General features: G+C 58.2%; 54 protein-coding genes and 1 riboswitch (1 of these 55 running past the window's edge). Of the genes, 26 read left to right on the top strand and 28 right to left on the bottom strand.

The genetic code is table 11. The features are described from left to right. The 3 genes in view from IM265_RS04380 to IM265_RS04370 are tightly spaced (at most 22 nt apart) and all read left to right on the top strand, a layout consistent with a single transcriptional unit that may run on beyond the window. Positions 1-2,374 carry the 3' portion of a fimbria/pilus outer membrane usher protein gene (locus IM265_RS04380; RefSeq protein WP_136486311.1) on the top strand. Its footprint begins 170 nt before the window's first position, so only the last 2,374 of its 2,544 coding nucleotides appear in the window; its start codon lies beyond the left edge, outside the window; the stop codon is at positions 2,372-2,374. Positions 2,375-2,396: 22 nt separating this feature from the next. Then, the gene (locus tag IM265_RS04375; protein ID WP_193030881.1) at positions 2,397-3,386 is read left to right on the top strand and encodes a fimbrial protein; all 990 of its coding nucleotides are present in this window, start codon (positions 2,397-2,399) and stop codon (positions 3,384-3,386) included. 5 nt (positions 3,387-3,391) lie between these two features. Then, positions 3,392-3,895, top strand: a complete 504-nt coding sequence (locus IM265_RS04370) for a fimbrial protein (protein WP_047368144.1) — start codon at positions 3,392-3,394, stop codon at positions 3,893-3,895. On the opposite strand, the gene dinG is transcribed toward IM265_RS04370, so the two are convergent. Both dinG and rhlE read right to left on the bottom strand, forming a co-directional pair. After that, positions 3,882-6,059, bottom strand: a complete 2,178-nt coding sequence (gene dinG / locus IM265_RS04365; RefSeq protein WP_193030878.1) for an ATP-dependent DNA helicase DinG — start codon at positions 6,057-6,059, stop codon at positions 3,882-3,884. The genes IM265_RS04370 and dinG overlap by 14 nt on opposite strands. A gap of 97 nt (positions 6,060-6,156) precedes the next feature. After that, positions 6,157-7,539 (bottom strand): ATP-dependent RNA helicase RhlE, encoded by a 1,383-nt coding sequence (rhlE, locus tag IM265_RS04360; RefSeq protein WP_153656184.1) that lies wholly within the window; start codon positions 7,537-7,539, stop codon positions 6,157-6,159. 205 nt (positions 7,540-7,744) lie between these two features. On the opposite strand from rhlE, the gene cecR reads away from it, so the two are divergent. From cecR to IM265_RS04335, 5 genes are read left to right on the top strand one after another with little or no spacing between them, the layout of a single operon-like run. Then, the gene (gene cecR, locus IM265_RS04355) at positions 7,745-8,419 is read left to right on the top strand and encodes a transcriptional regulator CecR (protein WP_063942850.1); all 675 of its coding nucleotides are present in this window, start codon (positions 7,745-7,747) and stop codon (positions 8,417-8,419) included. Beyond that, positions 8,419-9,414, top strand: coding sequence for a secretion protein HlyD (hlyD, locus tag IM265_RS04350; RefSeq protein ID WP_047368141.1), 996 nt, complete (start codon positions 8,419-8,421; stop codon positions 9,412-9,414). Before cecR ends, hlyD begins: the two co-directional genes overlap by 1 nt. Then, positions 9,407-11,146: an ATP-binding cassette domain-containing protein gene (locus tag IM265_RS04345; protein WP_193030876.1), complete on the top strand. Its 1,740-nt coding sequence runs from the start codon at positions 9,407-9,409 to the stop codon at positions 11,144-11,146. Before hlyD ends, IM265_RS04345 begins: the two co-directional genes overlap by 8 nt. Then, entirely contained in the window at positions 11,136-12,269 is a 1,134-nt protein-coding gene (locus IM265_RS04340; protein WP_028012430.1) for an ABC transporter permease, read from the top strand. Before IM265_RS04345 ends, IM265_RS04340 begins: the two co-directional genes overlap by 11 nt. 9 nt (positions 12,270-12,278) lie before the next feature. Further along, positions 12,279-13,385: an ABC transporter permease gene (locus IM265_RS04335; RefSeq protein ID WP_041910726.1), complete on the top strand. Its 1,107-nt coding sequence runs from the start codon at positions 12,279-12,281 to the stop codon at positions 13,383-13,385. On the opposite strand, the gene IM265_RS04330 is transcribed toward IM265_RS04335, so the two are convergent. After that, positions 13,347-13,757 carry a YbhQ family protein gene (locus IM265_RS04330; protein ID WP_028012428.1) on the bottom strand — a complete coding sequence of 137 codons (411 nt, stop codon included), beginning with the start codon at positions 13,755-13,757 and terminating at the stop codon, positions 13,347-13,349. The two genes, IM265_RS04335 and IM265_RS04330, sit on opposite strands and share 39 nt — an antisense overlap. A 133-nt stretch (positions 13,758-13,890) precedes the next feature. On the opposite strand from IM265_RS04330, the gene IM265_RS04325 reads away from it, so the two are divergent. From IM265_RS04325 to IM265_RS04315, 3 genes are read left to right on the top strand one after another with little or no spacing between them, the layout of a single operon-like run. Beyond that, positions 13,891-14,652: an endonuclease/exonuclease/phosphatase family protein gene (locus tag IM265_RS04325; protein ID WP_041910727.1), complete on the top strand. Its 762-nt coding sequence runs from the start codon at positions 13,891-13,893 to the stop codon at positions 14,650-14,652. After that, the gene (clsB, locus tag IM265_RS04320) at positions 14,649-15,887 is read left to right on the top strand and encodes a cardiolipin synthase ClsB (RefSeq protein WP_192972101.1); all 1,239 of its coding nucleotides are present in this window, start codon (positions 14,649-14,651) and stop codon (positions 15,885-15,887) included. The genes IM265_RS04325 and clsB overlap by 4 nt, the downstream gene beginning before the upstream one ends. Continuing rightward, entirely contained in the window at positions 15,887-16,849 is a 963-nt protein-coding gene (locus IM265_RS04315; RefSeq protein WP_028012425.1) for a YbhN family protein, read from the top strand. The genes clsB and IM265_RS04315 overlap by 1 nt, the downstream gene beginning before the upstream one ends. A 105-nt stretch (positions 16,850-16,954) precedes the next feature. Here IM265_RS04315 and IM265_RS04310 read toward each other — a convergent pair whose 3' ends face one another. From IM265_RS04310 to moaA, 6 genes are all read right to left on the bottom strand, one after another. Further along, the gene (locus IM265_RS04310; RefSeq protein WP_193030874.1) at positions 16,955-17,662 is read right to left on the bottom strand and encodes a Bax inhibitor-1/YccA family protein; all 708 of its coding nucleotides are present in this window, start codon (positions 17,660-17,662) and stop codon (positions 16,955-16,957) included. A gap of 64 nt (positions 17,663-17,726) precedes the next feature. Beyond that, positions 17,727-18,179 carry a molybdopterin synthase catalytic subunit MoaE gene (gene moaE, locus IM265_RS04305; RefSeq protein ID WP_028012424.1) on the bottom strand — a complete coding sequence of 151 codons (453 nt, stop codon included), beginning with the start codon at positions 18,177-18,179 and terminating at the stop codon, positions 17,727-17,729. 1 nt (position 18,180) lies between these two features. After that, a complete protein-coding gene (gene moaD / locus IM265_RS04300; RefSeq protein WP_045259953.1) occupies positions 18,181-18,426 on the bottom strand; it encodes a molybdopterin synthase sulfur carrier subunit in 246 nt (81 codons plus the stop codon). Then, complete coding sequence (moaC, locus tag IM265_RS04295) at positions 18,419-18,904, bottom strand: cyclic pyranopterin monophosphate synthase MoaC (RefSeq protein WP_008501142.1); 486 nt, start codon at positions 18,902-18,904, stop codon at positions 18,419-18,421. The genes moaD and moaC overlap by 8 nt, the downstream gene beginning before the upstream one ends. 3 nt (positions 18,905-18,907) lie before the next feature. Continuing rightward, positions 18,908-19,420, bottom strand: a complete 513-nt coding sequence (gene moaB / locus IM265_RS04290; RefSeq protein WP_028012422.1) for a molybdenum cofactor biosynthesis protein B — start codon at positions 19,418-19,420, stop codon at positions 18,908-18,910. A 24-nt stretch (positions 19,421-19,444) separates the two neighbouring features. Further along, positions 19,445-20,434 (bottom strand): GTP 3',8-cyclase MoaA, encoded by a 990-nt coding sequence (gene moaA / locus IM265_RS04285; RefSeq protein WP_047368137.1) that lies wholly within the window; start codon positions 20,432-20,434, stop codon positions 19,445-19,447. Continuing rightward, positions 20,422-20,555: riboswitch (molybdenum cofactor riboswitch) on the bottom strand. Its footprint overlaps the gene before it by 13 nt. Before the next feature lie 225 nt (positions 20,556-20,780). Between moaA and yvcK the strand changes: the two genes are divergently transcribed. Next, entirely contained in the window at positions 20,781-21,689 is a 909-nt protein-coding gene (gene yvcK, locus IM265_RS04280; protein ID WP_028012420.1) for a uridine diphosphate-N-acetylglucosamine-binding protein YvcK, read from the top strand. 74 nt (positions 21,690-21,763) lie between these two features. Here the strand turns inward: yvcK and uvrB are convergent, their stop codons facing one another. Continuing rightward, positions 21,764-23,779, bottom strand: coding sequence for an excinuclease ABC subunit UvrB (gene uvrB, locus IM265_RS04275; RefSeq protein ID WP_028012419.1), 2,016 nt, complete (start codon positions 23,777-23,779; stop codon positions 21,764-21,766). A 750-nt stretch (positions 23,780-24,529) separates the two neighbouring features. On the opposite strand from uvrB, the gene IM265_RS04270 reads away from it, so the two are divergent. Beyond that, the gene (locus tag IM265_RS04270; RefSeq protein WP_047363785.1) at positions 24,530-25,252 is read left to right on the top strand and encodes an ABC transporter ATP-binding protein; all 723 of its coding nucleotides are present in this window, start codon (positions 24,530-24,532) and stop codon (positions 25,250-25,252) included. On the opposite strand, the gene bioD is transcribed toward IM265_RS04270, so the two are convergent. The 4 genes from bioD to bioB are packed head-to-tail and all read right to left on the bottom strand — an operon-like array spanning position 25,215 to position 28,842. Further along, positions 25,215-25,916, bottom strand: coding sequence for a dethiobiotin synthase (gene bioD, locus IM265_RS04265; RefSeq protein WP_126817762.1), 702 nt, complete (start codon positions 25,914-25,916; stop codon positions 25,215-25,217). The two genes, IM265_RS04270 and bioD, sit on opposite strands and share 38 nt — an antisense overlap. Further along, the gene (gene bioC, locus IM265_RS04260) at positions 25,909-26,664 is read right to left on the bottom strand and encodes a malonyl-ACP O-methyltransferase BioC (protein ID WP_193030872.1); all 756 of its coding nucleotides are present in this window, start codon (positions 26,662-26,664) and stop codon (positions 25,909-25,911) included. The genes bioD and bioC overlap by 8 nt, the downstream gene beginning before the upstream one ends. Then, complete coding sequence (bioF, locus tag IM265_RS04255) at positions 26,648-27,805, bottom strand: 8-amino-7-oxononanoate synthase (protein ID WP_193030870.1); 1,158 nt, start codon at positions 27,803-27,805, stop codon at positions 26,648-26,650. Before bioF ends, bioC begins: the two co-directional genes overlap by 17 nt. Then, entirely contained in the window at positions 27,802-28,842 is a 1,041-nt protein-coding gene (bioB, locus tag IM265_RS04250) for a biotin synthase BioB (protein ID WP_028012414.1), read from the bottom strand. The genes bioF and bioB overlap by 4 nt, the downstream gene beginning before the upstream one ends. A gap of 68 nt (positions 28,843-28,910) precedes the next feature. On the opposite strand from bioB, the gene bioA reads away from it, so the two are divergent. Both bioA and IM265_RS04240 read left to right on the top strand, forming a co-directional pair. Beyond that, positions 28,911-30,218 carry an adenosylmethionine--8-amino-7-oxononanoate transaminase gene (gene bioA / locus IM265_RS04245; protein ID WP_193030868.1) on the top strand — a complete coding sequence of 436 codons (1,308 nt, stop codon included), beginning with the start codon at positions 28,911-28,913 and terminating at the stop codon, positions 30,216-30,218. Positions 30,219-30,266: 48 nt separating this feature from the next. Next, positions 30,267-30,743, top strand: coding sequence for a kinase inhibitor (locus IM265_RS04240; RefSeq protein WP_193030866.1), 477 nt, complete (start codon positions 30,267-30,269; stop codon positions 30,741-30,743). An 83-nt stretch (positions 30,744-30,826) separates the two neighbouring features. Here the strand turns inward: IM265_RS04240 and hutH are convergent, their stop codons facing one another. The 5 genes from hutH to hutI all read right to left on the bottom strand — a co-directional run bounded on the left by hutH (position 30,827) and on the right by hutI (position 37,069). Further along, complete coding sequence (hutH, locus tag IM265_RS04235; protein ID WP_047367760.1) at positions 30,827-32,347, bottom strand: histidine ammonia-lyase; 1,521 nt, start codon at positions 32,345-32,347, stop codon at positions 30,827-30,829. Next, positions 32,344-34,032 carry a urocanate hydratase gene (hutU, locus tag IM265_RS04230; RefSeq protein WP_063154684.1) on the bottom strand — a complete coding sequence of 563 codons (1,689 nt, stop codon included), beginning with the start codon at positions 34,030-34,032 and terminating at the stop codon, positions 32,344-32,346. The genes hutH and hutU overlap by 4 nt, the downstream gene beginning before the upstream one ends. Before the next feature lie 127 nt (positions 34,033-34,159). Further along, positions 34,160-34,894 carry a histidine utilization repressor gene (locus IM265_RS04225; RefSeq protein ID WP_047367758.1) on the bottom strand — a complete coding sequence of 245 codons (735 nt, stop codon included), beginning with the start codon at positions 34,892-34,894 and terminating at the stop codon, positions 34,160-34,162. A gap of 19 nt (positions 34,895-34,913) precedes the next feature. Further along, the gene (hutG, locus tag IM265_RS04220; protein ID WP_088204420.1) at positions 34,914-35,852 is read right to left on the bottom strand and encodes a formimidoylglutamase; all 939 of its coding nucleotides are present in this window, start codon (positions 35,850-35,852) and stop codon (positions 34,914-34,916) included. Next, positions 35,849-37,069 carry an imidazolonepropionase gene (hutI, locus tag IM265_RS04215; protein ID WP_226839311.1) on the bottom strand — a complete coding sequence of 407 codons (1,221 nt, stop codon included), beginning with the start codon at positions 37,067-37,069 and terminating at the stop codon, positions 35,849-35,851. Before hutI ends, hutG begins: the two co-directional genes overlap by 4 nt. Before the next feature lie 224 nt (positions 37,070-37,293). Here hutI and IM265_RS04210 point away from each other — a divergent pair, with 224 nt between their 5' ends. Continuing rightward, entirely contained in the window at positions 37,294-38,577 is a 1,284-nt protein-coding gene (locus IM265_RS04210) for a putative acyl-CoA thioester hydrolase (RefSeq protein ID WP_049001162.1), read from the top strand. Positions 38,578-38,632: 55 nt separating this feature from the next. Here IM265_RS04210 and tisB read toward each other — a convergent pair whose 3' ends face one another. Next, positions 38,633-38,722 (bottom strand): type I toxin-antitoxin system toxin TisB, encoded by a 90-nt coding sequence (gene tisB / locus IM265_RS04205; RefSeq protein WP_023332440.1) that lies wholly within the window; start codon positions 38,720-38,722, stop codon positions 38,633-38,635. Positions 38,723-39,164: 442 nt separating this feature from the next. After that, positions 39,165-40,160: a 6-phosphogluconolactonase gene (pgl, locus tag IM265_RS04200; protein WP_100170584.1), complete on the bottom strand. Its 996-nt coding sequence runs from the start codon at positions 40,158-40,160 to the stop codon at positions 39,165-39,167. Positions 40,161-40,300: 140 nt separating this feature from the next. Here pgl and IM265_RS04195 point away from each other — a divergent pair, with 140 nt between their 5' ends. After that, entirely contained in the window at positions 40,301-41,119 is an 819-nt protein-coding gene (locus tag IM265_RS04195; protein WP_045259940.1) for a pyridoxal phosphatase, read from the top strand. Here IM265_RS04195 and modC read toward each other — a convergent pair whose 3' ends face one another. The 4 genes from modC to IM265_RS04175 form a co-directional block, all read right to left on the bottom strand. Further along, positions 41,120-42,178 carry a molybdenum ABC transporter ATP-binding protein ModC gene (gene modC / locus IM265_RS04190; RefSeq protein ID WP_028012403.1) on the bottom strand — a complete coding sequence of 353 codons (1,059 nt, stop codon included), beginning with the start codon at positions 42,176-42,178 and terminating at the stop codon, positions 41,120-41,122. A 2-nt stretch (positions 42,179-42,180) separates the two neighbouring features. After that, a complete protein-coding gene (gene modB, locus IM265_RS04185) occupies positions 42,181-42,870 on the bottom strand; it encodes a molybdate ABC transporter permease subunit (RefSeq protein ID WP_041910749.1) in 690 nt (229 codons plus the stop codon). After that, positions 42,870-43,643, bottom strand: coding sequence for a molybdate ABC transporter substrate-binding protein (modA, locus tag IM265_RS04180; RefSeq protein ID WP_193030861.1), 774 nt, complete (start codon positions 43,641-43,643; stop codon positions 42,870-42,872). The genes modB and modA overlap by 1 nt, the downstream gene beginning before the upstream one ends. A gap of 178 nt (positions 43,644-43,821) precedes the next feature. Continuing rightward, positions 43,822-43,971 (bottom strand): AcrZ family multidrug efflux pump-associated protein, encoded by a 150-nt coding sequence (locus IM265_RS04175; RefSeq protein WP_013097516.1) that lies wholly within the window; start codon positions 43,969-43,971, stop codon positions 43,822-43,824. Positions 43,972-44,098: 127 nt separating this feature from the next. Here IM265_RS04175 and modE point away from each other — a divergent pair, with 127 nt between their 5' ends. The 7 genes from modE to gpmA all read left to right on the top strand — a co-directional run bounded on the left by modE (position 44,099) and on the right by gpmA (position 51,844). Then, positions 44,099-44,887, top strand: a complete 789-nt coding sequence (gene modE, locus IM265_RS04170; protein WP_100170586.1) for a molybdenum-dependent transcriptional regulator — start codon at positions 44,099-44,101, stop codon at positions 44,885-44,887. Between the two features lie 67 nt (positions 44,888-44,954). Then, the gene (gene modF / locus IM265_RS04165; protein WP_028012399.1) at positions 44,955-46,427 is read left to right on the top strand and encodes a molybdate ABC transporter ATP-binding protein ModF; all 1,473 of its coding nucleotides are present in this window, start codon (positions 44,955-44,957) and stop codon (positions 46,425-46,427) included. A 200-nt stretch (positions 46,428-46,627) separates the two neighbouring features. Then, a complete protein-coding gene (gene galE / locus IM265_RS04160; protein ID WP_193030859.1) occupies positions 46,628-47,644 on the top strand; it encodes a UDP-glucose 4-epimerase GalE in 1,017 nt (338 codons plus the stop codon). Between the two features lie 9 nt (positions 47,645-47,653). Beyond that, a complete protein-coding gene (galT, locus tag IM265_RS04155; RefSeq protein WP_048957134.1) occupies positions 47,654-48,700 on the top strand; it encodes a galactose-1-phosphate uridylyltransferase in 1,047 nt (348 codons plus the stop codon). A 2-nt stretch (positions 48,701-48,702) separates the two neighbouring features. Beyond that, the gene (galK, locus tag IM265_RS04150) at positions 48,703-49,851 is read left to right on the top strand and encodes a galactokinase (protein WP_049137001.1); all 1,149 of its coding nucleotides are present in this window, start codon (positions 48,703-48,705) and stop codon (positions 49,849-49,851) included. Next, complete coding sequence (galM, locus tag IM265_RS04145) at positions 49,845-50,885, top strand: galactose-1-epimerase (protein WP_193030857.1); 1,041 nt, start codon at positions 49,845-49,847, stop codon at positions 50,883-50,885. Before galK ends, galM begins: the two co-directional genes overlap by 7 nt. Positions 50,886-51,091: 206 nt before the next feature. Continuing rightward, positions 51,092-51,844: a 2,3-diphosphoglycerate-dependent phosphoglycerate mutase gene (gene gpmA / locus IM265_RS04140; protein WP_008501111.1), complete on the top strand. Its 753-nt coding sequence runs from the start codon at positions 51,092-51,094 to the stop codon at positions 51,842-51,844. 61 nt (positions 51,845-51,905) lie between these two features. Here the strand turns inward: gpmA and aroG are convergent, their stop codons facing one another. Continuing rightward, positions 51,906-52,958, bottom strand: a complete 1,053-nt coding sequence (aroG, locus tag IM265_RS04135; RefSeq protein ID WP_193030855.1) for a 3-deoxy-7-phosphoheptulonate synthase AroG — start codon at positions 52,956-52,958, stop codon at positions 51,906-51,908. Between the two features lie 303 nt (positions 52,959-53,261). Here aroG and IM265_RS04130 point away from each other — a divergent pair, with 303 nt between their 5' ends. Both IM265_RS04130 and zitB read left to right on the top strand, forming a co-directional pair. After that, the gene (locus IM265_RS04130; RefSeq protein ID WP_193030852.1) at positions 53,262-53,642 is read left to right on the top strand and encodes a protein YbgS; all 381 of its coding nucleotides are present in this window, start codon (positions 53,262-53,264) and stop codon (positions 53,640-53,642) included. 105 nt (positions 53,643-53,747) lie between these two features. Beyond that, positions 53,748-54,683 carry a CDF family zinc transporter ZitB gene (gene zitB / locus IM265_RS04125; protein WP_063154692.1) on the top strand — a complete coding sequence of 312 codons (936 nt, stop codon included), beginning with the start codon at positions 53,748-53,750 and terminating at the stop codon, positions 54,681-54,683. Here the strand turns inward: zitB and pnuC are convergent. Together pnuC and nadA are read right to left on the bottom strand one after the other, a co-directional pair. Then, on the bottom strand, positions 54,680-55,399 hold the full coding sequence (pnuC, locus tag IM265_RS04120) for a nicotinamide riboside transporter PnuC (RefSeq protein ID WP_028012391.1): 720 nt from the start codon (positions 55,397-55,399) through the stop codon (positions 54,680-54,682). The two genes, zitB and pnuC, sit on opposite strands and share 4 nt — an antisense overlap. Positions 55,400-55,422: 23 nt before the next feature. Next, the gene (gene nadA / locus IM265_RS04115; RefSeq protein WP_193030850.1) at positions 55,423-56,466 is read right to left on the bottom strand and encodes a quinolinate synthase NadA; all 1,044 of its coding nucleotides are present in this window, start codon (positions 56,464-56,466) and stop codon (positions 55,423-55,425) included. Positions 56,467-56,675 lie beyond the last annotated feature (209 nt).

The raw sequence follows: 56,675 nt of genomic DNA, 5'->3' as shown, positions 1-56,675 counted from the left end.
TGAAAAAGGGCCAGGTCAGGCGCCGGGGAAATATGAGGTCGCGGTATTTATCAATAATAATAAAATTGATACCCGCAACGTGACCTTTACGCTTCAGAAAGATTCGCAGGGCAACAGCACGCTGCAGCCTTGCTTTAGCCTTGAGGAATTAAAAAGCCTCGGCATCAAAACCAAAAAATTTCCGCAGCTGATGGCCAAAGGCCAGTGTGCTGATTTACATGTCATTCCTGCTGCATCCGCCACCTTTCGCGTTCGCAACCAGCAGCTGCTGATGAGCATCCCTCAAACGGCGCTGGGCCAGGTGCCTCGCGGTTACATTGACCCGAAAGAGTTTGACGAAGGGATCACTGCGGGCCTGCTTAATTACAGCGCCAATGCCAGCCACAGCCGCGCGCGACAGCACGGTGAGCAGGATAACAGCAGCCAGTACGTAAACCTGCGCCCAGGCCTGAACGTTGGCGCATGGCGCATTCGCAACTATTCCACCTGGAATCGCAGCACCACGGGCCATGAGGAGGAGCAGAAATTCACCTCCGTTTATACCTATGCGCAACGCGATATCGTGGCAATGAAAAGCGACATCACCGTCGGCCAGAGCTCATCCCCTGCCGACGTGTTTGACAGCGTTCCCTACACCGGGGTGGAGCTGAAATCCGACAGCGACATGCTGCCGGACAGCGAGAAAGGCTACGCGCCGATTATCCGCGGCACGGCCCACAGCAACGCGCTGGTGGTGGTTCGCCAGAACGGCTACGTCATTTATCAGAACACGGTCGCGCCGGGCGCCTTCGAAATTAACGATCTCTACCCCACCGGCAGCAGCGGCGACCTGCAGGTTACCGTGAAAGAGACCGACGGCAGCGAAAGCCATTTTGTCGTGCCGTTTGCCTCCGTGCCGGTCTTGCAGCGTGAAAAAAACCTGCGCTACAGCGTGACCGCCGGGCGTTATCGTTCCTATGACAACGATGTCGAAAAGACCCCGTTTGCCCAGGGCAGCGCCATCTACGGTTTACCCTACGGTATCACCGCCTACGGCGGCGTTCAGCAGAGCAGCCATTATCAGTCTCAGGCGGTGGGCGTCGGGAAAAACATGGGCGATTTAGGCGCCTTCTCCATTGACGTCACTCGCGCCAAAGCCCTGCTGAAAAAACAGCAGGCCAGCAAAGGCCAGTCGTGGCGCGTGCGCTACAGCAAAGATATCGCCCAGTCAGGCACTAACTTCTCGCTGGCCGGCTACCGCTATAACAGCAAAGGGTTTTACACCCTGGAAGACACCATGGAGTCGTATACCCGCTCTGACGACTGGTCTGAACCGCAGCAGCGCCGCGCCCGTACCGAAGCCACCGTCGACCAGACGCTGCCGGAAGGCTGGGGTTCCCTAACCCTGAGCCTGGTGAAAGAGACCTACTGGACCCAGAGCCAGGACATGACCTCGGTGAGCGTCAGCTACAACAACAGCTGGCACGGCGTGAGCTACAGCCTCAGCTACAGCATGAACAAAAACACCCGCGACAGCGACGAAGACGGCAATGAGGTGACGAACGACAACCAGTTCGCGCTGAGCGTCTCGGTGCCGCTGGACCACTGGATGCATAACACCTGGGCCACCTACAACCTGAACAACACCAAAGATGGCACCACGCAGAATATCGGTCTGAACGGCACGGCGCTGAAAGAAGATAACCTCAACTGGAATATTCAGGAGGGGGTGAGCAGTACCGGCAGCGGCAACTCCACCAGCCTCAACGCCGATTACAAAGCAACGTACGGCGAACTCAGCGGCGGCGTCAGCCAGGACAAATATCAGCAGACCGTGAACGTCGGCCTGCAGGGCGGCGTGGTTGCCCATGCGAACGGCATCACCCTGAGCCAGCCGCTCGGTGAGACCATCGCGCTGGTGAAAGCGCCGGGCACGCACGGGACGCATATCACTAATCAGACCGGCGTTGAAACCGACTTCCGCGGCTACACCGTTGTCCCGTATGTGACCGCGTATCGCCACAACACCATTGCGCTGGATACCGAAACGCTGCCGGACAATGCCGACGTCACCCACGCCGCGCAGGTCGTCACCCCAACTCGCGGGGCCGTGGTGCGCGCCAGCTTTAACACCCGCGTGGGCAACCGCGTGCTGATGACGCTGACGCACAACGGCAAACCGCTGCCGTTCGGCGCGACGGTCACCACAGAGGATAAGGACAGCGAGTTTATTGTGGGTAATGACGGCCAGACCTATCTTTCGGGTCTGCCGCAGCAGGGGCATCTCGCCGTTTCCTGGGGACAGGACGCGAGCGAGCACTGCATCGCTGACTATGCGCTAACGGATGAGAAAGAGAAAACCAGCATCATTAACGCTGCCGCGCAGTGTCATTGATTCACCGTTCAGGCTAACGACTATGCAAATGATAAAACAATGCTTTTTCTTACTGATTCTGGGCACCGCGGCATTATTTATGCCGCATGCGAAGGCTGACTGCACTACGCCCGATATGCCGAAAATGATCAACGTTGCCACCATTTCGGTCCCGACGACGCTGGCAGTAGGCGCGACCATTCCCGGTACGGAGCAGACTGTACACGTCGCGGGTAACTGCAACCATCCGTACGAAAGCGGGATGGAAATCATCTCCTGTTATTACGGAAGTGGTTCGGAGATACCCGGGTTGGCCGGCGTTTATGACACAGGCGTGCCTGGAGTCGGCATTGCCTTAAGGAACGACCAGGGCCAGCGCATTTCAGGCGGGGGAAAGGTCGCCTGCGATTCCCGCAGTACGCCCATCGGCTATGTCTCGACCGATGGATATCAGTCCTTTGACTTTAACGTCACGCTTGAGCTGGTTAAAACCAGTGATGCGGTACAGTCCGGCACGCTGCTTCAGGCGCAAACAGAGTTCGGTATTGGCGTATATGGCAACGACGGCATTGGTTCACCCAATGTTATCTCCTACGCAGGAAACGTTAACTTCCAGAACGTCACCTGCTCCGTTTCCCCAAAAAACCTGACCATTAATCTGGGCGACTTCCCGGTCAGCGATTTTATTAGCGTGGGGATGTTATCAAGCCCGGCGCAAAACTTTGACGTGACGGTGAACTGCAACAGCAACGTGCAGCCTGAAGTGAAGGTCACCAGTTCAAATGGTTATGAACCGGGGTCAGCAGGGGTGATCAAACTCACCCGGCAGCCCGGCATGGCAACCGGCGTCGGGGTCAGAATGCTGGTTGATAACCAACTCGCCACCTTTGACACCTACGTGAACACCCAAAGCCAGGCAATCGCCAACCAGACGCTGGCGATCCCGTTTGAGGTTCGCTACGAACAAACCAGCAACGTCGTGACGCCAGGCCCTGCCAACACCGTCGCCACCGTTACCCTCGCTTATAAGTGACGATCATGAAAAAAACAGCTTTGATGCTGGCGCTGGGCCTGATAGCCCAGGCCCACGCCGATGATATTCAGATCCAGATGACGGGGAATATTTACGCCAACACCTGCGTCATTGACAGCGCCAGCCGCAACCTGACTGTAGATTTAGGCCAGGCAGTATCAGGTAATTTTAAAGATGTAGGGGATACCGGCGAATGGAAAGATTTTTCGCTCTCGGTATCGCACTGTCCCGCCACGCTGGCGCTTGCCACGGCCTATTTCTACGGCCAGGCAGACAGCGTGCACCCGACCAAATTCGCCAACACCGGCAGCGCGAAGGGGCTGGCGCTGGAGCTGGCCGACCGACAGGACAAGATCCTGATCGCCCCGCAGGCGGCGTTTAACGTGCCGATTAACCCGGCTGACCACACGGCCACGTTTCCGCTCTCCGCCCGCTATTACGCCACGTCTATGCCCGTCTCCGCAGGCACGTTCAGCAGCGTGATTCAGGTGACCTTTACTTACCAGTAGGACCGCGCCCCTTAGCACGGATGCTTTTCCTGCGCCCGGCGGCCAGTTTTGCCGGGCGTTTTTTTACTTCAGGCACCTCCGGCTGCTCAATCGGGAAGATCGGCAGCGCGTTCAGCAGCCGCTGACCGTAGTTTTTGGTGAGCAAACGCTTGTCGTAAATCACTACCTCACCCCAGCAGCCGTGGCTACGAATAAGACGCCCCACCTGCTGAATCAGGTTAAACGACGCCGCAGGCAGGCTCTGCACCTCAAACGGATAGCGGTTGAGGCTTTTCAGCCACTCGCCCTCGGTGATCACCACCGGGCTGTCGATAGGCGGAAAGGCGATCTTATGGATATGCACCTGCGTCAGGTAATCCCCCTTCAAATCCAGCCCTTCGGCAAAGGACTGTAGCCCCACCAGCACGCTGCGCTCGCCGTTATCAATACGTTTGCGGTGCGTTTCCACCAGCCGGTAACGGGGCTGGTCGCCCTGCACCAGCAGGAGTAAACGCAGGTCGGTGACGTGCTCCAGGAAGCGCTGCATCGCCCGCCCGCTGGCAAACAGCACCAGCATGCCGGGATATTTTTTACTTTCGACCTGCTCGCGGAAGTAGGCCGCCATCTCCGCAATGTGCTGCTCTTCGTTGTCGATAAGCGGCTCGTATTTCATGCGTGGAATGACCAGCTTGCCCTGCTCGCAGTGGTTGAACGGCGAGTCCAGCGCCACAAAACGATCGCCCGCTTTCTCCTTCAGGCCGCTCATCTCCTGCAACCGTGAAAAGCTGTTCAGAGAGCGCAGCGTCGCAGAGGTAACGACCACGTGCGGCACGCTGCGCCAGATCAGCTTTTCCAGCTGATCGGCCACGCGGATGCCCACGCAGTGGAAAAAGAGGTGAACCTGCCCGTCGCGCACCTCGCGGGTGGCCCATTTGGTGACCGGCGCGCCCGACGCCTGCGCCATCGAGGCCAGCCGCCAGAGCTTGCTCTGCGCCTCAAACATCCCCAGCGCGCGGTTCATCTGCAGCAGGATGCGGTGCAGCCGCACCACGTCGTGCGAGCCCGTTTTCTCGCTGAGGTCGTTCATGAACATCTCCGCCAGCCCGCGCAGCTTTTCCAGATGCTTCGCCAGCTGCTGGCAGATCTCCATCACCTCTTCCGGCAACTCGCCCATCGCGAAGCGGTGTTCTGCCTCCTGGGCTGCCGGAAGATAAAGATTCAGAATGTTGTTCAGAGACGAGATAAGGCTGTAAACCTCTTCGCAGTGGTCGCTCAGACGCTCGGGTACCGCCAGCGGCGGCGTGGTTTTCGGGCGAAACTGCTCCATGCAGGTCGCCACCAGTTTGCAGAACAGATCCAGCTGAAGTCGGAACCACGGAGCGGTGATTTCCGCGCTCATCTCCAGCGCGTCACGGGCCACGTCGGGCAGATGGTGGCCTTCGTCGAGCACCAGCAACAGGTTTTTCGGCTCCGGCAGCACCGCTTCGCTCTCCAGCGCCGCCATCACCAGCGCGTGGTTGGCGACAACCACCTCCGCCTCCTGGATCTCGCGCCGGGCGACGAAGAACGGGCATTCCCGGTAGTAGTGACAGTTGCGGTTCAGGCAGCTTGCTTTATCGGTACTGAGCCTGCGCCACAGGTCGTCGCTAATCGCCAGGCTGGTGTGATCCCGCAGGCCGTCCCACTTATAGCCGTCGAGCTCGGCTTTCAGCTTTGCGCACTGCTCCTGCTCGGCTTTGTTGTTTGGCGTCAGCTCGTCATCCAGAAAGGCGAGCAGATCCTGCTGCGAGGGCTCGCTGCTGGCCAGCGCCGCCAGGTTACGCGGACAGACGTAGCGCCCGCGCCCAAAGGCGGCGGTGAAGCGGAGATCGGGGATGATTTTGCGCAGCAACGGCAAATCTTTGCTGAAGATCTGATCCTGCAAGGCCACGTTCGCAGTGCTGACCACCAGCGTTTTGTCCTCTTCCCGCGCGATGGCGATGCCGGGAATGAGATACGACAGGGTTTTCCCGACGCCGGTCGGGGCTTCAATCGCCAGATGTCGCCCGTCGTCCCCGGCGAGCGTTTTTGCCACGTCGGCAATCATCTGCCGCTGCGGCGCTCGGGGGATAAAGTCGGGGATCTGCTGCTGAAGCGCCTTATACCAGGCGCCTATTTGCGCTTTCAGCGCCGCGGTTAAAGCCATTGGAAAACCTGAAATACTGTATAAACAGCCACTATTGTGGCACTTTCTCTTCGCCGTCGCAAAAAGAAAAGCCCGGCTTTACGACCGGGCTTCCAGATTACTGCGGGTTAGCAGGCTTGCGCGGGCGGCGTCGGCGCTGCCCCTCGCCTGCCGGTTTCCCTTCGCCGCTGCGCCACAGGCTTTCACCGGCCGGCTTGCCGTCGTTATTACGACGCGGCGGTTTGCCGGATGACTTCGGCGCGCCACCTTCAGCACGACGCGGCTGCTGGCCGCGACCACCGCCGCCCTGACCGCGACCACCACCCTGACGACCGTTCTGAATCGGCTCCGCTTTGATGGACGGGTCCACTTCATAGCCCGGGGTTTCGATGCGCGGGATCTCTTTCTTCAGCAGGCGTTCGATGTCGCGCAGCAGCTTGTGCTCGTCCACGCAGACCAGAGAGAGCGCCTCACCTGTTGCTGCCGCACGGCCGGTACGACCGATACGGTGAACGTAATCTTCCGGCACGTTTGGCAGCTCGTAGTTCACCACGTGCGGCAGCTCTTCAATATCGAGGCCACGGGCAGCGATGTCGGTCGCCACCAGCACGCGGATGTCGCCGGATTTGAAGTCCGCCAGCGCGCGGGTACGCGCGCCCTGGCTCTTGTTACCGTGGATCGCCGCGCTGCGGATGCCGTCTTTATTCAGCTGTTCCGCCAGGTGGTTGGCACCGTGCTTGGTGCGGGTAAAGACCAGCACCTGCTGCCAGTTGCCCTGACCGATCATCTGGGAGAGCAGCTCCCGCTTGCGCTTTTTATCCACAAAGTGAACGTGCTGCGTCACCTGCTCGGAAGCGGTGTTGCGGCGCGCCACTTCCACTTCCAGCGGGTTATGCAGCAGCTTTTCCGCCAGCGCCTTGATCTCATCGGAGAAGGTCGCGGAGAAGAGCAGGTTCTGGCGACGCGGCGGCAGCTTCGCCAGCACGCGACGAATATCATGAATGAAGCCCATATCGAGCATGCGGTCGGCTTCGTCCAGCACCAGAATTTCAATGCTGTCGAGCTTCACCGCGTTCTGGTGTTCCAGATCCAGCAGACGGCCCGGCGTTGCCACCAGCACGTCCACGCCGCCGCGCAGCTTCATCATCTGCGGGTTAATGCTCACGCCACCGAAAACCACCAGCGAGCGAATGTTGAGATAGCGGCTGTACTCACGCACGTTCTCGCCAATCTGGGCTGCCAGCTCGCGGGTTGGGGTGAGGATCAGCGCGCGCACCGGACGACGGCCTTTGGCGTGCGGCTGGTTTTTTACCAGCAGCTCTAACAGCGGCAGGGTAAAGCCCGCGGTTTTACCGGTGCCGGTCTGGGCACTGGCCATCAGGTCACGGCCCTGAAGCACGGCCGGAATAGCCTGCTGCTGGATAGGGGTTGGCTCAACGTAGCCCTGCTCTGCGATCGCGCGCAGAATTTCCGGGTTCAGGCCAAGGGAATCAAAAGACATAAAAACTCCGAACCGCCCCGACCATCACAGGTGTAGTTTTCAGGGAGATATCACGAATAGAAGGACAAAAACCACAATGTCGCGAAGGTGCGGAGTGTAGCAGCTTTTGTGACGTGGCGCATAAAATATCCCTGTCGTATCCCTCGACGATTTAGCGATTCAGGTATAATTTTAATCAATCGATTGATTAATTTTTAATGCCGACATGAATACGACACCGACGACAACCAAAGGTGAACAGGCCAAAAGCCAGCTTATCGCCGCCGCGCTGGCGCAGTTTGGCGAGTATGGCCTGCATGCCACCACGCGGGATATCGCCGCCCAGGCCGGGCAAAACATTGCGGCCATTACCTACTATTTTGGCTCAAAAGAGGATTTATACCTCGCCTGCGCCCAGTGGATTGCCGATTTTATTGGCAACAATTTTCGCCCGCACGTTGAGGAGGCCACCGCGCTGCTGAGCCAGCCGACGCCGGATCGTACCGCTATCAGGCAACTTATTCTCAATGCCTGCCACAATATGATCCGCCTGCTGACGCACGACGATACGCTCAACCTGAGCAAATTTATCTCCCGCGAGCAGCTCTCCCCCACTGCCGCTTATCAGCTGGTACACGATCAGGTGATTGCCCCGATGCACACCCATCTGACCCGGCTGATTGCCGCCTACACCGGGCGGGACGCCAGCGATACCGACACCATTTTGCATACCCACGCCCTGCTGGGCGAAATTCTCGCCTTCCGTCTGGGGCGTGAAACCATCCTGTTACGCACGGGCTGGACACAATTCGATGAGGATAAAGCCGCGCAGATTAGCCAGGTCATCACCTGTCATCTCGATCTGATCCTGCAAGGCTTAACGCAAAGGAGCCTGAAGTGATGAAAAAACCTGTCACCATCGTTCTGGTGGTTGTTGTTTTGCTTGCCGCGGGAATCGGTGGCTGGCTGTGGTATCAGAGCCAGCAGGATCGGGGCCTGACGCTGTACGGTAACGTGGATATTCGCACGGTGAATATGAGCTTCCGCGTCGGCGGACGTCTCGCCTCGCTGAGCGTTGACGAAGGCGATGCCATCAAAGCCGGGCAGACGCTGGGCGTGCTGGACAAAGCCCCCTTTGAGAACGCGCTGATGCAGGCAAAAGCCGGCGTCTCCGTCGCCCAGGCGCAGTATGACCTGATGCTGGCGGGCTATCGCGATGAGGAGATTGCCCAGGCCGCTGCCGCCGTTAAGCAGGCCAAAGCCGCCTACGACTACGCGCAGAACTTCTATAACCGCCAGCAGGGACTGTGGAAAAGCCGCACCATTTCCGCCAACGATCTGGAAAACGCGCGGTCATCCCGCGACCAGGCGCAGGCGACGCTGAAATCCGCGCAGGATAAATTAAGCCAGTACCGCTCCGGTAACCGCGAGCAGGACATCGCCCAGGCGAAAGCCAGCCTCGAGCAGGCGCAGGCGCAGCTGGCTCAGGCGGAGCTGGATCTGCACGACACTATCTTAACCGCCCCGTCTGACGGCACGCTGATGACCCGCGCGGTAGAGCCGGGCAGCATGCTCAGCGCGGGCAGCACCGTCTTGACGCTGTCCTTAACCCGTCCGGTATGGGTGCGGGCCTACATTGATGAGCCGAATCTCGGCCAGATGCAGCCGGGCCGCGAGCTGCTGCTCTATACCGACGGTCGCCCGGACAAGCCGTATCACGGTAAAGTGGGCTTTGTCTCCCCTACCGCCGAATTCACGCCGAAAACGGTAGAAACGCCGGATCTGCGTACCGACCTCGTGTACCGCCTGCGCATCATCGTCACCGACGCGGACGACGCGCTGCGTCAGGGCATGCCTGTTACCGTGACCTTAAACGACGGGGAACGACATGAATGATGCGGTTATCCAGCTCAATAATCTGGTCAAACGCTTCCCCGGAATGGATAAACCGGCGGTCGCGCCGCTGAACTGCACCATTCAAAAAGGCTACGTGACCGGACTGGTGGGCCCGGACGGCGCGGGCAAAACCACGCTGATGCGGATGCTGGCGGGACTGCTGAAGCCGGATGAAGGCTCGGCCAGCGTGCTTGGCCTTGACCCGATAAAAGACGACGGCGCGCTCCACGCCATGCTCGGCTATATGCCGCAGAAGTTTGGCCTGTACGAAGATCTGACGGTGATGGAGAACCTCAATCTGTACGCCGACCTGCGCAGCGTCACCGGTGAAACCCGGCAGAAAACCTTCGCCCGACTGCTCGAATTTACCTCCCTCGGCCCGTTCACCGACCGGCTGGCGGGCAAGCTTTCCGGCGGGATGAAGCAGAAGCTGGGGCTGGCCTGTACGCTGGTGGGCGAGCCAAAAGTGCTGCTGCTGGATGAACCCGGCGTGGGCGTGGACCCGATTTCCCGCCGCGAGCTGTGGCAGATGGTGCACGAGCTGGCGGGTGACGGCATGCTGATCCTCTGGAGCACCTCTTACCTTGATGAAGCGGAGCAGTGCCGCGACGTATTGCTGATGAACGAAGGCGAACTGCTCTATCAGGGCGAGCCCACCGAGCTGACGCACACCATGGCCGGGCGCAGTTTTCTGCTGCACAGCCCGCAGGAGTCCAACCGCAGGCTGCTGCAGCGGGTGCTGAAGCTGCCGCAGGTGAGCGACGGGATGATTCAGGGCCGCTCAGTGCGCGTGATCCTCAAAAAAGAGGCCACCGTCGACGATATTCGCCGTGCGCCGGGCATGCCTGAGATCGAAATGGACGAGACCGCCCCGCGCTTTGAAGATGCGTTTATCGACCTGCTGGGCGGTGCGGGCACGTCGGAATCGCCCCTTGGCGCAATTCTGCACACGGTGGAAGGCACGCCGGGCGAAACGGTGATCGAAGCAAAATCGCTCACCAAAAAATTCGGGGACTTCGCCGCCACCGACAACGTCAACTTTGCGGTGAAGCGCGGCGAGATATTTGGCCTGCTCGGGCCGAACGGGGCGGGAAAATCGACCACCTTTAAGATGATGTGCGGCCTGCTGGTGCCGACGTCCGGCAAGGCGCTGGTGCTGGACATGGATCTTAAAGTCAGCTCCGGAAAGGCGCGCCAGCATCTCGGCTATATGGCGCAGAAGTTCTCGCTGTACGGCAACCTGACGGTCGAGCAGAATCTGCGCTTTTTCTCTGGGGTGTACGGCCTGCGCGGGCGGGCGCAGAATGAAAAAATCCGCCGCATGAGCGACGCCTTCGGGTTAACGAATATTGCGTCCCACGCCACCGACGAGCTGCCGCTCGGCTTTAAGCAGCGGCTGGCGCTGGCCTGCTCGCTGATGCACGAGCCGGATATCCTGTTTCTTGATGAACCCACGTCAGGCGTGGACCCCCTCACCCGCCGTGAATTCTGGCTGCACATCAACAGCATGGTGGAAAAAGGCGTGACCGTGATGGTCACTACCCACTTTATGGACGAGGCGGAATACTGCGACCGCATCGGGCTGGTCTATCGCGGCAAGCTGATTGCCCACGGCACGCCGGACGACCTGAAAACGCAGGCCGCCGACGACGCACAGCCAGACCCGACCATGGAGCAGGCGTTTATCACCCTCATCCACGACTGGGATAAGGAGAATGCTCATGCGCAGTAACGCCCTTTCCTGGCGCCGGGTGCGCGCCCTGTGCATCAAAGAGACGCGGCAGATCGTGCGCGATCCCAGCAGCTGGCTGATTGCGGTGGTGATCCCCCTGCTGCTGCTGTTTATCTTTGGCTACGGCATTAACCTCGACTCCAGCAAGCTGCGGGTCGGTATTTTGCTGGAGCAGCAGAGCGAAGAGGCGCTGGACTTCACCCACGCCATGACCGGCTCACCCTACATTGACGCCACCGTCAGCGACAACCGGCAGGAACTGATTCAGAAAATGCAGGCCGGGAAAATTCGCGGCCTGATCGTCATCCCGGTGGATTTCGCCGCCAACATGGCGCGCCCGGGGGCCGATGCGCCGATTCAGGTGATTACCGACGGCAGCGAGCCGAACACCGCCAACTTCGTGCAGGGCTATGCGGAGGGGATCTGGCAGCTCTGGCAGATGCAGCGCGCCGAAGACCGGGGCGAAACGTTTGAACCGCTCATCGATGTGCAGACGCGCTACTGGTTTAACCCCGCCGCCATCAGCCAGCACTTTATTATTCCGGGGGCGGTGACCATCATTATGACGGTGATTGGCGCGATCCTCACCTCGCTGGTCATCGCCCGCGAGTGGGAGCGCGGCACTATGGAGGCGCTGCTCTCCACCGAGGTGACGCGCGTCGAGCTGCTGCTGTGCAAGCTCATCCCCTACTACTTCCTCGGCATGCTGGCGATGCTGCTCTGCATGCTGGTCGCGGTCTTTATTCTTGGCGTGCCGTATCGCGGCTCGCTGGTGGTACTGTTCTTTATCACCAGCCTGTTTTTGCTCAGCACGCTGGGGATGGGGCTGCTCATCTCCACCATCACCCGCAACCAGTTTAACGCCGCGCAGGTGGCGCTCAACGCCGCTTTCCTGCCATCGATTATGCTCTCCGGTTTTATCTTCCAGATAGACAGCATGCCGGCGGTGATCCGCGCCGTGACCTACATCATTCCGGCGCGCTACTTCGTGAGCACGCTGCAGAGCCTGTTCCTGGCGGGGAATATTCCGGTGGTGCTGATTATCAATACCCTGTTTTTGCTGGCGTCGGCGGTGATGTTTATCGGGTTGACGTGGCTGAAAACCAAACGGCGACTGGATTAAGGAGCGCACATGTTTCACCGCTTATGGACATTGATCCGCAAAGAGCTGCAGTCCCTGCTGCGCGAGCCGCAAACCCGCGCCATTCTGGTGCTGCCGGTGCTGCTTCAGGTTTTATTGTTCCCGTTTGCCGCCACCCTTGAGGTAACTAACGCCACCATTGCCATTTATAATGAAGACAACGGCAAACACGCCGTCGAGCTGACGCAGCGTTTTGCCCGGGCGAAGGCCTTTACCCACATCCTGCTGCTGAAAAGCCCGCAGGAGATCCAGCCCACTATCGACACGCAAAAAGCGCTGCTGCTGGTGCGTTTCCCGGCGGATTTCTCCCGCAATCTGGACACCTTCCAGACCGCGCCGATGCAGCTGATCCTCGACGGGCGCAACTCCAACAGCGCCCAGATAGCGGCCAACTACCTGCAGCAGATAGTGAAGGAGTATCAGCAGGAGCTGATGGAGGGCAAACCGAAGCCTAATAACAGCGAGCTGGTGGTGCGCAACTGGTACAACCCGAATCTGGACTACAAGTGGTTTGTGGTGCCGTCGCTGATCGCCATGATCACCACCATCGGGGTGATGATCGTGACCTCTCTGTCCGTGGCCCGCGAGCGCGAACAGGGCACGCTGGATCAGCTGCTGGTTTCCCCGCTCGCCACCTGGCAGATTTTCGTCGGCAAAGCGGTGCCGGCGCTGATCGTCGCCACCTTCCAGGCCACCATCGTGCTGGGGGTGGGAATTTGGGCCTATGAGATCCCGTTCGCCGGATCGCTGGCGCTGTTTTACTTCACGATGGTGATTTACGGGCTGTCGCTGGTAGGGTTTGGGCTGCTGATTTCAGCGCTCTGCTCCACGCAGCAGCAGGCGTTTATCGGGGTATTCGTCTTTATGATGCCGGCGATTCTGCTCTCCGGGTACGTGTCGCCCGTCGAGAACATGCCGGTGTGGCTGCAGGATTTAACGTGGATAAACCCGATTCGACACTTTACGGATATCACCAAGCAGATCTATCTGAAGGATGCGAGTCTGGACATTGTCTGGGGAAGTTTGTGGCCGCTACTGGTCATAGCGGCCACGACGGGGTCAGTGGCCTATGCGATGTTTAGACGCAACATTGCGTAGCTTTTTCTCTTTAGTGAGCAGCGACACTACCGCTGGCCCTGCAAGGATTGCCAGACCCGCGAGGGCCAGCAGCAGGTTGTTTTGCAGCACGCGTGACAGCAGCCACAGCACGATCATCGCGGCACCAAAGTACCAGGTGGTGGTGAGCTCTTCGAGCACATCACCCACCTCGCGCCAGCGCGCGTCATGGTGGCGCTGTAAGAACAGCATCGACAGCACGGTGACGCCATAGAGGACGCATAGCCCTAAGCCAACACGCACCAGCGTGCCGCTCATCAAGCCCATCACCAGTACGGCCACGACCAGTAAATGCAACATTATCTGCCAGCAACTCAAACCCGTTGCGACACGAACACGTTGTTGCCACTTCATGGCTTCTCTCCTGAAGGATTTTTCTCTGCTTAATCAGACTACCGCACTTTACGGAAAATTCCGTAACGCCGCATCTTTTTGTGACGCCGACTACACTTTATTTTCATCGGGATAGTCACCCAGGAAGGTGTTTATGAGCAAAAAAACGCAGCATTTCTCGCTTAAGGTGCTGACGATAAACATTCATAAGGGCTTCACAGCATTTAACCGCCGCTTCATTTTACCGGAGCTGCGCGACGCGGTACGCACCGTCAGCGCGGACATTGTCTGCCTGCAGGAGGTGATGGGCGCGCACGAGGTACACCCCATGCATTTCGAAAACTGGCCCGATACGCCGCACTATGAATTTCTGGCCGACACCATGTGGAGCGATTACGCTTACGGCCGCAACGCGGTCTATCCGGAAGGCCATCACGGTAATGCGGTGCTGTCGCGTTTTCCTATAGAACATTATGAGAACCGGGACGTTTCCGTCGGGGAGAGCGAAAAGCGCGGGCTGCTTTACTGCCGCATCACGCCGCCGGAACTTGACGTTCCGGTTCACGTGGGCTGCGTTCACCTCGGACTGCGTGAAGCCCACCGCCAGGCGCAGCTGCAGATGCTGGCGGACTGGACCAATGCGCTGCCGGAAGGCGAACCCGTGGTGGTCGCCGGGGATTTTAACGACTGGCGGCAGCGCGCCAACCATCCGCTGAAGGTCAAAGCGGGACTGGAGGAAATTTTCACCCGGGCACATGGTCGTCCCGCACGGACGTTTCCGGTGCGCTTCCCCCTGCTGCGCCTGGACCGCATCTACGTGAAAAATGCGCATGCCAGCAGCCCGACGGCGCTGGCGTTACTGAACTGGCGACATCTTTCCGACCATGCCCCGCTGAGCGCGGAGATCCACTTATGAAATGCACATGGCAGGAAGGTAACCGTATTACGCTGCTGGAAAACGGCGATAACTTTTATCCGGCGGTCTTTGAGGCGATTAGCCACGCACAGCAGAAAGTCTACCTTGAAACGTTTATCTGGTTTGAAGACGACGTTGGCAGGCAGCTGCACAGCGTACTGCTGCATGCCGCCCGGCGCGGGATACAAATCGAGGCGCTGCTCGATGGATATGGCTCGCCGGATCTTAGCGATGAATTTGTTAACGAGCTCACCGCCGCCGGCGTGGTGTTCCGCTACTACGATCCCGGTCCGCGTCTGTTCGGCATGCGCACCAACCTGTTCCGCCGCATGCACCGCAAAATCGTCGTAGTGGACGAAACGGTGGCGTTCGTGGGCGGCATTAACTACTCCGCCGAGCATATGTCGGATTACGGCCCGGAGGCCAAGCAGGACTACGCGATCCGCATTGAGGGACCGGTGGTTCAGGACATCCAGCTGTTCGTGCTGGAAAACTTGCCCGGTAAAGAGGCCGCTCGCCGCTGGTGGCGACGCCGTCATCGCCCGGAAGAGAACCGCAAGCCCGGCGAAGCGCAGGCGCTGTTTGTCTGGCGGGACAACGAGGAGCATCGGGACGATATTGAACGTCATTACCTGAAGATGCTGGCCAATGCGAAGCGTGAAGTGATTATCGCCAACGCCTATTTCTTCCCCGGCTACCGTATTCTGCACGCCATGCGCAACGCTGCCCGACGCGGCGTGAGCGTTAAACTGATTGTGCAGGGCGAGCCGGATATGCCGATTGTGAAGGTGGGCGCGCGCCTGCTCTACCGCTACCTGGTGAAAAGCGGCGTGCAGATATATGAATACCGCCGCCGCCCGCTGCACGGCAAAGTGGCCGTCATGGATGACCACTGGGCAACCGTCGGCTCCAGTAACCTCGATCCGCTGAGCCTGTCGCTTAACCTGGAAGCGAACCTGATCATCCACGACCGTCAGTTTAACCAGACCCTGCGGGATAACCTTCAGGGACTGATCCATAAGGACTGCGTACGGGTGGATGAGTCCATGGTGCCGAAACGGAGCTGGTGGAACGTTGGCATCGGCGTGGTGGTGTTCCACTTCCTGCGCCACTTCCCGGCGATGGTCGGCTGGCTGCCGGCGCATACGCCAAAGCTGGCGCAGGTTGATCCGCCGGTACAACCTGAAATGGAAACCCAGGACCGCGTTGAAGCGGAAGATGGAGGCAAACCCTGATGTCAAAATCTCATCCTCGCTGGCGGCTGGCGAAAAAAATCCTCACCTGGGTATTTTTTATCGCGGTCGCGGTACTGCTGGTGGTCTACGCGCAGAAAGTGGACTGGGAAGAGGTGTGGAAGGTCATCCGCAACTATAACCGGCTGGTGCTGCTGGGCGCCGTAGGGCTGGTTATCGTCAGCTACCTGATGTACGGCTGCTACGACCTGCTCGGTCGTGCCTACTGCGGCCACAAGCTGGCTAAACGTCAGGTGATGCTGGTGTCGTTTATCTGCTACGCCTTCAACCTGACGCTGAGCACCTGGGTGGGCGGCATCGGCATGCGCTATCGCCTGTACTCGCGTCTCGGATTACCGGGTGGCACCATCACCCGCATTTTCTCACTGAGTATCACCACTAACTGGCTGGGGTACATTCTGCTGGGCGGGGTGATTTTCACCATCGGCGTGGTGCAGCTGCCCGCGCACTGGTATATCGACGAGGCCACGCTGCGCATTCTCGGCATCGTGCTACTGCTGATCATCGCCGTGTATCTGTGGGCCTGCGCCTTTGCCAAACGCCGCCATATGACCATTAAAGGGCAGAAACTGGTACTGCCGTCGTGGAAGTTCGCGGTGCTGCAGATGGCGGTATCCAGCGCCAACTGGATGGCGATGGGGGCGATCATCTGGCTGTTGATTGGCGAGGACGTGAACTACTTCTTCGTGCTGGGCGTGCTGCTGGTTAGCAGTATCGCCGGGGTTATCGTGCATATTCCGGCGGGAATTGGTGTGCTGGAGGCGGTGTTTATCGCGCTGCTGGCCGGAGAACATGTTTCACAGGGGACGATTATTGCCGCCCTGCTCGCCTACCGCATGCTCTATTACTTCCTGCCGCTGGCGCTGGCAACGGTCTGTTATCTGGTGCTGGAGAGCCGGGCGAAAAAGTTACGGGCGAAAAATGAGAAGGCAATGGCGAAATAAAAGCAAAACGGCAACTTTGTTGCCGTTTTTAGTGTTTGTTCCCTCTCCCGTGGGAGAGAGTCAGGGTGAGGGCACCAGACCGCACCGCCACCCGGCAAAGCAACCTCAGCGACGGTTGCCGAAAATCCGCAGCAGCATCAGGAACAGGTTGATGAAGTCCAGATAGAGCGTCAGCGCGCCCAGAATCGAGTATTTGCGCAGGTTGGAACTGTTGCGCACGTCGATCTGCTCGCCGATGTTTTTCAGCTTCTGGGTGTCGTAGGCCGTCAAGCCAACGAAGACCACCACCCCGATATAGGTCACGGCCCACATCAGCGCGTCGCTCTTGAGCCACAGGTTCACCAGCGATGCCAGCACAATCCCGATCAGCCCCATAAACAGCATATTACCTAAGCCGCTCAGGTCACGTTTTGTGGTGTAACCGTACAGGCTCATCACGCCAAACATCCCGCCGGTCACCACGAAGGTGCTGGCGATGGAGGAGTAGGTGTAGACGATGAAAATGCTGGAGAGCGTCAAACCGGTCAGCGCCGAATAGAGCATAAACAGCGTGGTCGCCATTCCGGCACTGAGTTTCTGCACCAGGCCGGAAAGCACAAAAACCAGCGCCAGCTGTGCGATAATCAGCCCAAAGAAGGTGATTTTGCTGGAGAAGATAAACATCATCAGCTCAGGCGTGTTCGCCGCATACCACGCGATAAACGCGGTAAGCAGCAGGCCGACCGTCATCCAGCCGTACACCTGCGCCATATACGTCTGCAGCCCGCTACGGGTCTGCTGTACTATTGAATCGGAACGCGGAAATCGGTCCATGATTCACTCCTGATTAAGGTTAAGAAGACACACACGTTAAGAGTAACACATCCACGTAAACCGACTACCAACGGCTGGCGGCCTGTTTATCGCTGTCGCGAGATTCCACCCAGCGGTCGCCTTCCGGCGTGGCTTCGCGCTTCCAGAACGGCGCTTTGGTTTTGAGGTAATCCATAATGAACTCCCCTGCCGCAAAGGCGCTACCGCGGTGCGCGCTGGTCACGCCGACAAAGACAATCTCTTCGCCGGGCCACATCTCGCCGATGCGGTGGATCACCGTGACCCGCCCGAGCGGCCAGCGGCCTCGCGCTTCATCCACAATTGCCGCCAGCGATTTCTCCGTCATGCCCGGATAGTGCTCCAGCGTCAGCGCTTTTACGCTGTCGCCGAGATTGTGGTTACGCACTTTACCGGTGAACGTAACGACCGCCCCGTCTTCATCGCGCTCCGCCAGCCAGTCATATTCTGTACCGACGTTAAAGCGCTCGGGACCGACCAGAATTCGGGTTTCAGCCATCTTAGCCCCCTGTGACCGGCGGGAAGAAGGCCACTTCATCCCCTTCAGTCAGCGGGTGGGTGAACTCCACCAGCGTCTGGTTAACGGCCGCCAGCAGCTTGCCTTCGTCGAGCGCCAGCGCCCAGCGGTCGCTTTGTGCCGCCAGGTGCGCGCGCAGAGCGGCGACGTTTTCAAAAGAGGCGTCCAGCGTCAGGCTGTCGGTATTAACCAGCTCACGCACCTGGGCGAAAAAGAGCACCTTAATCATGGCTGTCCACCTTAAAATCACCGGATTTGCCGCCGCTTTTTGCCAGCAGACGAACCGGGCCAATCACCATATCTTTCTGCACCGCTTTGCACATGTCGTAGATGGTCAGCGCGGCCACGGAGGCCGCCGTCAGGGCTTCCATCTCCACGCCGGTTTTGCCGGTTAAGCGGCAGAGGGACTCAATACGCACGCGGTTGTGCTCCGGCTGCGCCTGCAAATTCACTTCCACCTTGCTGAGCATCAGCGGATGACAGAGCGGGATGAGGTCCCAGGTCCGTTTTGCAGCCTGAATACCGGCGATGCGGGCGGTGGCAAAGACGTCGCCCTTATGGTGGCTGCCGTCGATAATCATCGCCAGCGTCTCCGGCAGCATGGTGACGAATGCCTCAGCACGCGCCTCGCGCACCGTTTCGGCCTTGGCGGAGACATCCACCATATGCGCTTCGCCAGCGGCGTTAATGTGGGTCAGTTGTGACATAGTTTACTTCTTCAAATGGGGATGAAAATTACACGGACGGGTACGGGCATCCAGCTGCGGGGCAATAATATTTTCCCACGCGGTGCGGCAGGCTTTGGTCGAGCCCGGCATGGCGAAAATCAGCGTGTTGTTTGCCACGCCGGCCACCGCGCGCGACTGCAGCGTGGAGGTGCCAATCTCTTCAAAGGAGAGCATGCGGAACACTTCGCCGAAGCCTTCTACCTCGCGGTCAAACAGCGGGATTAGCGCCTCTGGGGCCTGATCGCCCGCGGTAAAGCCGGTGCCGCCGGTGATCAGCACCACCTGCACCTCAGCACTGGCGATCCACTGAGAGACCTGCGCGCGAATGGCGTAGCGGTTCTCTTTCACAATCGCTTTATCGACGATGGTATGCCCCGCGTCATGGGCCGCCTCACGCAGCCAGTGGCCGGAGGTATCATCCTCTTCGCCACGGCGGTCGGAAACGGTAAGAATAGCAATGCGTGTCGGGATAAATTCTGCGCTGACCTGACTCATCTTCTGGTTCCTTCTAAAGACTGATTACCCGCCGATGTAGGACAGGTTCTGAGTAATGCCGGTATTGCCCTGATGCAGGAAGTGGGTCTGCTTTTTGTGCGTCAGCGCTTCAGAAATGCGCGCTTCAAGCGCGGCCTGCTGCGCATCGTCTTCCAGCAGATCGCGAAGATCCACGCCACCGTCGCCAAACAGGCAGAGATGGAGTTTGCCGACAGAAGAGACGCGCAGGCGGTTGCAGCTGGCGCAGAAGTCTTTCTCATAGGGCATGATAAGCCCAATCTCGCCTTCGTAATCCGGGTGACAAAAGACCTGTGCCGGGCCGTCGCTGCGCTGGCGGATCTGGTGGATCCAGCCGCGTTTCAGCAGCTCGTCGCGCAACACCATGCCGGAAATATGGTGACGGCGGAACAGTTCGCTGCCCTCGCCCGTTTCCATCAGCTCGATAAAACGCAGTTGAATGGGACGGGATTTAATCCACGCCAGGAAGGTGTCCAGCTGATGGTGGTTTACGTCGCGCATCAGCACCGTGTTGACTTTGACCTTTTCGAACCCGGCGGTAAACGCCGCATCGATGCCGTCCATCACCTGGCGGAACTTGTCCTGACCGGTAATGGCGTGAAACTGCCGGGCATCAAGGCTGTCCACGCTGACGTTGATCGCGGTTAGGCCAGCGTCGCGCCAGTTGGCCACGTCACGCGCCATGCGGTAACCGTTGGTGGTCACCGCGATCTGGCGGATGCGTTCGTTTTCGCGAACGGCGGCAATGATGTCGGGGAAATCGCGGCGCAGGGAGGGTTCGCCACCGGTCAGACGGACTTTTTCGGTACCGAGCTCAGAGAACGCACGCGTGACGCGGCGCACTTCATCCACGGAGAGAAAGCCATTATTGGTGACGCTGCCCGGCTTGTAGCCATCGGGCAGGCAGTAGGTGCAACGGAAGTTGCACACATCGGTAATCGACAGACGCAAGTAGTAAAACTTACGCGCGAAAGCATCAGTAAGTTGTGAAGCCATGTACACCTTTCCAGATCGGGAGGCACAGTCATTTCTTTCTGTACCCTGGTGGCAAATCCGCCACGGCCAGGGCGCCATATCATTCGACACAGGCGCCAGGGCTAGAGTGTATGTTTTCAGTTTTGAAAACGTGGTTATGGCGATAGTAGCGTGGAAATCGACACTCCGCCATTGTCGCTTTTCGCTATATAATTATGTATATAGCGATTCAGTCCTGCATTTTCGCTACAGAATACCTAAAAACCGCATTTTCGCATTGATATACGTCATTTTGCATTGGGTGAGGCATCGTCTTTTGGGGGTAGTTAGGTTACTGTTACGCGATCGAACGTGATAAGGAATACGTATGCGCAATCGCACTTTTGCGGATCTTGACCGAGTGGTCGCTCTTGGCGGAGGCCACGGCCTGGGCCGCGTCATGTCCTCTTTGTCGTCACTGGGCTCACGGCTGACAGGGATAGTGACAACCACCGACAACGGCGGCTCAACCGGGCGGATCAGGCGGGCTGAAGGCGGCATTGCCTGGGGAGATATGCGCAACTGCCTGAACCAGTTAATTACCGAGCCGAGCGTCGCGTCGGCGATGTTTGAGTACCGTTTTGGCGGCAATGGCGAACTTTCCGGGCATAACCTCGGAAATCTGATGTTAAAGGCGCTGGATCACCTGAGCGTACGGCCTCTGGAAGCCATCAACTTAATCCGTAATCTGCTCAAGGTGGACGCATTCCTGATCCCCATGTCTGAACAACCGGTTGACTTGATGGCAATCGATGCCGAAGGGCATGAAGTTTACGGCGAGGTGAACATTGACCAGCTCCTCCTGCCGCCAACGGAGTTGATGACCTATCCGAGCGTACCCGCCACGCGGGAAGCGGTGGAGGCCATTGGTGAAGCGGATCTTATCCTGATCGGTCCAGGCAGTTTTTATACCAGCCTGATGCCCATTCTGCTGGTAAAAGAGCTGGCGCAGGCGCTGCGTCGCACCCCTGCCCCGATGGTCTATATCGGTAACCTGGGCCGTGAGCTGAGCCCGGCAGCGGCGAGCCTGTCGCTGGCGGACAAGCTGGACCTGATGGAGCAGTACGTCGGTAAGAAAATTATCGACGGTGTCGTGGTTGGGCCAAAAGTGGATGTGACAGGGATTGGCGATCGCGTGGTGGTGCAGGAGCCGCTGGAAGCCAGCGATATTAAATATCGTCACGACCGCCACCTGCTGCGCGAGGCGCTGGAGAAAGCGATTCAGGCGTTGGGTTAGGTTCGCTTTGTGCGGCCTGATGCCCTCACCCCAGCCCTCTCCCACGGGGAGAGGGGGAATACACGCCGCTTTACCTATGATGCCGCGATAAACAGATCCCGCAGCTGATGCAGCTGGTCGCGGATCTGTGCCGCCTCTTCGAACTCCAGGTTCTGGGCGTGCTGCATCATCTGCCCTTCCAGCTCGTGGATTTTCTGCTGCAGCGCCTTCGGCGTCAGTACGACGGTATCTTCTTCCACCACTGAACGTGCCTTGCCGCGGCCTTTCGCTTTGGTCTTCGCAATGTTCTGACCCAGCGCCAGAATATCCACCACCTTCTTGTTCAGCCCCTGCGGTGTAATGCCGTGCTCTTCGTTGTAGCGCTGCTGCTTCTCGCGTCGGCGTTCCGTTTCGCCAATCGCTTTCGCCATCGACGGGGTGATTTTGTCGCCGTACAGAATCGCTTTCCCGTTGACGTTACGCGCGGCGCGGCCAATGGTCTGGATCAGGGAGCGTTCAGAGCGCAGGAAGCCCTCTTTATCGGCGTCCAGAATCGCCACCAGCGAAACTTCCGGCATATCCAGACCTTCCCGCAACAGGTTGATCCCCACCAGCACGTCAAACTCGCCCAGACGCAGATCGCGGATAATCTCCATGCGCTCCACGGTGTCGATATCCGAGTGCAGATAGCGCACCTTCTCGCCGTGTTCTTCAAGATACTCGGTCAGGTCTTCCGCCATGCGCTTGGTGAGCGTCGTCACCAGCACGCGCTCGTTGATGGCGGAACGGGCGCGGATCTCAGAGAGCAGATCGTCCACCTGGGTCGCCACCGGGCGCACTTCGATAATCGGGTCCAGCAGCCCTGTCGGACGGACCACCTGGTCGATCACCTCATCGCCGGATTTTTCCAGCTCGTAGTTGCCCGGCGTGGCCGACACGTAGATGGTCTGCGGCGCCAGCGCCTCAAACTCTTCAAACTTCATCGGACGGTTATCCAGCGCTGACGGCAGGCGGAAGCCGTACTCCACCAGCGTCTCTTTACGTGCGCGGTCGCCGCGGTACATCCCGCCGATCTGCGGGATCGTGACGTGGGATTCGTCGATCACCAGCAGACCGTCGGCCGGAAGGTAGTCAAACAGCGTCGGCGGTGGCTCGCCCGGCCCGCGCCCGGAGAGGAAGCGCGAGTAGTTTTCGATACCCGAGCAGTAGCCCAGCTCGTTCATCATCTCCAGATCGAACTGGGTGCGCTGGCTCAGGCGCTGCTCTTCCAGCAGCTTATTGTTAGCCAGAAGCACCTTACGGCGCTCTGCAAGCTCCTCTTTGATCTCTTCCATCGCCTGCACGATACGCTCTCGTGGCGTCACGTAGTGCGTTTTAGGGTAGATGGTAAAACGCTGTATCACCGACTCAACGTGGCCGGTCAGCGGGTCGAACAGTGACAAACGCTCGACCTCTTCGTCAAACAGCTCGACGCGCAGCGCCATATCGTCCGATTCCGCCGGGAAGATGTCGATCACCTCACCGCGCACGCGGAACGTCCCGCGCTGGAAGGCCTGGTCATTACGGGTGTACTGCAGTTCGGCCAGACGGCGTAAAATTGCGCGCTGATCGATGATCATCCCCTGCGTCAGGTGCAGCATCATCTTCAGATAGAGATCCGGATCGCCCAGGCCGTAAATCGCCGAAACAGACGCGACCACAACCACATCGCGTCGCTCAAGCAGCGCCTTGGTCGCAGACAGTCGCATCTGTTCGATGTGTTCGTTCACCGAAGCATCTTTCTCGATGAAGGTATCAGAGCTCGGCACATAGGCTTCCGGCTGGTAGTAATCGTAGTAGGAGACAAAATACTCCACCGCGTTTTCCGGGAAGAACTCTTTCATCTCGCCGTAAAGCTGTGCCGCGAGGGTTTTATTGGGTGCAAGCACCATCGTGGGGCGCTGCAGGTCAGCGATCACGTTGGCGACAGTAAACGTTTTGCCCGAGCCGGTTACCCCCAGCAGCGTCTGGTGCGCCAGCCCGTCTTCCAGCCCCTCTTTAAGACGACGGATAGCCTCAGGCTGATCGCCAGAGGGGCGGAAAGCAGAATTCAGTTTGAACGGTTTACTCATGGGCGACGACCTGATGACGTTATAAGCGGCAGGTGAGTAATTTTACTCGTTGTTGCCAGGAATGCCAGTAAAAAACACTGGATGAAAAACCAGTAGCGTGTCAGGATATTTAGCGTAGCGGCGGAGTCATTAGCGCGTTAGCGGACAAAATTTAGGCTCTGACGAGATAAAAAACCAGCCAGGTTGGGTTATCCCCAGAACTTTTTCTTTTTTAACATTTGTCAAGCCAGGTAATGATAGTTTTATGGCAACGAATGACACTTTCATTACGGTAATTGCTTTTATCTAAGCAATTAAATTTTAAACGATATTTTCTAAAGCCGCGTTTCGCGTCAATTTGGGCGAAAGCCGCGTCTTCTCTCGCTTATCGCGTGTTTTCTAACTCTAATGCACATGGTTATCCACAGGAATAGTGGATAACTGCTTCCAGCCCGTGTAGACCGCCGCTCAGCAAATTCCCGGATTTTCCCACGAGGCGGCAACAAAAAATTTTTATAGCTCTTTTTTGACGATAAACAGTTGAGTCATTCATAACCAACAGATGCGATCCTGCTCACATTTCAGCCATTTTTTGTCCTGCACCACAACTCACCATTCCCGGCACCGTCGATGTGCAAGCCACGCGTTTTTACCCTGCTCTCCTGTGGCTTATTCCTAAAAAAGTCGTTTTTTTAATCGATTTCAGGTTTCTGGCAAGCGTTTTGCAGCTTCACGTCAGGCCTATCCCTACGCATTTTTAAGGAGAGAAAGATGTTGAGTCTGCGTGCAGTGAATCAGTTTTACGGAAGCCAACATACGCTATGGAACGTGGATTTGGATTTTCCGCAAGGGATGTGTACAGGCGTCATAGGCCTGCCGGGGATGGGCAAAACCACCCTGATGAACTGCATTACCGGAAACATCCCCGTCGAAAGCGGCACGATTATCTGGCATGAAGCGGGCGCACCGCCGCGTGATTTGCTCAGCCCGGCACCGGAACAACGTTCAGAGCCGGGAATAGGCTATGTGCCGCAGGACAGGCGTATTTTTTCTCAACTGACGATTGAGGAGAATCTGCATATTGCCATGCGGGCGATGGGGAAACCCGACCCGGCGGCGAAAAGCGACGTATACGATCTGTTCCCGGAACTCTACGCGCGACGTCAGACGCGGGGCAATGCCCTTTCGCCAGAGGATCAGTATCAGCTTGCCCTGGCGAATGCACTGGTCAACCGCCCACGGATGCTGATTCTGGATGAGCCTACGCATGGGGCAGGACACGGATTTGCCCAGAAGCTGGCGCAGCTGCTGGTGCGCTTAAACCGGGAGTTAGGCATGACGGTGCTGCTGGCAGAGCAGCAGCTGTCGTTTATCCGCCGGGTGGCGGATCGGTTTTGCATGCTTTATCGCGGGCGTAACGTGGCTCAGGGCCACGTTAGCGAACTGAACGATGAGCTTATCGCTCACTGGATGTCGCGGGAAGCAAGACGCTGAGGTCGAGATAACGCCCGGTTTCGGCCTGCTCAGCATCGCCAGCAATCCAGGGGATTTCCCCGAGGAACGGTGCCGGGAGCACGCGCTTGAGGGTCGCCAGATATTCCTGATGCCGCCTGCCCGGCGCAACCACGTCGTTGGCTATCCAGCCTGCCAGCGTCAGCCCTGCCTGCTGAACGGCCTGCGCCGTCAGCATGGCGTGATTGATGCAGCCCAGCTTCACGCCGACGACCAGAATGACCGGAAGCTGCTCGGCCTGCACCCAGTCAGCAAAGGTCTGCGTGTCCGAAAGTGGCGTAAACCAGCCTCCCGCGCCTTCCACCAGCACCCAGTCGGCCTGGCTTTCCAGCGTCCGTAACCCGGCAGACAGCACGGCGAAATCAATTGGACGGCCTTCGTCAGCGCTGATAATGTGCGGCGACGTCGGCTCGGCAAAGGTATAGGGGTTCACCGCCGAATAGGCAAGCTCAAGGCTACTGTTACGCTGGAGCGCCAGCGCGTCGGTGTTGCGTAACCCTTCCGCCGTCATCTCGCTGCCGGAAGCCACGGGCTTATATCCGGCGGTGTTTTTTCCGAGCCGTCGTGCCGCCTGCAGCAGCGCAGCGCTGGCAACCGTTTTGCCCACTTCCGTATCCGTGCCGGTAACAAAATAACGTTCAGTCACGTTCGATAATCCCATGATAAAGTTGATAAGAGAGCGGGAAAAGGCCCCGCTGCTGCGGCCAGGCCAGCTCCAGGCGTTGCAGCTGCCCCCGGGTCAGCGGTTTTTTCTCCCGCCCGGCGTGCAGGTGCGTGGCGCCGATGCCCTTCAGAGAGCGCATGGCGCTGAACGCGTCGCTAAAATTAAGCGTGATGGTTTGCACCGTGCTGCGACAGCGCCAGCCTGCCAGCGCCTGCGTCACCTGCTCATACGATAAAAAGCGGTTCGCGTGCGGCTGCTCATCCACCGCTTTCCACGACTGATTCAGCTCCGGCAGCGAACTTTCCAGCAAGGTGGTAAAGGCTACCTTTCCGCCCGGTTGTGCGACGCGATAAAGCTCGCGTAACGCCTGCGGCAGGCTGCTGCACCACTGCACCGCCAGATGGCTCCAGACCAGATCGAACTGCGCGTCCGCCAGCGGGATCGCCTCGATATCCGCGACTACATAGTGGTGCGCCGCCTGCTGCTGGCGCGCCTCGTCCAGCATGGCGGGCGACAGGTCGATGGCCGTCACCTCGCTCCCCGCCTCGCGCCAGTAGCGGCTGTTGCTGCCGGGACCACAGCCGGCGTCCAGCACCTGCGGGAAGCGGTTCTCGCCAAGCGCGGCCAGAAGCCCCTGCGCGCTCTGGCGCTGGAGTTCATCGTGCTGCGAATAGCTCCGCGCGGCCCGGCCAAATGCCGCCGCAACGGCCTGCTTATTCACCGGCATCATGAAGCGCCTCCAGCAGCGTCTGGATATCCTGCGCCTCATGCGCCGCCGTCAGGGTTAAGCGCAGACGCGCGGTGCCCGGCGGAACGGTTGGCGGACGAATGGCCGTTACCCACATCCCCCGCTCGCGCAGCGCCTGGGCCAGCGCCAGCGCGCGGCCGTTTTCGCCGACAATCACGGGCTGGATGGCGCTCTGCGAATCGGGACTCTGGAAGGGAAGCGCCGCCAGCCCCTGACGGAAGCAGGAGATGTGCTCTGCCAGCTGCTGACGGCGTTCATCCCCTTCTGCGCTGCGGATCACCGCCAGCGACGCCGACAGCGCCACGGCCTGCGCCGGGGGCATGCTGGTGCTGTAGATGAGGTGACGGGCAAACTGCAGCAGATAGTCGGCGACAGATTCGCTGCACAGCACGGCGGCGCCGCTGACGCCAAAGCCTTTGCCGAAGGTAACCACCAGCAGTTCCGGCTTCACGTTTTGTTGATGGGCGCTGCCGCGTCCTTCATCGCCCATCACCCCAGCACCGTGAGCATCATCGACCAGCAGCCAGGCGTTTTGCCGCTTTGCGGCCTCGTGAAGCGCGGCAAGCGGCGCACTGTCGCCGTCCATGCTGAACACCCCTTCCGTGACCGCCAGCTGTTGTCCATCGCAGGGTTTATCAAGCAGCGCAGCGAGCTGTCCCGCATCGTTATGGGCAAAGCGCCGCAGCTGAGCGGGACTTAAGTTTGCCGCTTCCAGCAACGAGGCGTGGCTTAAACGGTCGGCGACAATGCGGTCCTCTTTCCCCATCATGGCCGTGATGACCGCCTGATTGGCGGCAAAGCCGGAGATAAACAGCAGCGCACGCGGATAGCCCAGCCAGTCGGCCAGCTCTTCCTCCAGCGCCTGATGCGCCGTGGTGTATCCGCTGACGTGCCCCGAGCCACCGCTGCCCACGCCAAACCGCTCCGCGCCCTGCTGCCAGGCGCGGACGATCGCCGGATGCTGGCTCAGCCCGAGATAGTCGTTGCTGGAGAAATTACAAAACTGCCGTCCCTCGCGGGTCAGAAAACGGCCCGCGCCGTTTTCCACCACTCTGCGAACGCGAAACGCCTCTGCCGCCCGGCGTTCTTCCAGCGCGGCATTAATCCGTGCCTGCCAGGTCATACGGCTGCCGCGTTGTAGAACTGGTCGGTATCGGCGTTGAGAATCTGCTGCTCCAGCTGCTGCTGTTGCTCGTTATCGCCCGTCAGCACCCCGGTCTGGTGCGGGTTCAGCCCCAGCTTGCGGAACAGCTGAACGTCTTTATCCTCTTCCGGGTTCGGCGTGGTCAGCAGCTTGCAGCCGTAGAAGATGGAGTTGGCGCCGGCCATAAAGCACATCGCCTGAGTCTGCTCGTTCATCTGCTCGCGGCCCGCAGAGAGGCGAACGTAAGACGTTGGCATCATGATGCGCGCCACCGCGATGGTGCGAATAAAATCAAACGCATCCACGTCCTCGTTATCCGCCAGCGGCGTGCCCTTGACCTTCACCAGCATGTTGATCGGCACGCTTTCCGGCGGGGTGGGCAGGTTCGCCAACTGCAGCAGCAGGCCCGCGCGGTCTTTCACCGTTTCGCCTAAGCCCACGATGCCGCCGGAGCAGACCTTGATCCCTGCATCACGCACTTTGTCCAGCGTGTCCAGGCGCTCCTGATAGGTGCGCGTGGTGATGATGTTGCCGTAAAATTCCGGGGAGGTGTCCAGGTTGTGGTTGTAGTAGTCCAGCCCCGCGGCAGAGAGGCGCTGCGCCTGCTCCTCGTTGAGCGTGCCGAGCGTCATACAGGCTTCGAGGCCCATCTCCTTCACGCCTTTCACCATCTGCTCCAGATAGGGCATGTCGCGGTCATGTGGATTCTTCCACGCGGCGCCCATGCAGAAGCGGGTTGAACCGGCGTTTTTCGCCTTGCGCGCGGAGTCGAGCACCTGCTCCACTTCCATCAGACGCTCGGATTCGAGACCGGTTTTGTAGCGCGCGCTCTGCGGGCAATATTTGCAGTCTTCAGGACAGGCGCCGGTCTTGATCGACAGCAGCGTGCTGACCTGAACATGACGCGGATCGAAGTGCTGACGATGCACCTGTTGCGCTTCAAACATCAGCTCAAGGAAAGGTTTGTTGAATAATTCAGTAACTTGCGACATCGTCCAGCGTGCGTGGTGAGCCATTGGGCTTCTCCAAAGGGTTTTGTTAATTTTCGGTTCGGTTTATACTCGTAAACCTAAAACTTTTCAAAATGGTTTACAAGTCGATTATGACCCAGGACGATCTCGCCTTCGACAAGCAGCATATCTGGCACCCTTACACCTCCACTACCCGCCCCCTTCCCGTCTATCCGGTGGCCTCTGCCCACGGCTGCGAGCTGCATCTCGCCAGCGGCGAGCGGCTGGTTGACGGAATGTCCTCCTGGTGGGCGGCCATTCACGGATACAACCATCCGCGCCTGAACGCGGCGATGAAGGCCCAGATTGACCAGATGTCGCATGTGATGTTTGGCGGGATCACCCATCAGCCCGCGGTGGATTTATGCCGCCGTCTGGTGGCGATGACGCCTGAACCGCTGGAGTGCGTGTTCCTGGCGGATTCCGGCTCGGTGGCGGTGGAAGTGGCGATGAAGATGGCGCTGCAGTACTGGCATGCGAAGGGCGAAACGCGCCAGCGGTTCCTCACCTTCCGCAACGGCTATCACGGGGATACCTTCGGGGCGATGTCGGTCTGCGATCCGGATAACTCCATGCACAGCCTGTGGAAGGGGTATCTGCCGGAAAACCTGTTTGCCCCTGCGCCGCAAAGCCGATTCGACGGCGAGTGGAACGAGATGGACATGGTGGGCTTCGCGCGGCTGATGGCGGCCCATCGCCATGAGATAGCCGCCGTTATTCTTGAGCCGATCGTGCAGGGCGCAGGCGGAATGCGGATGTATCATCCGGAATGGCTGAGGCGCATTCGCAAGATGTGCGACCGCGAGGGCATTCTGCTGATTGCCGATGAAATTGCCACCGGCTTTGGCCGCACCGGCAAGCTGTTTGCCTGCGAACATGCGGGTATCGCCCCGGATATTCTGTGCCTCGGCAAAGCGCTGACCGGCGGCACCATGACGCTCTCCGCCACCCTCACCACTCGTCAGGTTGCCGACACCATCAGCGACGGCGAGGCGGGCTGCTTTATGCACGGCCCGACGTTTATGGGCAACCCACTGGCCTGCGCCGTGGCAAGCGAAAGCCTCGCCATTCTGGAGAGCGGCGAGTGGCGGACGCAGGTTGCGGCGATTGAGGCACAGCTGAAAGGAGAGCTGAGCGCCGCCTCGGGGGCGAATTTTGTGGCGGACGTGCGCGTGCTCGGTGCCATCGGGGTGATTGAAACCACCCGCCCGGTGAACATGGCGGCGCTGCAGCGCTTCTTCGTTGAGCAGGGCGTCTGGGTGCGGCCTTTCGGCAAGCTTATCTACCTGATGCCGCCGTACAGCATCACGCCGGAGCAGTTGCGTAAATTAACCGACGCGGTCGTAACAGCCGTTAACATTCCCGCGCATTTCGCGATTTAATCCCATGCGTTACACTTCCTGAACGAGTGAATAACGAGGGTAAACCGTATGAAAATCATCAGTAAAGATCTGCGCGACGGTGAAAAACTCCCGGAACGCCACGTTTTCAACGGCATGGGCTATCAGGGGGATAATATCTCCCCGCACCTGGCGTGGGACGACGTTCCTGCAGGAACCAAAAGCTTTGTCGTGACCTGCTACGACCCGGACGCGCCGACCGGCTCGGGCTGGTGGCACTGGGTTGTGGCGAACCTGCCCGCCGACACGCGCGTGCTGCCGCAGGGTTCCGGTTCAGACCTGGTTGCCCTGCCTGAAGGTGCCATTCAGACGCGCACTGACTTCGGTAAAGCGGGCTACGGCGGCGCGGCGCCGCCAAAAGGGGAAACCCACCGCTATATCTTCACGGTGCACGCGCTGGATGTGGAGAAGATTGAGATCGATGAAGGCGCGAGCGGCGCGATGGTCGGGTTTAACGTGCATTTCCATTCCCTGGGGAGCGCGTCGATTACGGCGATGTATTCCTGAAAAAAGCCGGGTGGCGGCTACGCCTTACCCGGCCTGGATTTCGCATTCGTAGGCCCGGTAAGCGCAGCGCCACCGGGCAAAAATCACAGCACCGAAGGTAGCAGTCCTACAAGGCGTCCTTCTTCCAGAAGCTGCATCGCCTTATCAATATCCGGCGCAAAGAAGCGGTCATCATCATAATGCGTGACGTGCTCGCGCAGCACATGGCGCGCCTGCTCCAGCAGCGGGCTGGATTTAAGCCCTTCGCGCAGATCGATACCCTGACACGCCGCCAGCCACTCCACCGCCAGCACGCCGCGGGTGTTGGAGGCCATCTCCCAGAGACGACGCCCGGCCGCCGGGGCCATCGACACGTGATCTTCCTGGTTCGCCGAGGTTGGCAGGCTGTCCACGCTGTGCGGGTGCGACAGGGCTTTGTTCTCGCTTGCCAGCGCTGCGGCCGTCACCTGAGCGATCATAAAGCCTGAGTTAACCCCGCCGTTACGCACCAGGAACGGTGGCAGCTGGGACATGTGTTTATCCATCATCAGCGCGATGCGGCGCTCGGATAACGCCCCGACTTCGGCAATCGCCAGCGCGATATTATCCGCCGCCATCGCCACCGGCTCGGCGTGGAAATTGCCTCCGGAGACCACCTCGTTTTCCTCGGCGAACACCAGCGGGTTGTCGGAGACCGCGTTGGCCTCCACCAGCAGCACCTCTGCCGCCTGGCGCAGCTGCGTCAGGCACGCGCCCATCACCTGCGGCTGACAGCGCAGGGAATACGGATCCTGCACCTTCTCGCAGTTATGGTGTGAATCCGCAATCTCACTCGTGTCGGTAAGCACGTGGCGGTACATGGCGGCGGCATCAATCTGCCCGCGCTGGCCGCGCACCGCGTGAATACGCGCGTCAAACGGACGACGCGAGCCGAGCACCGCCTCGGTGGTCAGCGCACCGCACACCACCGCCGAGGCAAAGAGATCTTCCGCTTCAAACAGGCCGCGCAGCGCAAAGGCCGTCGACGCCTGCGTGCCGTTGAGCAGCGCCAGCCCCTCTTTTGCCGCGAGAGTGATTGGCGTTAAGCCGGCTTTTGCCAGCGCTTCTTTCGCAGGGAGCCACTCGCCCTGCCAGCGCGCTTTGCCCTCACCCAGCAGCAGCAGCGACATGTGCGCCAGCGGGGCGAGATCGCCGGAGGCGCCGACGGAACCTTTTGCCGGGATCCACGGATAGACTTCTGCATTCACCAGGGCCATCAGCGCCTGGATCACGCTCAGGCGAATGCCCGAGAAACCGCGCGCCAGGCTGTTGATTTTGAGCACCATCATCAGACGGACAATCTCATCATCCAGCGGCTGGCCGACGCCTGCCGCGTGCGACAGCACCAGCGAACGCTGTAAGTTTTCCAGATCGTGCGTGGCGATGCGGGTCTGCGCCAGCAGGCCAAAGCCGGTGTTAATCCCGTAGGCGGTGCGCCCTTCGGCAACAATCGCTTCTACGCAGGCGACGCTGTCGTTTATCGCGGCGTGGGCGCTTTCATCTAGTGAAAGGGTGACCGGCTGGCGCCAGACGTTACGCAGCTGTTTGAGCGTCAGCGAGCCGGGAGTGAGTGTTAACGCGTTCATGCATGCTTTCCTTGTGTGGCAGGGATCATCGGCAGGTTCAGTCCCTGCTCTTTGGCACAGTCAATGGCAATCTCGTAACCCGCATCCGCGTGACGCATCACGCCGGTTGCCGGGTCGTTGTGCAGGACGCGAGCGATGCGCGCGGCGGCTTCATCCGTTCCGTCACAGACAATAACCATCCCGGAATGCTGGGAGAAGCCCATTCCCACGCCGCCGCCGTGGTGCAGCGAGACCCAGGTGGCGCCGCTGGCGGTATTCAGCAGGGCATTAAGCAATGGCCAGTCGGAGACCGCGTCAGATCCGTCGCGCATGGCTTCGGTTTCACGGTTCGGGCTGGCGACGGAGCCGGAGTCCAGATGGTCGCGGCCAATGACGATAGGCGCGGAGACTTCACCGCTGCGCACCATTTCGTTGAAGGCCAGACCCAGCTTTTGCCGCCACTCCAGCCCTACCCAGCAGATGCGCGCCGGCAAGCCCTGGAAGCTGATGCGTTCGCGAGCCATATCCAGCCAGTGGTGCAGGTGTTCGTCGTCGGCGACGATCTCCTTCACTTTGGCGTCGGTTTTGTAGATATCCTGCGGATCGCCGGACAAGGCCACCCAGCGGAACGGGCCAATGCCGCGGCAGAACAGCGGACGGATATAGGCAGGCACGAAGCCGGGGAAGTCGAAGGCGTTATTCACGCCCATCTCTTTCGCCATCTGGCGGATGTTGTTGCCGTAGTCAAAGGTTGGAATACCCAACTGGCTGAAGGCCAGCATCGCGGAGACGTGTTCCGCCATCGAACGCTTAGCCGCCAGTACCGTGCCTTCAGGGTCGGTTTCCGCTTTTTGCTGGTAGTCTTCCCACGTCCAGCCTTTTGGCAGGTAACCGTGCAGCGGGTCATGGGCGCTGGTCTGGTCGGTAACGAGATCCGGACGCACGCCGCGGGCAACCAGCTCCGGCAGAATATCCGCCGCGTTACCGCACAGGGCAATCGACATCGCTTTGCCTTCGGACGTGTATTTTTTGATGCGCGCCAGCGCGTCATCGAGATTCTCGGCCTGTTCGTCGACGTAACGGGTACGCAGACGGAAATCAATGCGGCTCTGCTGGCATTCAATGTTCAGCGAGCACGCGCCGGCCAGCGTGGCGGCCAGCGGCTGCGCGCCGCCCATCCCGCCCAGACCGGCGGTAAGCACCCAGCGGCCTTTCAGCGAGCCGTTATAGTGCTGACGCCCCGCTTCCACGAAGGTTTCGTAGGTGCCCTGCACAATCCCCTGGCTGCCGATGTAGATCCAGCTCCCGGCGGTCATCTGGCCATACATCGCCAGCCCTTTCGCGTCCAGCTCGTTGAAGTGTTCCCAGGTAGCCCAGTGCGGCACGAGGTTAGAGTTGGCGATCAGCACGCGCGGCGCGTTCTTATGGGTTTTAAATACGCCAACCGGCTTGCCGGACTGCACCAGCAGGGTTTCGTCGTGTTCGAGTTCGGTCAGGGATTTTACAATTGCGTCATAGCATTCCCAGTTGCGTGCGGCGCGGCCTATGCCGCCGTAGACCACCAGTTCGTGGGGGTTTTCCGCCACCTCAGGATCAAGGTTGTTCATCAACATGCGCAGCGGGGCTTCGGTGAGCCAGCTTTTGGCAGTAAGCGTGGTGCCGCGCGCGGCGCGGACGTCCTGCTGGCGGTATTTACCTGACGACATTGTGTGCTCCTCATAAGGGACAGATGATGCATTTAGATATACTTGTATAGACAAGCACACACAAGGTTGGATTTAACAAAAAAGATACAATTTTGTTATATTGCGTTAGCGATCACGCTTATAAAACTTATGACATAAAGTGGCCCTGCAGCCGGTAACGGTTCCCCGGGAAAAGCAGTCGGGCATGCGACACGATATGCGATGATGACCAGGTACGACGGCGGATCAGCAGGCACGGATCGTGTTCTTTAATGCGCAACAGCTCGCACTCCTGCGGCGTCGCGCGTACGGCCTCCACAATGTGCTCCCCTTCCGTGAGCGGTGCGACGAGCGAGAGATACGCGTGCGGCGTGGTGTGAGTGTAATCCTGGTTCAGGTATTCCGGTATCCGCTCTGCGTTGACGCAGCGATCTTCAATCTGCACCGGAATGTCGTTTTCAAAATGCACCATCACAGAGTGGAAGATGCGGCTACCCTCTTTGACATTTAGCTCAACGGCCTGCTCGGCGCTGGCCTGGGTCTCTTCCAGCACCAGCACTTCGCAGCGGTGCTGATGATTACGCGAGGTTATCTCATCGGCAATGCTGCGGATTTCAAACAGGGCGGACTGCCCTTTCGGTTCCGCCACGAACGTCCCCACGCCCTGCAGGCGCACCAGAAGTCCTTCGTCGGTGAGCTCGCGCAGCGCCCGGTTGACGGTCATCCGGCTAAAACCGAACTGCGCCACCAGCTCGGCCTCCGACGGAATGCGATCGTGCGGGCGCCAGACGCCGGTAGCAATCTTTTCGCTGATCGCCTGCTTCACCTTTTCATAAAAAGGCGCGGGCGGGCTCGGTTGCGGCAGGGGTGAGCGTGAAAACATCGTGACTCCTTTAATAGTGTTATGCCCACCAGTGAGCAATTTGCCAGGCCAGACGGGCAGCGAGCTTTGCGCCCTGTCCGTCCCGATCGTACTGCGGGTTAAACTCTACCAGATCGGCGGCCTGCAGCTTACCGCTGCGGCAGATTTGTTCAATAACCGGCATAAGATCCATTGCCGGGACGCCTAACGCCGCAGGGGCGGAAACGGCAGGCATTTCGCCCGCGGGCAGGACGTCCAGATCGATTGTCAGATAGATACGATCGGCCTGCGCCAGCACCTTTTCCAGCGCCGATAATGCCTCGCGTCTGAAATGGAGATCCTCCACCAGCGTGACGTTCAGGCGTTCAGCCTCATCCCACAGTGCCTGGGTGTTCGCCGCGCGGCTGACGCCAAAGCAGGCGTAGCGAAACTCGCGCCCGCATTCATCGCAGTATTGAGCCAGCTGGCGAAACGGCGTGCCGGACGTCGCCCGGTCGGCCTTGCGCAGATCGAGATGCGCATCCAGGTTTATCACCGCCACGCGCTCGCCGGGGAATGCATCCAGAACACCCCGTCCATGCGCCCAGGCAGTTTCATGCCCGCCGCCAAACACCAGCGTGCGCATCCCGGACTGCTGGCAGGCCGTCACGGCATCGCTTAACGCCCGCTGCGCGGGTTCAAGCTCATCGCTTTCAACGTACACCGAGCCCATATCCGCCAGCCGTTCGTGTCCCTGATGGCTTGCCATATTCGCCAGCGCTTTGCGCAGAATATCAGGGGCCTGCGCGGCGCCGGGCCTGCCCTGATTGCGTTTAACACCTGCATCGCATTCAAAGCCTATCAGCGCGATGCCGGATGAAAGCGGCGTGAACTGCGCCTGCTGTTGTATCGTCTGGAAAATGCGCGTTGCATTGCTGGCTTCGGCGCTGTCGTCTCGCCCCTGCCAGACCGTTTCGGCGACGGGCCGCCATAACTTCATACTGCCTCCCCACGGAAAATACGTTGATACAGCGGATTGCGTCCCGGCTCGTAGACCATCTCTACAGGATGGTGAGCATCCCAGACGATAAAATCAGCGACAGACCCCGACTGCAACTGCCCGTGCGTTGCGCCGCGGCCCAGCGCCTGCGCCGCATGCCGCGTGACGCCAGCCCAGGCCTCTTCGGGCGTCAGGCCAAACTGGACGCAGGCCATATTCATCGCCAGGTGCAGGCTGGCAAACGGGCTGGTGCCGGGGTTATAGTCGGTGGCGACGGCCATCGGCACACCACGTTTTCGGAGCTGATCAACCGGCGGACGCTGGCGCTCCTGCAGAAAATAGAACGCGCCGGGGAGCAGTACCGCAACCGTACCGCTTTGCGCCATCGCCTGAACGCCCGCGTCGTCGAGATATTCGATATGATCGGCCGACAGTCCGTTATATTGGCTGACCAGCGCCGCTCCGCCCTGATTCGACAGCTGTTCAACATGCCCTTTCACCGGGATACCGAGCGCGGCAGCGGCCTGGAAGAGGCGCTCGGTTTGCGACGGGGTAAAGCCGACGTTTTCACAAAACACGTCTACTGCTTCATATAACTCTTTTTGCCACAGCGTGGGCAGTATCTGCTCGCAAACCAGCGCGAGGTACGCATCCGGATCCTGTCGGTATTCCGGCGGAACCGCATGGGCCGCCAGCAGCGTTGGGCTGATATCAACCGGGTTATTGAGGCTCAGCTGGCGGGCAACCTGCAGCATCTTCTCTTCGGCCTCGGCGTTGAGTCCGTATCCCGATTTGATTTCAACGGTCGTTACACCTTCATTCATCAGACGCTGGAGCCGCTGCTGCGCCAGTTTTAGCAGGGTTTCCAGGGAACTGCTGCGCGTTGCCGTCACGGTGGCGTTAATCCCGCCCCCCTGAGCGCTGATGGTCTGGTAAGAGACGCCGTTCAGACGCTGTTCCCACTCCGCCGCGCGGTCGCCGCCAAATACCAGATGGGTATGGCAGTCAATCAGGCCAGGCGTGACCAGACGTCCCTCAAGATCGATGACGTGACGGTGTCCGGAAGGAAGGTCAGATTCAGGGAGCACGGCAAGTATAGTTTGGCCGCGCACGACCAGCGCGTGCTGCTCTTTCAGGCCATAAGACGCGGATGTATCGGGAACCATTGTTGCCAGGCGCGCATTTCGCCATATAACATCGTCAGGTTGAAGCTGCATGGGCATTCCACTTGTCATGGGTTGTATAGACATTTATTTGCATCCATCGTCTGCTGTCAACCGCCTTAAGGGAAAATGTTATTTATTTGTGATGACTTTCCCGTCACCTCCGGGCAAAAAATGCAACTTTTACCCTTTTTATCTTCCCGTTTCGCTCAACTTAGTATAAAAAAGCAGGCTATTTCGTCTATCCCGTAAAGACTTGCATACCCAGGAGCTTCACCTTGAACATTTCCAGGATTTCCCGTCTGGCGTTAGCGCTCGCCTTTGGCGTGACATTATCCGCATGCAGTTCTACACCACCGGATCAGCGTCCTTCTGAGCAGGTAGCGCCCGGTACCGCCTCCCGCCCGATTTTGTCCGCGGATGAAGCGAAGAATTTCGACCGCGCCCATTACTTCTCGGCGATGGATCCTAACGCCGCGCCGTGGACACCGTCTTCTATTAACCTGCCTAAACAGCCTGACTTCGTTGTTGGCCCGGCTGGCGCGCAGGGCGTAACGCATACCACTATCCAGGCAGCGGTTGACGCGGCAATCACTAAACACAGCGCGTCTCGCCAGTACATCGCGATCCTGCCGGGTGAATACGAAGGCACCGTGTATGTTCCGGCGGCTCCTGGCAGCATTACGATTTACGGTCTGGGTGAAAAAGCCATCGACGTAAAAATTGGCCTGGCGATTGATTCCGAAATCGACAGCACCGCCTGGCGTCACCTGGTGAACCCGGCAGGCAAATATATGCCGGGCAAACCGGCGTGGTATATGTTTGATAACTGCCAGAGCAAGCGTTCCGCCACCGTTGGCATGATGTGCTCAGCGGTATTTTGGTCTCAAAACAACGGTCTGCAGCTGCAGAACCTGACCATTCAGAATACCCTGGGTGACAGCGTGGATGCCGGTAACCATCAGGCCGTGGCGCTGCGTAGCGACGGCGATAAGGTGCAGATTAACAACGTCAATATTCTGGGCCGTCAGAACACCTTCTTCGTGACCAATAGCGGCGTACAGAACACGCTGCAGAACAACCGTCTGACCCGTACGCTGGTGACCAACAGCTACGTTGAAGGTGACGTGGATCTGGTGTCCGGTCGCGGCGCGGTGGTGTTTGATAACACCGATTTCCGCGTGGTGAATTCCCGTACCCAGCAGGAAGGCTATGTGTTTGCGCCGGCAACCCAGTCTAACCTGTTTTACGGCTTCCTGGCCGTGAACAGCCGCTTTAACGCGGCCGGTGACGGCGTGGCGCAACTGGGCCGCTCCCTGGACGTGGACTCTGCCACCAACGGCCAGGTCGTTATCCGCGACAGCGTGATCAACGAAGGCTTTAACGTGGCGAAGCCGTGGGCTGATGCGGCTGTCTCCAAACGTCCGTTCTCCGGCAACACCGGTGCGGTGGACGATAAAGGAAACGTGCAGCGCAACCTGAACGACGCGAACTTCAACCGCATGTGGGAATACAACAACCGCGGTCTGGGCAGCAACGTGGTTGCTGAGCCGAAGCAGTAACGAGATGAGAGTAAAAGGGGGAGTTTAATCCCCCTTTTTACTGCGACTGAATGCGTCAGGCTCCAAACTTAAGATACGCATCCAATAGTTGCATAATCGCAACCATGAGTTGCAGGAACAGAATTGCCCATTCCACACCGCTCATACGCCACTCCTTTGGTATAGAGCACTTCTCCTCTGGTTTACCTTTCCGCTGCCTGTCACCAGAGGTGTGTTGGTTATGTTTTGATGTGCTCCGCAGTTTAGGCACCGTCGGCACCACCCGACAGCCAGGACTTAAAAAGGATCCTGAATTGCGGAACTGCAACACATCGAACCAACGCACAGAATGATATCAAATCACCACTGTACATAAAAACAGTTAAACCAATTTAGGAATTTATAAAGCAAAAGCACTTAAGTGACTGATTATTATTTATATACTATTCACTGATCATTCCGTGTTCTCCTTTGTTCGTTGACGATGAATTTACATCGCCTTGAGTCGACATTATGATGACCCTGTTGGTTACGTTTTGATGTGCTCACCCGGCTACCACCGGGCATAAAAAAACCTCGCATTCGCGAGGTTTTTTGTTTTAAGCCGCTTAGTGCGCGTTAACCACCACCCACATTGGCCCCTGACCTACCGCATAGCGTCCTTTCTCTTCCAGCAGGCCCTGCTCGCCTTTGATTTCATACAGCGCGATGTGGTGGGATTTCTGCCCCGCCGCAATCAGGTATTTACCGCTGTGATCGATATTAAAGCCGCGCGGCTGGGTTTCCGTTGGCTGGAAGCCCTCAATAGCCAGCACGCTGCCATCTTCGGAGACGCTAAACACGGTAATCAGGCTGGAGGTGCGGTCGCAGGCGTACAGATGGCGACCATCCGGCGTGATGTGAATATCTGCCGCCCAGCGAGTGTCAGAGAAGTCAGACGGCATCATATCCAGCGTCTGCACGCACTCAATCTGGCCGTTTGGATCTTTCAGCTCCCATACGTCCACCGAGCTGTTCAGTTCGTTAACGACGTAGGCATACTGCTGGTTCGGGTGGAATACCATATGGCGAGGACCTGCGCCCTCAACGGTGGTGACTTCCGCAGGATTCTGCGCCACCAGGTGACCATCGTCGCTCAGGGTGAACAGGCAGATACGATCCTGCTTCAGCGCAGGCACCCACAGCGTGCGGTTGTCCGGGGTGATATTCGCCGAATGGCAGCCTTCCAGCCCTTCCACCACGTCGACAGTTTCTACCGGAATACCATCGTCAAGACGGGTCACGCTGACGCAACCGGCATTGTAAGACCCGCTAAAAATGAAGCGGCCTTTACGATCGGTCGAGATGTGGGTTGGGCTGCCCGGCAGTGGCGCTTCAGCGGTGTAGGTCAGCGCGCCGTCGTCAGGAGAGATGCGGTAGGCCAGCACGCGAAACTCCGGGCGCACACCCACGTATAAGAAACGTTTATCCGGGCTGACGACCATCGGTTGCACCTGGCCCGGCACATCAACAACCTGAACCAGCGTGAGCGAACCTTCTGCATTCAAGCGCCAGACGTGGATCTGCTGACTTTCAGGACTGGCGGTATAAACGGTTTGTTTCATGAATACTCCTTTCCTCACTGCACGTGAAAGTGATTATTTTTAACGGTGAATGCTGAATTTTAGCCAGGAATTTTGCAGCGATTTACTCTCGGTGTAACATCCCCTGAGACCTAAAATTCAACATTAACCCGGAAGAACAAATGACCTCGCGTGTGATTGCACTGGATTTAGACGGAACATTACTTACCCCTCAGAAAACCCTGCTCCCCTCCTCCCTTGAAGCGCTTAAACGCGCGCAGGAGGTGGGATATCAACTCCTTATCGTAACGGGTCGACATCACGTTGCCATTCACCCTTTTTATCAGGCACTGGCGCTGGATACACCTGCAATTTGTTGTAATGGCACTTATTTGTATGATTATCAGGCAAAAAAGGTTTTAGCCTCCGACCCGCTGCCGGTTCCCCAGGCGCTGCAGCTGATCGATCTGCTGGATGAGCATAACGTTCACGGCCTGATGTATGTGGATAACGCGATGGTGTACGAGCGCCCAACCGGCCATGTGGTACGCACCAGCAACTGGGCGTTGTCTCTGCCAGAAGCGCAGCGTCCGGTCTTTACCCAGGTTTCCTCTCTGCGTCAGGCGGCCCAGGACGTTGAGGCTATCTGGAAGTTTGCCCTGACGGATGAAGACACCACCAAACTGAATACCTTCGCGAAACACGTCGAGGACACGCTGGGGCTGGAGTGCGAATGGTCCTGGCACGATCAGGTGGATATTGCCCGCAAAGGCAACAGCAAAGGCAAGCGTCTGACGCAGTACGTGGAATCGCAGGGCTGGTCAATGCAGGACGCGATCGCCTTCGGCGACAACTACAACGACATCAGCATGCTGGAAGCCGTCGGTACGGGCGTGGCGATGGGCAATGCCGACGACGCGGTAAAAGCGCGCGCTAACGTGGTGATTGGCGACAACACCACCGACAGCATCGCGCAGTACATCTATACCCACCTGCTGTAATCAGGCGGTGATCGAAACGCTCTTGATTTGCGCGTAAAGCCACAGGCCGGGCTTGATTGCCAACTCATCCCTGGCCCACGGGCTGATGCGCGCCCAGAGCGTCCTGCTGCCCACGTCGAGCTTCACCTCTACCTGCCCGTTATCATCAAAACACTCCGCAACTTTGGCGCGCAGAATATTTCGAATACTGGTTTGCAGCGGCGGCTGCAGCACCAGCGAGACGTCCGATGCCTGGATGCGGATCCGCAGCGCGGACTGCAATGGTTTGTCGATCTTATTGACCCAAAGATGCTGGTCGCCCAGCGCCAGGGCGGTCATCGCGTAGTGCGGATGATGCTCCAGAACGCTCACCTTCAGGATGCTGCTCTGCTGCTCCCTGGGTAACCAGGGGTGCATCACGCTACTGCCCCACACCTCTTCCAGGTTGCCGAAGGCCTTCACGCTGCCCTCTTCCAGCACCAGCACTTTGTCGGCCAGATGCAGGATCTCATCCAGCGAATGGCTGACGTAGAGCATCGGAATATTAATTTCGCGGGTCAGACGCTGCAGGTAAGGCAAAAGCTCGCGCTTGCGCGGTATATCCAGCGAGGCCAGCGGCTCGTCGAGCAGCAGCAGTTCGGGGGCGGTCAGCAACGCGCGGCCTATAGCCACACGCTGTTTCTCCCCGCCGGAGAGCGAGGACGGCAGCCTGTCGAGCAGGGGTTCAATGCCTAAAAGCGTCACCAGCTTATCAAACTGCCCGGCCATGCTTTTCGCCATGCCGTAGCGCAGGTTGCCGCGCACGCTGTAGTGCGGGAACAAGCGCGCGTCCTGAAAAACATAGCCGATGCGGCGCTTATCCGGCGAAAGGTAAATCTTGTTCTCCACGTCATTCAGGACGCGGTTGTTCAGGACAATGCGCCCTGACTGCGGGCGCGTCAGGCCGCTGATGGCGTTAATCAGAGACGTTTTACCCGCGCCCGACACGCCGAAGACGGCGGTGATGCCGCTTGCAGGCAGCGTCTCGTTAAGCGTCAGAGTATGGTTTCCCAGCGTCTGGGTGAAATTCAGTTCCAGCATCGTTATTTCCCCATCCGTTCGCGGCTTAGCCGTGCCAGCCATTCAGAAACCAGCAGCGAAACCAGGGCTAATACGATAGAGATGATGCACAGCCGCGCTGCGGCACTCTCTCCCCCTGGCGTCTGAATCAGGGTATACATGGCCGATGGGATGGTCCGCGTCTCGCCGGGAATGTTCGACACAAAGGTGATGGTCGCACCAAACTCGCCCAGCGAGCGGGCGAACGCCAGCACCGTCCCGACAATGATGCCCGGCAGCGTAAGCGGAAGCGTGATGGTAAAAAAGACGCGCCAGCGCCCGGCACCGAGCGTGCGGGCCGCCTGTTCGAGCTTCATATCCACGCCTTCCAGCGCGAGGCGGATCGCTCTGACCATCAGCGGGAATGACATCACCGCCGCCGCCAGTACCGCACCGCGCCAGCTAAAGGCAAAGGTGATTCCGAACCAGTCATAGAGCTTTTCGCCGATAAAACCGCGTCGCCCCATCGAAATCAGCAGCAGATAACCGACCACCACGGGCGGTAAAACCAGGGGAAGATGAAGGACGCTGTCGAGCAGCGCTTTGCCGGGGAACCGACAGCGAACCAGTAGCCAGGCAAAAAAGATCCCAAAGGGCAAACTCAGCGCAACCGCCAGGGAAGAGACTTTAAGGCTCAGCAGAACAGCCTGCCATTCAGGATCGGTCAATATCATCAGTGAGTCGTAAATCCATAACGTTTAAAGATTGCGGACGCCTCCGGCCCCTTCAGATAATCGCGGAAGGCCGTTACGGTCGCATTTTTATGTCCATCAACAATCGCCACAGGATATTCCACTTTCTTGTGGGAGTCTTCCGGGAAGGTGCCAACCACTTTTACGCCCTTGCTGGCAACGGCATCGGAACCATACACAATGCCCAGCGGAGCTTCGTTACGCTCCACCAGCGCCAGCGCGCCGCGCACATCTTCCGCCGGGGCCAGTTTTGGTGACAGGGTCTCCCACGCGCCCAGCTTTTGCAGCGCTTCTTTGGCGTAAATCCCGGCCGGAACGTGTTCCGGGTCACCCACCGCCAGACGGGCACCGTTCAGCAGGCGGGTCCAGTTTGTCTCTTTATTGATGGTGATTTCACCCTGCGCGCTGGCCTTCGGTGCAACCACAACCAGGCTATTGCCCAGCAGTGTTTCGCGGGTCGCCGCATCAATCGATTTCTTCTCCACCGCGTAGTCCATCCACTTCTGGTCAGCAGAGATAAACAGATCTGCCGGAGCGCCCGCTTCTATCTGCCGTGCCAGCGTAGAGGAAGAGGCAAAAGAGGAGACTACCTCGACGTCTTTCTCTTTTTTATACGCCGCCGCAATATCCTGCAGCGCGTTGGTCAACGACGCCGCCGCAAAGACCGTGATTTTACCTTCGTCCGCCAGCGCGTGTCCGGTAAGTGAAAGCGTCAGCGTTGCCCCTGCGAAAAGGCGTACCCATGAACGTGCCATCTGTAACTCCTGTGAGTAGCGTTATATACATATTAATATAACGGTATCGTCAGGGAGATCCCAGCGGTAATTCGTACCGCTCAAGGGGTAACACGGTGTGTTACGTTAAATAATATCGGCGAAAGTAAGAAAAGCTTGAGAGCAAAACGCCCGGGCAAGCCGGGCGTTTTGTGGGAAATTAATGCTGCTTTTTCGCACGGTCTCGGTGACCGATATTCGAAAAGACGTTGAACACTTCACCCAGGCCGTAGATGGCACCGAGGATGATGGCCATCACTACTGGTACCATGATCACGGCGAATACCAGACTTTTCAACAACTCTAACATGGTTTTCTCCAGATTTTGTGAATGGGCTATTCTACCCTGAAAAGTAAGAAAAACATCCCCTTTTGTGCGGTGCCCTTTGCGCCCTGCACCATTTGGGTCACAATATTCTTTTTGCCAGGACACTGTTATGCAGGCCGAAATTCTTCTTACTCTCCGACTTCAGCAAAAGCTTTTCGCCGATCCCCGACGTATTGCCCTGCTTAAACAGATAGAACAAACCGGCTCAATTAGCCAGGGCGCTAAGAATGCCGGGATTAGCTATAAAAGCGCCTGGGATGCCATCAATGACATGAACACCCTGAGCGAGCATCCGCTGGTGGACAGAGCCACAGGGGGCAAAGGCGGTGGAGGTGCTGTTGTCACACGCTACGGCCTGCGCCTGATTCAGCTCTACGATCTCCTGGGCCAGATTCAGCAAAAAGCGTTCGATGTATTGAGTGACGACGACAACGTTCCGCTGGACAGCTTGCTGGCCGCCATTTCCCGCTTCTCGTTGCAGACCAGCGCCCGCAACCAGTGGTTTGGTACGGTGACGGCGCGCGATAATCTCCAGGTACAGCAGCATGTTGAGATCCTGCTTGCCGATGGTGTCACCCGTCTGAAATCGGCTATAACGGCCCAGAGCGCAGAGCGCCTTGACCTGGATGAAGGTAAAGAGGTGCTGGTGTTGCTGAAAGCACCCTGGGTCAATATCACACGCGACCCGGACAAGGCAAAGGTGGCTGATAACCAGCTGCGGGGCACCATCAGCCATATCGAACGCGGCAAGGAGCAGTGCGAAGTGCTGATGCCCCTGGCAGACGGACAGGCGCTTTGCGCCACGGTCCCGCTCAGCGAGGCGAACGATTTAGAAGAAGGTGCTGTCGTCACCGCATATTTCAACGCGGATCGGGTGATTATCGCCACATTGTGCTGAGCGCATTGACAATCGTGACGACAGTGCGTATCCCTGACATCTGTCGCTGCAAAAAATGGGATACATCATGTCATCATTGCATATTTCGCAAGGTACGTTTCGTCTTAGCGATACCCGAACGCTGACGATTGCCGATCTGACAATACGCGCGGGTGAAAGCTGGGCGTTTGTCGGCACTAACGGCAGCGGTAAATCCGCGCTGGCCCGCGCGCTGGCCGGAGAGCTTACCCTTCTCAAAGGCGAATGCCGGAGCGATTTCACGCGCCTGACGCGCCTGTCCTTTGAACAGCTGCAGAAGCTGGTCAGCGACGAGTGGCAGCGCAACAATACCGATTTACTCAGTCCTGGCGAAGAAGATACCGGCCGCACGGCGGCGGAAATTATTCAGGATGAGGTGAAAGATCCCGCCCGCTGTCAGCATCTGGCGGAACAGTTTGGCATTTCCGCGCTGCTGAACCGGCGCTTTAAGTACCTCTCTACCGGCGAGACGCGGAAAACGCTGCTGTGCCAGGCGCTCATGAGCCAGCCGGAGCTGCTGATTCTGGATGAGCCCTTTGACGGGCTGGATGTCCACTCCCGCGCCCAGCTGGCTGCCCTGCTGGACTCTCTGAATCAGGAAGGCTATACGATCGTACTGGTGCTGAACCGCTTTGATGAAATTCCTGACTTCGTGCAGAACGCGGGCGTGCTGGCAGACTGTAGCCTGATCGAAACCGGAGAAAAATCCGCGCTGCTCCGACAGGCGCTGATTGCCCAGCTTGCGCACAGCGAAAAGCTGGCGGGCATTGCGCTGCCGGATCCCGACGCGCCGGCAGCACGCCACGGTCTCGATCCCCGGCAGCCGCTTATCGTCCTGCGCGATGGCGTAGTCTCCTATGACGAACGACCGATCCTGAATCACCTCAGCTGGACGGTTAATCCTGGCGAACACTGGCAGATTGTCGGTCCCAACGGCGCGGGGAAATCCACGCTGCTGAGCCTGATAACCGGCGATCACCCGCAGGGCTACAGTAACGATCTGACGCTGTTTGGCCGCCGTCGCGGCAGCGGCGAAACCATCTGGGATATCAAAAAGCACATTGGCTACGTTAGCAGCAGCCTGCATCTGGATTACCGGGTCAGTACCACGGTACGCAACGTGATCCTTTCCGGCTATTTTGATTCCATCGGCATTTATCAGGCGGTGTCAGATAAACAGCACAAGCTGGCCCAGCAGTGGCTGGATATTCTGGGGATGGATAACCGGGTGGCTGACGCGCCGTTTCATAGCCTGTCGTGGGGGCAGCAGCGCCTGGCACTGATCGTTCGCGCGCTGGTAAAACACCCTACGCTCCTGATCCTCGACGAGCCGCTGCAGGGGCTGGATCCGCTTAACCGACAGCTGGTCCGCCGCTTTGTGGACGTGCTGATTAGCGAAGGTGAAACGCAGCTGCTGTTCGTTTCACACCATGCCGAAGATGCCCCCTCCTGCATCACCCACCGCCTCGAGTTTGTCGCGGACGGCGAGGGTTATCGCTACCTTCTCAGCAACGTAGATTAACCACGGAGGACACCGCCCTCCTCTTTTCAGATAACTTGCATCAATACATCGCTATCTCTTTGATCTAGAATGCTCTACGTCATCGAAAAAGCGGGTGTGAAAACGAGTGTAAACGATTCCACTATTTTATCCCATGTCACACTTTTTGCGTCTCTGTTATGCTATGGTTATTACATACCATAAGCCCAATGGAGCGAATTATGCGAGTTCTGGTAACAGGTGGTAGCGGTTACATCGGAAGTCATACCTGTGTGCAGCTGCTGCAAAATGGTCACGATGTGATCATCCTCGACAACCTGTGCAATAGTAAGCGCAGCGTGCTGCCGGTGATTGAACGTCTTGGCGGTAAACAGCCGACTTTCGTAGAAGGCGACATCCGCAACGAAGCGCTGATGACCGAGATCCTTCACGACCACGCCATCGAAGCGGTGATCCACTTCGCGGGGCTGAAAGCGGTCGGTGAATCCGTTGCGAAACCGCTTGAGTATTACGACAACAACGTCAACGGTACCCTGCGTCTGATCTCCGCCATGCGCGCGGCAAACGTCAAAAACTTTATCTTTAGCTCCTCCGCCACCGTCTATGGCGATCAGCCAAAAATTCCTTACGTTGAAAGCTTCCCGACCGGTACGCCGCAAAGCCCGTACGGCAAAAGCAAGCTGATGGTGGAGCAGATCCTGACCGATCTGCAAAAAGCCCAGCCGGAGTGGAGCATCGCGCTGCTGCGCTACTTCAATCCGGTCGGCGCCCATCCGTCTGGCGATATGGGTGAAGATCCGCAGGGTATTCCGAACAACCTGATGCCGTATATCGCGCAGGTTGCCGTGGGCCGCCGCGACTCGCTGGCGATTTTTGGCAATGACTACCCCACCGAAGATGGTACCGGCGTGCGCGACTACATCCACGTCATGGATCTGGCCGACGGCCACGTGGCCGCGATGCAGCAGCTGGCGGATAAACCTGGCGTTCATATTTACAACCTCGGCGCCGGCGTCGGCAGCAGCGTGCTGGACGTGGTCAATGCCTTCAGCAAAGCCTGCGGTAAGCCGGTGAACTACCACTTCGCTCCGCGTCGTGATGGCGACCTGCCTGCTTACTGGGCCGATGCCACCAAAGCCGATAAAGAACTTAACTGGCGTGTCACCCGCACGCTTGATGAAATGGCACAGGATACCTGGCACTGGCAGTCACGCCACCCGCAGGGTTATCCGGACTAAGGATCCGTCATGACTTCGTTTAATCCCGTCGATCATCCGCATCGTCGTTTTAACCCGCTAAGCGGGCAATGGATTTTGGTCTCTCCGCATCGCGCCAAGCGTCCCTGGCAGGGGGCGCAGGAGACGCCTGCAAAACAGACCCTGCCGCAGCACGACCCGGATTGCTTCCTCTGTCCGGGCAACACGCGCGTGACCGGGGATAAAAACCCGGACTACAAAGGCACCTTCGTGTTTACCAACGATTTTGCCGCCCTGATGACCGATACCCCGGATGCCCCCGCGAGCCACGACCCGCTGATGCGCTGCGAAAGCGCGCGCGGTACCAGCCGCGTGATCTGCTTCTCGCCCGATCACAGCAAAACGCTGCCGGAGCTGAGCGTGGACGCGCTGAAAGAGGTGGTCAGCACCTGGCAGGCGCAAACCGCTGAGCTGGGGCAGAGCTATCCGTGGGTGCAGGTGTTCGAAAACAAAGGCGCGGCGATGGGCTGCTCTAACCCGCATCCGCACGGCCAGATCTGGGCAAACAGCTTCCTGCCCAACGAAGCCGAGCGTGAAGACCGTCTCCAGAAGGACTATTTCGCAGAAAACGGCTCCCCCATGCTGGTGGACTACACCCAGCGCGAGCTGGCTGACGGCAGCCGTACCGTAGTGGAAACCGAACACTGGCTGGCGGTCGTGCCTTACTGGGCCGCCTGGCCGTTTGAGACGCTGCTGCTGCCGAAAGCGCACGTTCAGCGCATTACCGATCTCAGCGACGCGCAGCGCGACGACCTGGCGCTGGCGCTGAAAAAGCTGACCAGCCGTTACGACAACCTGTTCCAGTGCTCCTTCCCGTACTCCATGGGCTGGCACGGCGCGCCGTTTAACGGCGAAGAGAATCAGCACTGGCAGCTGCACGCCCATTTCTATCCGCCGCTGCTGCGCTCTGCAACGGTGCGTAAATTTATGGTGGGCTATGAAATGCTGGCGGAAACCCAGCGTGACCTGACGGCGGAACAGGCGGCAGAGCGTCTGCGTGCCGTCAGCGACGTCCACTATCGCGAATCAGGAGTCTAAAAATGAGTCTGAAAGATAAAACACAATCCCTGTTTGCTGAGAAATTTGGCTACCCTGCCACCCACGTAATTCAGGCGCCTGGTCGCGTCAACCTGATCGGCGAGCACACCGACTACAACGACGGCTTCGTGCTGCCGTGCGCAATTGATTACCAGACGGTTATCAGCTGTGCGAAGCGCGACGACCGTAAAGTCCGCGTCATTGCGGCGGATTACGGTAATGAGACGGACGAGTTTTCCCTTGATGCCCCGATTGTGACGTACGACAGCCAGCAGTGGTCTAACTACGTGCGCGGCGTGGTGAAGCATCTGCAGAAGCGCAATAAGAACTTCGGCGGCGCCGATTTAGTCATCAGCGGCAACGTGCCGCAGGGTGCGGGCTTGAGCTCGTCGGCCTCGCTCGAAGTGGCCGTGGGAACCGTCTTCCAGCAGCTGTATCATCTGCCGCTGGACGGGGCGCAAATTGCCCTGAACGGTCAGGAAGCGGAAAACCAGTTCGTGGGCTGCAACTGCGGCATTATGGACCAGCTGATCTCCGCGCTGGGCAAAAAAGAGCATGCTTTACTGATCGACTGCCGCTCGCTTGGTACCAAAGCCGTTCCCCTGCCAAAAGGCGCGGCCGTCGTGATTATCAACAGTAACTTTAAACGCACGCTGGTGGGCAGCGAGTACAACACCCGCCGCGAACAGTGTGAAACCGGCGCGCGCTTCTTCCAGCAGCCTGCCCTGCGCGACGTGACGCTCGATGAATTTAACAAAGTGGCGCACGAGCTGGATCCTGTCGTCGCCAGACGCGTTCGCCACGTGCTGACCGAAAATGCCCGTACCGTTGAAGCCGCCTCCGCGCTGGCGAAAGGTGACCTGAAGCGCATGGGTGAGCTGATGGCGGAATCTCACGCCTCCATGCGCGATGATTTTGAAATCACCGTGCCGCAGATCGACACCCTGGTGGACATCGTCAAAGCGGTTATTGGCGATAAAGGCGGCGTGCGCATGACGGGCGGCGGCTTTGGCGGCTGCATCGTCGCGCTGGTGCCGGAAGAGCTGGTCCCTGCCGTCCAGGACGCCGTGGCGAAGCAGTACGAAGCGCAAACGGGCATCAAAGAAACGTTCTATGTATGTAAAGCATCACAAGGAGCCGGACAGTGCTAAACGAAACACCTACCCTCGCACCGGATGGTCTGCCGTATCGCCTGTTAACCCTGCGCAACAGCGCGGGGATGGTGGTTACGCTGATGGACTGGGGTGCGACCCTGCTTTCTGCCCGCGTACCGATGCCGGACGGCAGCGTGCGCGAAACCCTGCTGGGCTGCGCCTCACCCGAGCAGTACGTTAATCAGTCTGCCTATCTGGGCGCGTCCGTCGGGCGCTATGCCAACCGCATCGCGAAAAGCCGTTTTGAGCTCGACGGCGTGCAGTACTCCCTGCTGCCAAGCCAGGGCGAGAACCAGCTTCACGGCGGTCCGGACGGGTTTGATAAACGCCGCTGGAAAATTGTTCGTCAAAACGACGGCGAAGTGCTGTTCTCGCTGGATTCGCTTGATGGCGATCAGGGCTTCCCGGGGAACCTTACCGCGTCCGCGCGCTTTACGCTGACGGACGACAACCGTATCGCTATTGAATACCGTGCGACGGTCGACAAGCCGTGTCCGGTTAACCTGACTAACCATGCCTACTTCAATCTCGACGGCAACCAGTGCGACGTGCGTAACCACAAGCTGCAGATCCTGGCGGACGCGTATCTGCCGGTTGACGAGATGGGCATTCCGTATCAGGGCCTGAAAGAGGTGAGCGGGACCAGCTTTGACTTCCGCAGCGCGAAAGTTATCGCCCAGGATTTCCTGAGCGATGACGATCAGCGCAAGGTGAAAGGCTACGATCACGCGTTCCTGCTGCATGCCAAAGGTGATGTGAAGCAGCCTGCCGCACAGGTCTGGTCCAGCGATGAGAAACTGCAGATGACGGTGTATACCACCGCCCCAGCCCTGCAATTCTACTCGGGCAACTACCTCGGCGGCACGACGGCGCGCGAACACAATGAGTACAGCGACTGGCAAGGACTTGCGCTTGAGAGCGAGTTCCTGCCGGACAGCCCCAATCATCCTGAATGGCCGCAGCCGGACTGCGTGCTGCGCCCCGGTGAAGAGTACATTAGCGTGACGGAATACCATTTTATTACGAAATGATTTCCAGCCCTCCCATCGGAGGGCTTTTTTCTGCGCGTCTTGCTGAAAATAGCGCCGATCGCTGACAAAATCCTAACCCTGGATTCACAAGCATCTTACACTCAGAGACTATTTTCGCTATGGTTAGGGTTAAGCGTTGCTGCTGGCACGGCCACAGCAATATAATGAGAATTGTTATCATTCTAAAAATGCTTGAGGAGTAAGAGATGGCTATTACTAAGCTGGTCCTGGTGCGTCACGGCGAAAGCCAGTGGAACAACGAAAACCGCTTTACCGGTTGGTACGACGTTGATCTGTCCGAGAAAGGCGTAAGCGAAGCAAAAGCAGCAGGTAAACTGCTGAAGGAAGAAGGCTTCAGCTTTGATTTTGCTTACACCTCTGTGCTGAAACGTGCCATCCACACCCTGTGGAACGTGCTGGACGAACTGGATCAGGCCTGGCTGCCGGTTGAGAAATCCTGGAAACTGAACGAGCGTCACTACGGTGCGCTGCAGGGTCTGAACAAAGCGGAAACCGCTGAGAAATACGGTGACGAGCAGGTTAAACAGTGGCGTCGCGGCTTCGCGGTCACCCCACCAGAGCTGACCAAAGATGACGAGCGCTATCCGGGCCACGACCCGCGCTACGCGAAACTGACCGATGCTGAGCTGCCAACCACCGAGAGCCTGGCGCTGACCATCGACCGCGTTGTGCCTTACTGGAACGAAACCATTCTGCCACGCCTGAAAAGCGGTGAGCGCGTGATCATCGCTGCTCACGGTAACTCCCTGCGCGCGCTGGTGAAATATCTGGATAACATGGGCGAAGACGAGATCCTCGAACTGAACATCCCAACTGGCGTACCGCTGGTATATGAGTTCGACGAAAACTTCAAGCCAATCAAACATTACTACCTGGGTAACGCGGACGAGATCGCAGCGAAAGCAGCGGCTGTCGCGAACCAGGGTAAAGCGAAGTAATTTTCGCCGGACGTAAAAAAAGCGCGGAGCCTTCCGCGCTTTTTTATTTGTGCGTGAGGACTCAGCCGCGGCGCGCTTTTACCGCATTCGCCAGCTGACGCAGGATGGCATCGGTATCGTCCCAGCCAATGCAGGCATCGGTGACGCTTTTGCCATACACCAGCGGCTCGCTGCCTTCCAGGTTCTGGTTACCTTCAACCAGATGGCTTTCGATCATCACCCCAATTACCGCCTTCTCACCGTTGGCGATCTGCTGACAGACGTCTGCCCCCACTTCCATCTGCTTTTTGAACTGCTTGCTGGAGTTGGCGTGGCTGAAGTCGATCATCACCTGCTGTGGCAGCCCGGCTTTTTCCAGCCCGGCCTTCACCTCTGCCACGTGTTTTGCACTGTAGTTTGGCTCTTTACCGCCGCGCAGAATGATGTGGCAATCACCGTTACCGCTGGTGTTGACGATGGCGGAGTGACCCCATTTGGTCACGGACAGGAAGCAGTGCGGCGCACCCGCGGCGTTGATGGCATCAATAGCCACTTTGATGGTGCCATCAGTACCGTTTTTGAAGCCCACCGGACATGAGAGACCGGAAGCCAGCTCGCGGTGAACCTGAGATTCAGTAGTACGGGCACCAATGGCGCCCCAGCTCATCAGGTCTGCCAGGTATTGTGGCGTAATCATATCCAGGAACTCGCCGGCAGCAGGCAGGCCGCTGTCGTTGATCTCCAGCAGCAGCTTGCGCGCAATGCGCAGGCCGTCGTTGATCTGGAAGCTGTTATCCATGTGCGGATCGTTAATCAGCCCTTTCCAGCCCACGGTCGTGCGCGGTTTTTCAAAATAGACGCGCATGACGATTTCCAGCTCATCCTTTAACTCTTCACGCAAGGTGAGCAGACGAGCCGCATACTCTTTCGCAGCGGCAGGATCGTGAATGGAGCACGGGCCAATCACCACCAGAAGACGATCGTCATTACCTTTCAGGATCTTGTGGATCGCTTTACGAGCATGAGAAACCGTATTTGCGGCATTTTCAGTGGCGGGGAATTTCTCAAGGAGTGCTACAGGAGGTAATAACTCATTGATCTCTTTAATGCGTAAATCGTCGTTCTGATAATTCATCTTCTTTCCAGCTCTGCCATATCTTTAGTAATGAAAGCAATCCTTTCAATCTATCTTGTCGACCAGGAAGTGTAAACACGGTTTTACACTTCACGCAGATAATTCCTGGAATTCGCCTAAAAATCGCCACAAAATAGCGAAAAATGAGATCTAACCTAAGCTTTTTAACTGTAACAACCATTTTTAAACGCTTAAACGCGATTCCCTACTGACGTAAGTCCGTAAGGCGGAATCTTTCGCCTCTAAAAAGATGCACTGTTGGAGAATGTTATCCAGCGTAACGACAAGAACAGGAGCACCATCATGAAAATGACAAAACTGACTACCCTCTTCCTGACTGCCACACTCACCCTTGCCAGCGGCAGCGTCCTGGCCGCAGAAACGGGTGCTTCAGAAAGCAACGGTGATGCCAATGCGGCAGCAGCGGCAGGCCAGGTTGCGCCTGATGCGAAACAGAATATCGCCCCGAATAATGTCGATAACAGCCAGATCAATACCGGCAATACCAACACCGGTGGTACCATGCTGCATCCGAACGGTAGTGCTTCCGATACCATGAATCATGACAACATGAGCTCGGATGAGGTTCATAAGAACTCGATGTGCAAGGACGGCAAATGTCCCGATCCGAACGACAAAGTGGGTAACGACGCCAATACCAAAACTGATGGCACAACCCAGTAATTCTTGATGCTTCAAATGTGAAAGGAGAGCCCTGGCTCTCCTTTCTTTTTGGAGTAACCTGTTAAAAACGCTACACTAAAATAATAACGAATCAGGAAAGCAGACATGGCGCACACCCACTCACACCCATCTTCTCCCGGCAACGACAATGCAAAACGACTTATGCTGGCCTTTGGCGTTACGGCCACGTTTATGGTTATCGAGGTCATTGGCGGCCTGGTTTCCGGCTCGCTGGCGCTGCTGGCTGATGCCGGACATATGCTGACCGATGCCGCAGCGCTGCTTTTCGCCCTGCTGGCGGTGCAGTTTGCTCGCCGCCCGCCCAACGCGCGTCATACCTTCGGCTGGCTGAGGCTGACCACCCTTGCCGCGTTTGTTAACGCCATCGCGCTGGTGGTTATTACTGTTCTTATCGTCTGGGAGGCCGTACAGCGTTTCAGGCACCCGCAGCCCATCGCCGGGACGACAATGATGGTGATTGCCGTGGCGGGGTTGCTGGCAAATATTCTGGCGTTCTGGATTTTGCATCGCGGCAGCGGGGAAAAGAACCTCAACGTTCGCGCTGCGGCTCTGCATGTGCTGGGGGATTTGCTCGGCTCAGTCGGGGCGATTGTCGCCGCGCTGGTGATCCTCTATACCGGCTGGACGCCTGTCGACCCCATTCTCTCCGTGCTGGTATCGTGTCTGGTCTTGCGCAGCGCCTGGCGGCTGCTGAAGGAGAGCGTCAATGAACTGCTGGAAGGGGCGCCGGCATCAGTGGACATTGACGAGCTGAAACGAAACCTGCGCCGTACTGTCCCGGAAGTGCGTAACGTTCATCACGTGCACGTCTGGCTGGTAGGCGAGAAGCCGGTCATGACGCTGCACGTCCAGGTCATCCCGCCCCACGACCACGACGCGCTGCTTGAACGCATCCAGCACTTTCTTGAACATCACTATGAGATAGGTCACGCCACCATCCAGATGGAGTATCAGCCCTGTAGCGGGCCGGACTGCCACCTTAACGAGGCGCAGCCCGACCATTCACATCATCACCACTAGCTTGAAAGCGCGTGTGAGCCACGCTCACGCGCGCTCTTGATCCACATCCGGCTGCCGTTCAGGGCAATGAAGGTCAGCAGCAGATACTCCAGCGACATGGCATAGACGCCCTGAAGGGCAAAAATCACCACGCTGATGACGTTGATGATGACCCACAGCAGCCAGTTCTCAACGTATTTACGGGTCATCAGCACCATCGCCGCGATCGACAGCACCATCATGCAGGAATCCCAGAACGGGAAGGCATCCGGCTGAAGCTCCGGCATCGTCACGTTGAGGCCAATAGCGGACATGACCGAAACGGCAACGCGGGTCAGGAACGCAAACACCGGGTTGATGTAGACGGTCATCAAACCAATTGCGACGACGCAGGCGACAAACCAGGCGATGGCTTTCGGTAAGGGCAGCCAGCGGATCTGCAGCTCAGCCTCCTGCTGGCTGTTCTGCCGGGACCAGGCGTACCAGCCGTAAATATTGGCAGCGAAGAAAAACAGCTGTAAAAGCAGGCTGGCGTACAGCTGGATCTGGAAGAAGATAATCGCAAACAGCGTGACGTTAATCAGCCCGAACGCGTAGTTGCTGATCTTCTCCAGGCTTGCCAGCCAGATACACAGCAACCCCGCCAGCGTGCCTACGGCTTCAATCCATGACAGGTCATAGCCACCTGCACCAATCGGTATATGAACCAGAATGTTTTGCGTGCTAAAAAAATCCATCTTTTCCCCAGGGCGTTTTTGAATTAAGTACGTAGTGTAGCCGCAAAATCCAGCATGCGGTTAAGCGGAATTAACGCACCTTCACGCAGAGCGGCATCCACATGAATTTCATGCGCTGCACCGCCTGTCTCGAGCCCTTCGGCAATGGCCTTCAGGCCGTTCATCGCCATCCACGGGCAATGCGCGCAGCTGCGGCACGTCGCGCCCTCACCTGCCGTTGGTGCTTCCAGCAGCTCTTTCTCCGGTACGGCCTGCTGCATCTTATAGAAGATACCGCGATCGGTCGCGACGATGAGCTGCTTGTTCGGCAGCGTCCTGGCCGCGTTGATAAGCTGGCTGGTTGAGCCAACCGCATCGGCCATATCAACAATCGACTGCGGTGATTCAGGGTGCACAAGAATGGCCGCGTCAGGATAAAGCGCCTTCATACGGGACAACGCCTGGGTCTTGAATTCGTCGTGCACAATGCAGGCGCCCTGCCAGCAGAGAACGTCAGCGCCGGTCTGCTTCTGAACGTAATTGCCAAGATGGCGGTCCGGGGCCCAGATAATTTTCTCACCCAGGCTGTCCAGATGCTCAATCAGCTCAACGGCGATGCTCGACGTGACCACCCAGTCTGCGCGCGCTTTTACCGCCGCAGAGGTGTTGGCGTAAACAACCACGGTCCGGTCAGGATGGGCGTCGCAGAAGGCGGAGAATTCGTCAATCGGGCAGCCGAGATCGAGCGAACACTCCGCATTGAGCGTCGGCATCAGAATGGTTTTTTCCGGGCTGAGGATCTTTGCCGTTTCGCCCATAAAACGCACGCCTGCAACCAGCAGCGTGGAAGCGGGATGTTTTGCACCGAAGCGGGCCATCTCCAGTGAATCAGAAATACAGCCCCCGGTCTCTTCCGCCAGCTGCTGGATTTCCGGATCGGTGTAGTAATGGGCCACCATCACCGCATCGCGCTCTTTGAGAAGCCGTTTGATCTTCTCGCGGTAGAATTGTTTTTCATCCTGGCTTAATGGCACAGGCTTTGGCGGAAACGGATAGATTGCGGCTTCAGGATCGAACATCACGCTCATTATGGCTTCTCGTTTTACTGGCTTAACAATATTGCTTTTCTTTTGCCTGACAAAGCAAAACGCAGGGCAATTGTGTTTTATATACTAAACAAGATAGCGAATCTGGAGTGAAAAGTCACCGGGAATAGATGGGAGGAGCATTTGTTGTACGGCAGATAGCAAAAAGGCGCCTTTAGGGCGCCTTTCTACACTGGTGGGTCGTGCAGGAT

Origin of the sequence: Enterobacter cloacae complex sp. P17RS (assembly GCF_014895885.1) — a bacterium.
In the GTDB taxonomy this organism is placed as follows: Bacteria; Pseudomonadota; Gammaproteobacteria; order Enterobacterales; family Enterobacteriaceae; genus Enterobacter; species Enterobacter bugandensis.
Note: the sequence above shows the minus strand (reverse complement) of the source record. Positions and strands in the feature narration are given on the sequence as shown.

Bases quoted from the DNA above. Each gene is read 5' to 3' on its own strand.
- hutU (WP_063154684.1), bottom strand. From the start codon at position 34,032: ATGTCGTCAGGTAAATACCGCCAGCAGGACGTCCGCGCCGCGCGCGGC.
- IM265_RS04315 (WP_028012425.1), top strand. From the start codon at position 15,887: ATGTCAAAATCTCATCCTCGCTGGCGGCTGGCGAAAAAAATCCTCACC.
- IM265_RS04325 (WP_041910727.1), top strand. From the start codon at position 13,891: ATGAGCAAAAAAACGCAGCATTTCTCGCTTAAGGTGCTGACGATAAAC.
- clsB (WP_192972101.1), top strand. From the start codon at position 14,649: ATGAAATGCACATGGCAGGAAGGTAACCGTATTACGCTGCTGGAAAAC.
- IM265_RS04225 (WP_047367758.1), bottom strand. From the start codon at position 34,894: ATGTTTTCACGCTCACCCCTGCCGCAACCGAGCCCGCCCGCGCCTTTT.
- IM265_RS04340 (WP_028012430.1), top strand. From the start codon at position 11,136: ATGCGCAGTAACGCCCTTTCCTGGCGCCGGGTGCGCGCCCTGTGCATC.
- IM265_RS04270 (WP_047363785.1), top strand. From the start codon at position 24,530: ATGTTGAGTCTGCGTGCAGTGAATCAGTTTTACGGAAGCCAACATACG.
- bioB (WP_028012414.1), bottom strand. From the start codon at position 28,842: ATGGCTCACCACGCACGCTGGACGATGTCGCAAGTTACTGAATTATTC.
- IM265_RS04130 (WP_193030852.1), top strand. From the start codon at position 53,262: ATGAAAATGACAAAACTGACTACCCTCTTCCTGACTGCCACACTCACC.
- gpmA (WP_008501111.1), top strand. From the start codon at position 51,092: ATGGCTATTACTAAGCTGGTCCTGGTGCGTCACGGCGAAAGCCAGTGG.
- uvrB (WP_028012419.1), bottom strand. From the start codon at position 23,779: ATGAGTAAACCGTTCAAACTGAATTCTGCTTTCCGCCCCTCTGGCGAT.
- pnuC (WP_028012391.1), bottom strand. From the start codon at position 55,399: ATGGATTTTTTTAGCACGCAAAACATTCTGGTTCATATACCGATTGGT.
- modE (WP_100170586.1), top strand. From the start codon at position 44,099: ATGCAGGCCGAAATTCTTCTTACTCTCCGACTTCAGCAAAAGCTTTTC.
- galT (WP_048957134.1), top strand. From the start codon at position 47,654: ATGACTTCGTTTAATCCCGTCGATCATCCGCATCGTCGTTTTAACCCG.
- bioF (WP_193030870.1), bottom strand. From the start codon at position 27,805: ATGACCTGGCAGGCACGGATTAATGCCGCGCTGGAAGAACGCCGGGCG.
- modF (WP_028012399.1), top strand. From the start codon at position 44,955: ATGTCATCATTGCATATTTCGCAAGGTACGTTTCGTCTTAGCGATACC.
- moaA (WP_047368137.1), bottom strand. From the start codon at position 20,434: ATGGCTTCACAACTTACTGATGCTTTCGCGCGTAAGTTTTACTACTTG.
- modA (WP_193030861.1), bottom strand. From the start codon at position 43,643: ATGGCACGTTCATGGGTACGCCTTTTCGCAGGGGCAACGCTGACGCTT.
- bioA (WP_193030868.1), top strand. From the start codon at position 28,911: ATGGTTTACAAGTCGATTATGACCCAGGACGATCTCGCCTTCGACAAG.
- moaC (WP_008501142.1), bottom strand. From the start codon at position 18,904: ATGTCACAACTGACCCACATTAACGCCGCTGGCGAAGCGCATATGGTG.
- galK (WP_049137001.1), top strand. From the start codon at position 48,703: ATGAGTCTGAAAGATAAAACACAATCCCTGTTTGCTGAGAAATTTGGC.
- IM265_RS04195 (WP_045259940.1), top strand. From the start codon at position 40,301: ATGACCTCGCGTGTGATTGCACTGGATTTAGACGGAACATTACTTACC.
- IM265_RS04375 (WP_193030881.1), top strand. From the start codon at position 2,397: ATGCAAATGATAAAACAATGCTTTTTCTTACTGATTCTGGGCACCGCG.
- modB (WP_041910749.1), bottom strand. From the start codon at position 42,870: ATGATATTGACCGATCCTGAATGGCAGGCTGTTCTGCTGAGCCTTAAA.
- hutH (WP_047367760.1), bottom strand. From the start codon at position 32,347: ATGAACGCGTTAACACTCACTCCCGGCTCGCTGACGCTCAAACAGCTG.
- IM265_RS04240 (WP_193030866.1), top strand. From the start codon at position 30,267: ATGAAAATCATCAGTAAAGATCTGCGCGACGGTGAAAAACTCCCGGAA.
- dinG (WP_193030878.1), bottom strand. From the start codon at position 6,059: ATGGCTTTAACCGCGGCGCTGAAAGCGCAAATAGGCGCCTGGTATAAG.
- galE (WP_193030859.1), top strand. From the start codon at position 46,628: ATGCGAGTTCTGGTAACAGGTGGTAGCGGTTACATCGGAAGTCATACC.
- yvcK (WP_028012420.1), top strand. From the start codon at position 20,781: ATGCGCAATCGCACTTTTGCGGATCTTGACCGAGTGGTCGCTCTTGGC.
- pgl (WP_100170584.1), bottom strand. From the start codon at position 40,160: ATGAAACAAACCGTTTATACCGCCAGTCCTGAAAGTCAGCAGATCCAC.
- IM265_RS04335 (WP_041910726.1), top strand. From the start codon at position 12,279: ATGTTTCACCGCTTATGGACATTGATCCGCAAAGAGCTGCAGTCCCTG.
- IM265_RS04175 (WP_013097516.1), bottom strand. From the start codon at position 43,971: ATGTTAGAGTTGTTGAAAAGTCTGGTATTCGCCGTGATCATGGTACCA.
- moaD (WP_045259953.1), bottom strand. From the start codon at position 18,426: ATGATTAAGGTGCTCTTTTTCGCCCAGGTGCGTGAGCTGGTTAATACC.
- hutI (WP_226839311.1), bottom strand. From the start codon at position 37,069: ATGCAGCTTCAACCTGACGATGTTATATGGCGAAATGCGCGCCTGGCA.
- bioC (WP_193030872.1), bottom strand. From the start codon at position 26,664: ATGATGCCGGTGAATAAGCAGGCCGTTGCGGCGGCATTTGGCCGGGCC.
- IM265_RS04370 (WP_047368144.1), top strand. From the start codon at position 3,392: ATGAAAAAAACAGCTTTGATGCTGGCGCTGGGCCTGATAGCCCAGGCC.
- moaB (WP_028012422.1), bottom strand. From the start codon at position 19,420: ATGAGTCAGGTCAGCGCAGAATTTATCCCGACACGCATTGCTATTCTT.
- moaE (WP_028012424.1), bottom strand. From the start codon at position 18,179: ATGGCTGAAACCCGAATTCTGGTCGGTCCCGAGCGCTTTAACGTCGGT.
- tisB (WP_023332440.1), bottom strand. From the start codon at position 38,722: ATGAGCGGTGTGGAATGGGCAATTCTGTTCCTGCAACTCATGGTTGCG.
- hlyD (WP_047368141.1), top strand. From the start codon at position 8,419: ATGAAAAAACCTGTCACCATCGTTCTGGTGGTTGTTGTTTTGCTTGCC.
- IM265_RS04310 (WP_193030874.1), bottom strand. From the start codon at position 17,662: ATGGACCGATTTCCGCGTTCCGATTCAATAGTACAGCAGACCCGTAGC.
- IM265_RS04345 (WP_193030876.1), top strand. From the start codon at position 9,407: ATGAATGATGCGGTTATCCAGCTCAATAATCTGGTCAAACGCTTCCCC.
- IM265_RS04330 (WP_028012428.1), bottom strand. From the start codon at position 13,757: ATGAAGTGGCAACAACGTGTTCGTGTCGCAACGGGTTTGAGTTGCTGG.
- cecR (WP_063942850.1), top strand. From the start codon at position 7,745: ATGAATACGACACCGACGACAACCAAAGGTGAACAGGCCAAAAGCCAG.
- zitB (WP_063154692.1), top strand. From the start codon at position 53,748: ATGGCGCACACCCACTCACACCCATCTTCTCCCGGCAACGACAATGCA.
- rhlE (WP_153656184.1), bottom strand. From the start codon at position 7,539: ATGTCTTTTGATTCCCTTGGCCTGAACCCGGAAATTCTGCGCGCGATC.
- aroG (WP_193030855.1), bottom strand. From the start codon at position 52,958: ATGAATTATCAGAACGACGATTTACGCATTAAAGAGATCAATGAGTTA.
- hutG (WP_088204420.1), bottom strand. From the start codon at position 35,852: ATGAAGTTATGGCGGCCCGTCGCCGAAACGGTCTGGCAGGGGCGAGAC.
- nadA (WP_193030850.1), bottom strand. From the start codon at position 56,466: ATGAGCGTGATGTTCGATCCTGAAGCCGCAATCTATCCGTTTCCGCCA.
- modC (WP_028012403.1), bottom strand. From the start codon at position 42,178: ATGCTGGAACTGAATTTCACCCAGACGCTGGGAAACCATACTCTGACG.